The sequence below is a fragment of the Streptomyces sp. NPDC013157 genome, from assembly GCF_042899865.1.
Classification (GTDB): domain Bacteria; phylum Actinomycetota; class Actinomycetes; order Streptomycetales; family Streptomycetaceae; genus Streptomyces.
In genome coordinates this window covers 1-57219 of sequence record NZ_JBIBAK010000004.1, presented here as the reverse complement: position 1 = coordinate 57219, position 57219 = coordinate 1, and the positions used below count along the sequence as shown (strand labels likewise).

The window sequence follows — 57219 nt, the reverse complement described above, 5'->3', positions numbered from 1 at the left end:
CCAGGAAGCCCAGGCCGGGCGGGGCCAGCAGCAGGTCCACGAAGTCGGGGCCGAGGATGCGCGCCGGGCCGTACGCCCCGCCCGCGAGCAGGGCCCGGCAGAAGATCGCCAGGTCCGGGGCGGTGGAGAAGAGGCCGGCGTGCCCGGCCACCCCGCCCAGCGCCCAGGCGTTCTCGTCGTGCACGACACCCCGCAGCATCCCCCGGTCCGCCTTGGCCCACGGCCGCCGCTGGTCCTCGGTGGCCGCCGCCCCCGGGCAGGGGCCGAAGTCGGTGGCGGTCATGCCGAGCGGCCGGGTGATGCCGTCGCGGACCAGGACGTCGAGGGGGCGGCCGGTGATCCGCTCCAGGACCTGCTGGAGGAGGAGCAGGTTGAGGTCCGAGTAGCGGTAGGCGCCGGGGGCGCTGGTCGGGGCCTCCGCACGGAGCAGGTCGAGGCGGACCGTGTCGTCGGGGCAGTCGTAGAGCGGGAGTTCGGGACGCAGGCCGGAGGTGTGGGTGAGGAGCTGGCGGACGGTGATGCCGTGCGCGGCGGCCCCGTGGAAGTCGGGGAGGTAGGCACCGACACGGGCGTCGATGCCGAGGGTGCCGCGCTCCAGCTGCTGCACGGCGGCGACCGCGGTGAACAGTTTGGTGAGGGAGGCGACGTCGAAGGGGGTGTCGACGGTCGCCGGGACCCGGGCGGCGGCCGGGAGCTCGACACCGGCGTCGGTCTCGGGGTCGTACGCGGACCAGCGCACGGCCCAGCCGGACGCCTCCTGTACGGCGATGACGGGTCCGCGCCCGGCGACCACGACGGCCCCGGCCGCCCAGGGCCGCTCACCGGTGGTGAGGTCGTGCACTTCGCGGACGAGGTGCCTGAGTTCCGCGAGGTCGAGACCGGCCCGTTCCGGTGTCTCGACGCGCAGTCTCGGTACGCTCAGCTCCCTGCTCCCTCCGTCCTCGCACGGGTGTTCCCACGTGCTGCCCAGGGACGGCACATTCCCATGAAGCAGGCCAGTGCCACCAGTGCCCCCGCCAGTTGGACGATCGCCATGGGCACGGCGGTTCTCTCCCCGGCGACCCCGACCAGCGGCGAGGCGACCGCGCCGACGAGGAACGAGGAGGTCCCGAGCAGCGCGGACGCGGAACCGGCGGCGTGCCGGGTGCGCAGCAGGGCGAGGGACTGGGCGTTCGGGAGGGTGAAGCCCATCGCGGACATCAGGACGAAGAGGGCGGCGGCGACCGGGGCGAGGCCGACCGGGCCGAGGACCCCGGCCGACATGAGGAGCAGCGCGGTCGCGGCGAGCACGGTCACGGCCAGGCCCGCGCCCAGCACCTTGTCCAGGCTGACCCGGCCGACCAGCACCTTCCCGTTGACCTGCCCGGCGATCACCAGCCCGACCGAGTTGAGGCCGAAGAGGAGGGAGAAGGTCTGCGGGGAGGCGCCGTAGATCTCCTGGATGACGAACGGGGACGCGGATATGTAGGCGAACAGGGCCGCGAAGGCGAAGCCGCCCGCGAGCATGTAGCCGGTGAAGGGCAGGTCGGCGAGGAGGCTCCGCAGGGCGCGGACGGCGGCGGCCGCTCCCCCGGCGTGCCGGTCGGCCGGCGGCAGGGTCTCCGGCAGCCGTACCCACACCAGCGCGGCGAGCAGCGCCCCGACGGCCGTGAGGACGACGAAGACGCCCCGCCAGTCCGTCACCCGCAGGATCTGCCCGCCGATCAGCGGGGCGATGACCGGGGCGACCCCGGAGACCAGCATCAGGGTGGAGAAGAAGCGGGCCATGGCGACCCCGTCGTAGAGGTCGCGTACGACGGCCCGCGCGATGACGATGCCGGCCGCGCCCGCGAGGCCCTGGGCGAGACGGAAGGCGACCAGGGTCTCCACGTCCGGCGCGACGGCGCACAGGGCGGTGGCGACGACGTAGACGGCGAGGCCGGCCAGCAGCGGGCGGCGGCGCCCCCAGCGGTCGCTCATCGGGCCGACGACCAGCTGGCCGAGGGCCATGCCGGCGAGGCAGGCGGTGAGGGTGAGCTGCACGGTCGCGGCGGGGGCGCCGAGGGAGCGGGTGACCTCCGGCAGGGACGGGAGGTACATGTCCATCGCCAGCGGGGGCGTCGCGGTGAGCCCGCCGAGGACCAGGACGAGCAGGAGGCCGGCGCGGCGGCCGGCGGCGGTGGCGGGGCGGCCGGCCGGGCCGCGCGGCGCGGGTACGGCGGCGTCCTGGGCGTTCGCGGTGCCCTGGGCGTTCGCGGTGCCCTGGGCGTTCGCGGTGCCCTGGGCGTCCGGTGTCGGCGGCGCCGGCTGCTCGGGCATGTGTCCCCCGTCCTCGTAGGTCTCGCGGTCCGGTCGGCTGTTGCTGGATCCCGATGGCCCCCGCATATGCTCTCAGCTCGTACAGACTGCCGGGAAACACGTGAGCGAGGGTGGGCGGCCGGGATGGGTGAGCAGAGCGTGCGGTGGGGGATCCTGGCGACGGGCGGGATCGCGGCCGCGTTCGCGGCGGACCTGGTCGATCTGCCCGACGCGGAGATCGTGGCGGTGGCCTCGCGGTCCCCGGAGGCGGCGGCGGGGTTCGCGGAGCGGTTCGGGATCGGGCGGGCGTACGGGGACTGGGAGTCGCTGGCCCGGGACGAGGACGTCGACATCGTGTACGTCGCCACTCCGCACTCGGCGCACCGGGCGGCCGCCGGGCTGTGCCTGACGGCGGGGCGGAACGTGCTGTGCGAGAAGCCGTTCACGCTCAACGCCCGTGAGGCCGGGGAACTGGTCGCGCTGGCCAAGGAGCACGGCCGCTTCCTGATGGAGGCGATGTGGATGTACTGCCATCCGCTGATCCGGCGGCTGACGGCGCTGGTCGCGGACGGGGCGATCGGCGAGGTGCGGACCGTGCAGGCGGACTTCGGCCTGGAGGGGCCGTTCCCGCCGGCGCACCGGCTGCGGAACCCGCTGCTCGGCGGGGGCGCGCTGCTCGACCTGGGGGTGTACCCGGTGTCGTTCGCGCACCTGCTGCTCGGTGAGCCGGACGGGATGTCGGCGCGAGCGGTGCTCTCGGACGAGGGCGTGGATCTCCAGACGGGTGCACTGTTCTCCTGGGAGAGCGGCGCTCTCGGCTCGGTGCACTGCTCCATCGTCGGCGGCACCGGCACCACGGCCTCGGTCACCGGCTCGCAGGGCCGGATCGACATCCCGGACGGCTTCTTCAACCCCGACCGCTTCGTGCTGCACCGCGACGGCCGCGACCCGCAGGAGTTCGCCCTGACCCCGGAGGACGGCCCGCGCAACACCTTCCGCCACGAGGCCAGGGAGGCGATGCGCGCGGTCCGGGCCGGCGACCAGGAGTCCCCCCTCGTCCCCCACGACAGCACCCTCGCGGTCATGCGCACCCTGGACGCCCTGCGCGAACAGATCGGCGTGCGCTACCCGGACGAGCTGTAAAGCGCCCCGAAGTACAGCGCCCCGTCAGGGGCGCGGGGCTGTTTCTGATATGCGGCTCCGCCGCGGGGGCGCGACCAGCCCCCACCCAGCCGCACCCGACCGACGACCCGACCCGACCCGGCCCTCCCGGCGGAGCGCCTACGCTGCGGCCCCATGAACACCAAGCAACCAAAGATCGCGGTCGTCACCGGCGCCGGCTCCGGTATCGGCCGTGCCGTGGCCACGGAACTGCTGCGGGCCGGCTGGTCGGTGGCGCTGGCCGGCCGCCGCCTCACGCGGCTGGAGGAGACGGCGGCACTGGCGCCCGAGGGCGCCTCCGTCGCCGTACGGACCGACGTCTCCCAACCCGACGACGTGGCCGCACTGTTCGCGGCGGCCGTGGACCGGTTCGGGCGGGTGGACCTGCTGTTCAACAACGCCGGGACGTTCGGTCCCGGCGGGGTGGCCGTGGAGGAGCTGCCCTACGAGGCGTGGCGGCACGTGGTGGACACCAACCTCAACGGGGCGTTCCTGTGCGCGCAGGCGGCGTTCCGGCAGATGAAGGAGCAGGAGCCGCAGGGCGGCCGGATCATCAACAACGGGTCCGTCTCGGCGCACGCGCCCCGCCCGCACTCCGTCGCCTACACCGCGACCAAGCACGCGCTGACGGGACTGACCAAGTCCCTGTCCCTCGACGGGCGGCCGTACGGCATCGCGGTCGGGCAGATCGACATCGGCAACGCGGCAACCGACATGACGGCCCGGATGGAGACCGGCGCGCTGCAGGCGAACGGGGTGATCGCCCCGGAACCCGTGATGGACGTGGCGGACGTGGCACGGACCGTGCGGCACATGGCCGAGCTGCCGCTGGCGGCGAACGTGCAGTTCGCGACGGTACTGGCGACGGCGATGCCGTACGTGGGCCGGGGCTGAACCGCCGTTCAGCCGAACCCTTCACAACCTGCACAAGCGGAATACAGACGTCCGCAGTATTGCCGCCGGTAACGGGCCTATGCTCAACTCTCCTCCACCAGAACTTCACAGTTGAGGCTCTGGCATTCCGCCGACCACACCGAGGGGGGAGGCGGCAGCCGTTCCACCGGACCGGGGTGGGGGTGGACCCGCGAGGGACCGCGGGTACGCACCGGTGGGTGGGGCGGCTGCCGCGTGACGTCAGCCCGCCGTCGGGCCGGCCGGCGTCCGGGCCGAGTCGGCCGTCGTGTCACCAGAGTCGGGGCCGGCCGCGGCACCGGCCGCCCGCCGGCGCCGGCGCAGCGCCCACGCCCCCGCGCCCAGCAGCCCGAACGTCACCGCCCCGCCCTCCGCGACCCGCCAGGGCGACGGTCCCGACGCCCCCGAACCGGCCGCCCCCGCCCCGGCCGCCCCCGCGGCCCCCTTGCCCTTCGACGGCGACGGGCTCGCGCTCGCCCCGCCCTCGCTCAGCGGATCGACCAGCGTGCCCACCGGCTGCGCCGAACGCCCCTTCCCGAAACCCCAGTCGAGCAGCGCGGCGGTCTGCTCGTACACGGCGTTGGTGGCGGGGTCCGGGTGCATCACGGTGACCAGCAGGGTGCGGCCGTCCCGGGTGGCACCGCCGGTGAAGGTGTTGCCGGCGTGACTGGTGTAGCCGTTCTTGACGCCGAAGAGGCCCTTGTAGACGTCGAGCCCCCAGGCTCCGGTGAGCAGGCGGTCGGTGTTCTGGATCTGGAAGTTCTTCTTGCCGCCCGCCGGGAAGTTCGCGGTCCGCGTGCCGCAGTAGCCGCGGAAGTCGTCGTCCTTCAGCCCGTGCCGGGCGAAGAGGGTCAGGTCGTACGCCGACGACAGCTGGCCCGGGTGGTCGAAGCCGTCGGGGCTGACCACATGGGTGTCGAGGGCCTGGAGGTCGGCCGCCTTGGCCTGCATCTCGGCGACGGTCCTCGCGATCCCGCCGTTCATGTGGGAGAGGACGTGCACGGCGTCGTTGCCGGAGCGCAGGAAGACGCCCTGCCACAGCTGCTCGACGGTGTAGGTGAGGCCGGGCTTGATGCCGACCAGGCTGGAGCCGGCCGGGACGTCGGAGATGTCGGAGTCCTTGACCTTGTACCGCTCGGTCCGCTCGAATTTCTTCAGCACGGTGTCCGCGAACAGCATCTTCAGGGTGGAGGCGGGGGCCAGCCGCGTGTGCGCGTTGTACGAGGCGAGCACCTCTCCGCTGTCGCAGTCGGCGAGCAGCCAGGCGCGGGCGGTGATCTTCTTCGGCAGCCCGCTGGCACCCCGCACCTGTATACCGCCCTGGGCCAGCCGCTCGCCGCCGACGACGGTGGCGGCGGTCCTGGCGCCGGCGGTGGCGGCCGAGGCGGGGGCCGCCGCGGAGAGGGGCAGGGCGGCGGCCGTCAGTCCGAGGGCGGCACGCCGGGTCAGCCGAGAGGAATCGCGCATCCCGGGACCGTACACCGCGCCCAGCAGGGCTTTGCCGGGAGGACCCCTCCCCCGCAGATGAATTTGCTGTCTTATGAAAGTTTGCTGAGACGTCCCGGTTCTCAGCTCTGACACATCTTTTACCCAGGGCTGCTCAAAGGTTTCTCCTTAGCTTGAGCTCGCGTCCACAGCGGGCGCCAAGAACCTTCGAGGAACGGGATGTTTGGCATCTATCTCAAGCGCGAGCTGGGCCGCAGAAAGAAGGCGGCCCTGGTCATCGCTCTGGGTCTGGCGCTCGGTATCGCGCTGGTCATCACGGTCAACTCGGTGTCGGCCGGCATGACCCAGGCGCAGGACAAGGTCCTCAAGTCGCTGTACGGCCTCGGGACCGACATGACGGTCACCAAGGCCCGTACCGCGCCGACCTCGGGCAGCTCCGGCGGCCCGAACTTCAAGTTCGACGCCAAGTCCAGCAGCAGCTCCACGCAGAGTTCGGACCGCGTGCAGACGCAGGGCGGTCAGGCCCTGAAGTCGTCCCTGGTCACCAGGGTCGCCGGCCAGAAGGGCGTGGAGAGCGCGGTCGGAGCGCTCTCCCTCAACGTCACCAAGGTCGACGGCTCCTTCACCCAGGGCAAGGCGAAGTCCTCCACCAGCAGCGGCAGCAGCAACAGCGGCGGCCAGGGCCAGCCGGGCGCCGGCAGCAGCAGCTCGGGCGGCGCGCCGCAGGTTCAGGGCGGCGGCGCCAACTTCAACGTCAACAGCTACTCCGTGGCCGGCGTCGACGTGGCCCACCAGGGCCTCGGCCCGCTGTCCACCATGAAGGTCACCTCCGGCAAGACCTTCACCACCGCGCAGACCAGCGCCAAGGTCGCGCTGGTCAGCAAGTCGTACGCCAAGGAGAAGAAGTACAAGGTCGGCTCGACCTTCAAGATCTCCGGCACCAAGTTCACCGTCATCGGCATCGCGACCCCGGACAGCAGCGAGTCCGACACCGACGTGTTCGTCCCGCTGAAGGTCGCGCAGACCCTCGGCGACGCCAAGAACCAGGTCACCACGATCTACGTCAAGGCGACCGACTCCAAGCAGATCTCCACCGTGAAGAAGGAGATCACCGCCAACATCTCCGGTACGACGGTCACCACCTCCGCCGACCTGGCGTCCACCGTCTCCGGCTCCCTCTCCACCGCCTCCAGCCTGGCGACCAGCGTCGGCAAGTGGCTGTCCATCGCGGTCCTCGCGGCGGCCTTCCTGGTGGCGGCCCTGCTGACCTCCTCCGCGGTGTCCCGCCGGGTGCGTGAGTTCGGCACCCTGAAGGCGCTCGGCTGGCCGTCCCGGAACGTCACCCGTCAGGTGGTCGGCGAGTCCATCGTGAACGGCCTGATCGGCGGCGCCCTCGGCATCGCGCTCGGCGTCGGCGCGGCCTACGCGGTCACCGCGATCAGCCCGAAGCTCACCGCCCAGCTGGGCAGCTCCGGCGGCGGTGGCGTGGGCGGCGGACCGGGCGGCGGCGGCCCCGGCCAGCAGGCCTCCCAGAACACCCTGGAGATCGCGCTGTCCGCGCCCGTCTCCCTCACCACCATCGCCCTCGCGGTCGGCCTCGCGGTCGCCGGCGGCCTGATCGCCGGCGCGATGGGCGGCTGGCGCGCCTCCCGGATGCGCCCGGCCGACGCGCTGCGCAGCGTCTCGTAACCCCCCGCCCCCCGAGCCGGGGCGCCGCTTCCACTCCCCCCGGGACGCGGCGCCCCCACCCCCTTACGGCCCTTACGGCTTTTACGGCCTTACGGCAGAGCACCCAGTGGAGAACCCATGTACAGACTCACCGGAGTCACCAAGCGCTACACGCGGGGCAAGGAGACGGTCGAGGCGCTGCGCGGCATCGATCTGACCATCGAGGACGGCGACCAGCTCGTCATCCAGGGCCCGACCGGCGGCGGCAAGTCGACCCTGCTCCAGATGATCGGCGGCCTGGACCGCCCGACCGAGGGCAGCGTCCTGCTCGACGACGTCGACCTCGCCCAGGTCAGCGAGACCAAGCTCACCCGGCTGCGCGCGGAGAAGATCGGCATCATCTTCCAGGCGTTCAACCTGATCCCGACGCTCACCGCCCAGGAGAACGTCGAGACGGCCCTCGTCCCGCTCGGCATCAAGCCGGCGGAGCGCCGGGAGCGCGCGGCGGAGGCCCTGCGCTCGGTGGGCCTCGGCGAGCGCCTCGGGCACGCCCCCTCCGAGCTCTCCGGCGGCCAGCAGCAGCGCGTCGCGATCGCCCGCGCGCTGGTGAAGAAGCCGAAGGTGCTCCTCGCCGACGAGCCGACCGGCAACCTCGACGAGGGCACCCGCGACGACATCATGGCCCTCCTCGAAGGCCTCTGGCACGAGTACGGGCTGACCTTCGTCATGGTCACCCACGACTCCTCCATCGCCCGCCGCGCCCCGCGCCTGGCCACCATCAAGGCCGGCCAGATCACCCTCACCGAGCAGGGCGGCGGACAGCGGTACGCGCAGCAGGCGGCGGCCGGACAGGGGCAGCAGCAGGCGGCGGCGTACGGCGCCCCGCAGCCCCAGGCCCACGGCCGGCAGCCGTACGTGCAGCAGCAGTACGGAGGCGGCCAGGGGCACTGACCGCCGTCAGTGAGCGGCGTGGGGCCGCTCACCGCCCCAGGAGACGGTCGATCTCGGCCATCTGCCCGGCGGTGAGCGGCCCCTTCGCGATCGCGCCGGCGTTCTGCTCGGCCTGGGCGACGGACCGGAAGCCGGGGATCGGGACCGTCCGCGGGCTGCGCGCCCAGATCCAGCCGAGGGCGCCCTGGGCGAGGGTCCGCCCGTCGCTGGTGAGGACGGAGCGCAGGGCCTCGATCCGCTCGACCCACGCGGGATCGGCCCCGTCGCCGTCCCCGAACCCGGGCAGCCAGGCCGGCGGCCTGCTGCGGATGTCGCCGGCCGCGGCCCCCGCCCGCCGGCCGCCGAGCAACCCCATGGCGAGCGGGCTGCGGTTGACGGCCGCGAGGTCGAACTTCTCCGCCACGTCGAGGAGTTGTGGAGCGTCCTGGAGCACGTTCAGGGTGTGCTGCACGGCCGCGCAGTGCGGTCCCTCGGCGAAGACGGCGGCGCGGGCGGGGTCGTCGGTGCTCCAGCCGTAGGCCCGGATCAGCCCCTCGCCGACCAACTCCTCGCAGACGTCCCGGAGTTCGGCGGCACGGACCGGGTCGGCGTCGGAGAGATGGAGCTGGTAGAGGTCCACGTGGTCGGTGCCGAGGCGGCGCAGCGATGCGGTGAGGGCGCGGCGGACGTGGGCCGGGGAGTCGTCGCCGCCGGTGAGGGTGCGGGTCTCCTCGTCGAAGACGTTGCCCCACTTGGTGGCGACGACGACCTCGTCCCGCCGCTTGCCGAGGGCACGGCCGAGGACGCGCTCGCTGTGGCCGGCGCCGTAGGTGTCGGCGGTGTCGAAGAAGGTGACGCCGAGGTCGAGGGCGCGGTGGACCGCCCGTACGGTCTCCTCGTCGTCGACCTTGCCCCAGCCGAGCGGCTGCCCGGCGGCGTCCTGCCACTCGCCGCCGATGGCCCAGCAGCCGAAGCCGAGCGCGCTGACACGGATGCCGGAACGGCCCAGGGTCCTGGTGGTGCTGTCGGTTTCCATGCCCACGACGCTATGAGTTGGAGCGCACCCGAGGACAAGCGATTGCGCGGTCTGTTTCTACGCCTGCCCGGTCTCGAAGCGGGAGATGCGGCCGTCGTCCGCGACCGTGAAGTCCCAGCGGGTGACCATCTCGCCCCAGGTGTCGTTGCGGTAGTGGGCGAGCAGGGAGCGGCCGCCGTTGGACTCGTTGTCGACGTCGATGTGGCCGTTGGAGGAGAAGATCTCCCGGTCGATCCAGTCGTCGAGGTTCCGGTCGGAGCCGTCGTCCGCCATGGTCGCGTCCGGGGTGAGGAGTTCCACCAGGCGCTCGCGGTCACTGGCGTTGACGGCGGTGACGAAGGCCCGGACCGCCGGGTCGCTGAGCTTGGCTGTCTTGATCGTCATGTCAGCCAGCGTCACACCGGTCCCGGCGGCCCGCCACCCGCCCGCCACCCGAACGGCCGCGCGGACGGGCCGACCGGGCGTGACGGATGCGACGGTGGAAACCCGCGATCCGTTGCCGCCGATGGGAGCTCCCGTGACCTGCTACGACCGACGTGACGTGGGCCTGCTGCTGCTCCGGCTGGGCACCGGCGGGGTGCTGGCCGCGCACGGCACGCAGAAGCTGTTCGGCTGGTTCGGCGGAGGCGGCCTGGAGGGCACGGGCCAGTTCATGGAGTCGGCCGGGTACGCGCCGGGGCGGCAGAGCGCGCTGGCGGCGGGGCTCGCGGAGGCGGGCGGCGGAACGCTGCTGGCGCTGGGCCTCGCGACCCCGGCGGCGGGGGCCGCGGCGGCCGGGGCGATGGCGGGCGCGACCGCCCTGCACAAGCCGAACGGCTTCTTCGCCGCGGAGGGCGGCTACGAGTACGCCGCGACCCTGGGCCTGGCCACCGCGGGCCTGGCCGTCGCGGGCCCCGGCCGGCTCTCCCTGGACCACGCGTTCGGGCATGTCTTCGACCGGGGCTGGATGGTCCCGGCGGCGCTGGGCGTGACGGCGGCGGCGACGGCGGTGGTGATCGGCGCCCGGAACCGGCGGGTGCGGCGGGCGAAGGAGGGGGAGCAGGAGCCGCTGTTCGAGGAGTAGCCGCAGGGACGGGCGGGGCAGGCTCTCCGCCATGACGGAAGAGCGGACGACACCGCCCACGGAGCCCCGGCGCGCCCCGGCCGGACCGGCCGCCCCGGACCTGTGGACCTCCATCGAGGACCTCTGGACCTGGCTGGACGCACACCGGAGGCACGGCGGCGAGACCGGCCTGGTGCTGCGCATGCTCAAGCTCACGGAGGAGGTCGGCGAGGTCGCCCAGGCGGTGATCGGAGCGACCGGCCAGAACCCCCGCAAGGGCGTCACCCACACCTGGGAGGACGTGCAGGGCGAGCTGTGCGACGTGGTGATCACGGCCCTGGTGGCCCTGCGGACGCTGACGCCGGACGCGGCGGCGGTGTTCGGGCGTCATCTGGCGGGGGTGTCGGAGCGCTCGCTGGGGGCGGCCGCCGGCGGCGGAACGGGGGATCGCGAGGATCCGGAGGGGGTTCGTCCCGGCTGAGCGGAGCTGTGGCGCGGTGGGCGATCCCGGCCTCGGTCCCGGCCTCGGTCCCGGCCCGGCCCCGGTCCCGGTCCCTGTCTCGTCACCGGCGGGCGGGAAGTACCGACCGGCCCTCCTCGCCGCCGCCGCGCCTCCCGGCTACGAGGCACGCCCCGAAGGAGGTTATGGTCCTCTCGGTCCGCCAAGCGGAAGGCGGTCGGTCCCGGCGTGACGACCCGGACCGGGCGCGAGGTCTCGGCGCCCCGAAGTCGCCGTGCCTCGCAAGGAGGAAGGCCATGTCCGACGCCGGGAGCCTGACAGGGCTTCTAGTCTCGCTGGGTGTCCGCCGTGGCGGTGTCCTGATGGTCCATGCTTCGCTGAGCGGCGCCGGACTGGGCCCGTCCGAGGTCCGGGACGCGCTGCTGGCCGCGGTCGGCCCGCACGGCACGCTCGTCACCCCCACCTTCACGCCGGAGAACTCCGACACCTCGCGCGTGCACCGGACGCTCATCGAGGGGTGGTCCGAGGAGGAGATACGCGAGTTCCGGGCGAAGATGCCTCCCTTCCTGCCCGAGGAGACGCCGTGCCCGACCATGGGAGCGCTGGCCGAGGCCATACGGACCACGCCGGGCGCCCGGCGCAGCACGCACCCGCAGTCCTCGCTCGCCGGACTGGGGCCCCGCGCCGCGGAGTTGCTCGCCCGGCACCACCCGCACTGCCACCTGGGCGAGGAGTCACCGCTCGCCGCACTGTACGAGGCGGACGCCCAAGTACTGCTGCTGCGTGCGGGGTTCGAAGCGTGCACCGCGTTCCATCTCGCCGAATACCGGGTCCGGCCGCCCCTGCCCACGCAGCTCTACCGGTGCGTCACGGGGGCCGTGGGCAACTGGACGTCGTACAAGGATCTCGTGCTGGACGACAGCGACTTCGCCGCGATCGGGGCGCGGCTGCCGAAGGATCTCCTGGCGGAAGGGGAATGGGCCGGCAAGCCGGTCGTCGTGGTGCGGATGCGTGATGCCGTCGACAACGCGGTGCTACAGATGTACAGATATCGCACGGAAATCGCCTGACACAGAATCAAGGCATCTTTCTTCGGTCGGCCCAACGGTCAGGTGGACGCGCGAAGAGCTCTGACAGAGCATGGACATGGAACGTATCGGTGCGACATCTCGGCACTCGGCACCACTCAGACGCTCAGGGTCAGGGGGAGCAACAACCGATGGATGCGCCTCAGCAAAGCAGCCGCAATGCAAGCCTGGTGGACGTCACCGGGCTCTCGCCCGATCTGCTGGCGGCACTGGCCGACACGAACACGCCGTTCGGCCTTGCCCTACAGCGCCACCTTCAGAAACCCGACAGTCCGCAGGTAACAGCCGACGTCGTCTTCAACAGCGCACTGTGACCGGGCGGGAGCTCGGCCCCGCCGAACCGGGGTGTCCACCGGGGGTTCCCTTACGGCAGTTCCTGTTGAAGATCCACAGCAGGTGCAACCTGTCCTGCGACTACTGCTACGTCTACTTCGCCGCCGACCAGAGCTGGCGAGAACGGCCCGTCGTGATGAGCCTGGACACCGTGCGGCGGGCCGCGGACCGCATCGTCGACCATGCTCTGGAGCACCGGCTGCCGTCCGTGCGGATCATCCTGCACGGCGGGGAACCGCTGCTGGCGGGCAGGAAACACCTCTCCGAACTGCTCGGCATCCTCCACGAACGTCTCGACCCGGTGGTCCGCTTCCACTTCTCGCTGCAGACGAACGGGACGCTCCTCGACACGGGCTTCCTCGAGTTGCTGCGCGATCACCGGGTCGAGGTGTCGGTGAGCCTCGACGGCTCTCCCGCGGCACACGACCGGCACCGCCGGTTCGGGGACGGCCGCCCGAGCCATCCACGGGTGGCCGCGGCGCTGAGACTCCTCGGCCGCCCCAGGTACCGCGACCTGTTCGTCGGGCTCCTGTGCGTCGTGGATCTGGCCAACGACCCCGTCGAAACCTACGAGGCGCTCCTGGAGTTCGCCCCTCCGCGCATCGACTTCCTTCTGCCGCACGGCACTTGGCAGCATCCGCCGCCCGGTGTCGAGGACCGGACGACACCTCCGCGCGATCCTCCGGACCCCGAGGCGCGGCATGAGCGAATCCCGTACGCCCATTGGCTGATCCCCGTCTTCGACCGCTGGTTCGACGCACCACGACAGGAGACGCGTGTGCGCATGTTCGAGGAACTCATGTCCGGTCTGCTCGGGGACCCCGTGAACGCGGAGGCCTTCGGACTGACACCGCATGACCTCGTGGTCGTGGAGTCCGACGGGACCCTGGAGGACTCCGATTCCCTGAAGGTCGTGGCGCCCGGCGCTCCGGCCACCGGACTCGACGTCTTCCGGAACTCCTTCTCCGAAGCCCAGTCGACGGACACCCTGCGCCGACGCCAGTCGGGCGCGCACGGCCTCGGACAGGTCTGCCGGGACTGCGCCTTCACCGCCGTCTGCGGGGGCGGCCTCTACTCCCACCGCCATCATCCGGCGACCGGTTTCGCCAATCCCTCGGTCTACTGTGCGGATCTGGCCGCCCTCATCGCCCACATGCGTCGCCGCATGAACGAGCGTCTGGTGCGCCCCCTGTGAGCCGGGCACGGTCCGACACGCTCCCCGCCGGCGAAGTACGCGACGGCCTAAGGAGAGTTGAACGCCTTGAGGATGGGGATAGTGCATATGAACTCGGGCCGATCAGGGTACCGCGCGGGGCAAGGGGGGTATCGTCTGCTGTCTCGGCACTGCTCTACCACGGCAAGGACTGAGGGGTACCGGTTGGGGGGTGATGAGGTGTGGAGGTCCATTGTTTCGTGCTCGCTTCCGCCGGCGCCGGACACCCTCCAAGGCGCGCAGTGTGACCCGCTTCACCACTTGATCCCCGCGGAAGCTGCAGGTCAGGGACTCATTGGAACCGTATTTCTTCCTGAGCTATGCGCGCAGGCGGGGCCCTCGGGTCCTGATCAAGCGGTTTTACGACGATCTTTGCACCGAACTGCGCGACTTACGCGCGAGGACCGGCGAACCGTTCGGCCGGCCCTACCTGGACGTCCTGTCCCTTCAGGTCGGCCAGGACTGGAACGCCAGCCTGAGCGATGCCGTCGGTCACTGTCGCACCATGGTGGCCCTGTACACCCCGGACTACTTCCGCAGCGACTTCTGCGGCAGGGAGTGGAAGGCGTTCGAGGACCGGCAGCGCACCCTGCGCGAGGTGACGGGAGTGGACGCGCGAGCGCTCATCCCGGTTCTGTGGGAGCCCGTACCGGCCGTACCCTCCGGCGCCGACCACATACAGTACGAGAACATCGACTTCGGCGAGGATTACGCCCGGTCGGGGTTGAGACGTCTTCTGGTCATGGATCCGGGCGGCGAGTACCGGCGGATCGTGAAGCTCCTCGCACAGCAGGTACTGATCGCGGCGGAACACTTCCGCATCCCCATAGCGAAGGGGCTCGATCTCAAGGCGCCGGAGGCCGCGGGCCCGTTCCCCTCGGCGTCCGACCTCGCGGCGCCGGGCAGCCACGCCGTGCTGCTGGTGGCCGCGCGGACCGCCGCGACAGCGCACCCGCACTCGGCGGACCTCCGGTGCCCGTGCCACGGCGACAGCCCCGCCGACTGGAATCCGTTCCACGCCGAGCACGCGGAACCGCTGGCGGCGCACGCGAAGCACCTTCTGGAGCAGAGCGGCTTGACCGTGCGGACCGAGACGGTCTCGTACCTGCTCGGTCAGCACCTCGAAAGGGCCCGCGCGCAGGGACAGGTCGCGATCCTCCTGGTGGAGGCGTGGGCCGCGGCTGACGAGGCGTACCGGAGCGCCCTTCGGGCGTACGACCGGGAGAACCATCCCGGCAGTGTCGTCATCGTCCCGTGCGGAGCGGACGAGGCAGGTGATTCGTCACAGAGCAAGGCCTACTGGGAGACGGTCCGCGGCGCGTTCCCCCTGAACTGGGCGAGCGGCGCCGGCGAGCCCTTGCCGTTGGTCCAGTTGGGTGCTTTGTCAGACGATTTCGACGCTCTCCTCCATGCGGTCGTTGCCAAGGCGAGCAACCACCTCTTCTCTTTTCTGGGAGAGGAGGAGGTACATCATCGGACCGCCCCCGCGCCATTGCCCATCCTGAACGCCGTGCCCGCCATCCGCCCCACACCTTCGAGAGCCGGAGCAAGGAGCAGGACCGATGACCCATGACGACCACGGCCGGGGCACCATCATCACCTTCTACTCCTTCAAGGGCGGCACAGGGCGCACCATGGCGCTGGTCAACACCGCCTGGATCCTGGCCAGCAACGGCCTGCGTGTGCTCGTGGTGGACTGGGACCTGGAGGCCCCGGGGCTCCACACCTATCTGCAGCCGCTGCTCGCCGACCCCGAACTCACCGAGACCTCGGGCGTGATCGAGCTGGTCCAGAGTTTCGCCGAGAAGGCGAAGGCGCAGACCGTGGGTTCCCGGTCCGAGAGCGGCGGTGCGCTCGCACCTCCGCTGCCCGACGTCGCCGACCTCCAGCAGCATGCCCGGATCGACGAGTACATCGTGGGAACGGACCTGCGGCTTCCGCCCGGCGGGAAACTCGACCTGCTGCCGGCCGGTGCGCAGGACCCGGCGACGTACGCCGTCAAGGTCGGCACCTTCGACTGGGGCATGTTCTACCGCGTAGGAGGCAACAACCTGCTGACCGCGTTGCGTGAGGAACTCGCGGCGCGTTATGACTACGTGCTGATCGACAGCAGGACCGGTTTCAGCGACACGGCGGGCATCTGCACGATGGTGCTGCCCGACATCGTGGTCGACTGCTTCACCCTGAGCCGACAGGGTGTCAACGGCGCCGTCCAGGTGGCGGAGTCGATCCGCCTGCAGTCCAACCCGCAGCGCGACATCCGGATCGTGCCAGTGCCCATGCGCGTCGAGGACGCCGGCCGCGACCGCCTGGAGGCCGGGCGGTACCAGGCCCGCAGCCTGTTCGCCCGGTACCTGGACTGGATGCCCGAGGACGAGCGCGAGGTCTACTGGAACAGCGTCGAGATCCCGTACAAGGCCAGCTACGCGTACGAGGAGATTCCCGCCACCGTAGGGGAACGCCGTCAGGACGGTACGCTGCTGGCCGCCTTCGAACGGCTCACCGCACGGCTGACCGACAACGCGGTGACCCGGCTGAGCAACATGTCCGAGACCTACCGGCAGCGGCTGCGCAGGGAGTACGAGCGCAACTCGCCCATCAGCCGCAAGGACTTCTACATCAGTTACGCGGCGCCGGACCGTCTGTGGGCGGACTGGGCCGCGGCCACGTTCCGGGCGGCGGGCTTCGAGGCGAAGCTCGCACCGGTCGAGGCCGAGGACCTCCCGGCCGCCTCCACGGCGCTGGCCGGGGTGGAGCGCACCCTCGCCGGCGAAGCACGCCTCGTCGTGCTGCTCTCCCCGCAGTACACGGCGCTGAAGCCCGCCCGGGACATCTGGCAGCGCGTCAGCCGCAGGGATCCGAACGGCGAGAACGGCATGGTCATCCCGGTGCGTGTGGACGACTCCTCGCTGCCGGCGGGGTTCTCCACGACGTCTCCGGCCGTCAGTCTCGTCGGGGTGTCCGTCGAAGACGCCGTGTTCCGGTTGCTGACCACCGCCGACCGGGACCAGCAGTCCGGAGGCGGCGCCGGGCGCATCGCGGCGAGCGCGGTCACGTCCACCAGGCTCCCGGGCACTCCTCCGAAAGTGTCCCGACTCCCCCAGCGCAACGCCGTGTTCACCGGCCGCCGGGAGCTGATCGAGCGGCTGCGGGACAGCCTGCTCTCGGGCGGTGCCACCGCCGTGCTTCCCCAGGCCCTCTACGGGCTCGGCGGTGTCGGAAAGACGCAGATCGCCCTGGAGTACGCGCACAGGTTCGCGTCGGACTACGACGTGGTCTGGTGGATCAACGCCTCGGAGCAACAGCAGATCCGCCAGGACCTCAGCGCACTGGCCGGGCACCTCGGGCTGGCCACCGGCGGCAAGGACCTGCGGGCGATATGCGGTGACGTGCTGGACAGGCTGCGCCAGGGCACGCCTCCTCACTCCCGGTGGCTCCTCGTCTACGACAACGCCGAGAACGCCGCGGATCTGAACGAGCTGCTTCCCGAGAGCGGACCGGGCCGACACGTCCTCATCACCTCCCGCAACCCCGGGTGGGACGAGCGCGCGGAGCGCCTTGAGGTCGACCTCTTCAGCCGGGACGAGAGCGTGGACCTGCTCCGCCGCTACAACCGCCGCCTGGAATGGGCGGAAGCGGACCGGGTGGCGGAGGAGCTGGGGGACTTCCCCCTCGCCGTCAGCCTCGCCGCGGCCTCGCTCCAGCAGTCGGCCCTGCCCGTGGACACCTACGTGGAGATGCTTCGTAGCCAGATGACCGACATCCTGCGCAGCCAGCCTGCGCCCGAATACCCGACTCCCGCAGCGGCCACCTGGCTGCTCTCGCTCAACCAGTTGCGGGAGCGGATGCCCGCGGCCGCCGCGCTCCTCCAGCTGTGCGCGTTCTTCGGCCCGGATCCCATCCCGCAGACCCTGCTGGAGAACAAGACCTCCCGCCAGCTGCTGCAACGCGACGACGCCGGCCTGGCCAACCGGCAGATGATGATCCCGCTGTACGGCGAGATCAAACGCAACGGGCTCGCGCAGATCGACGAGCGCGCGAGCACCCTCACCCTGCACCGGCTGGTCCAGCGGGTCCTGAGGGACCAGTTCAGCGCCGAGGAACAGCAGGAGATGCGCAAGCGCGTCCACGCCGTCCTGGGCGAGGGCAACCCCGGCAACCCGGACGAGACCGACAACTGGCGCCAGTACGCGGCGCTGCTGCCCCACCTGCGGCCCACACAGGCCGAGGAGAGCGACGACGCAGAGGTGCGGCAGTGGATCTGCGACACGGTCCGCTACCTGTGGCGCAGCGGCGACCCCGCCACCGCGAGCCAGACGGCCGAGCGCGTGCTGGAGACCTGGACCTCGCGGTTCGGGGAGGACGAGGCGCTGGTGCTCCAGATGCGCACCGAACTCGGCAACGCGCTGCGTGACCAGGGCCGGCTGCCCGAGGCGTTCGCGATCACCCGCGACGCCTACGAACGCGGGAAGCGCGCCCTCGGTGAGGACCACATGTACACGCTGAACGCGGCCATGAGCCTGGGTGCCGACCTGCGCGGTGCGGGGCGCTACGAGGCGGCCATGGAGCGCGACCGGGAGACCCTGGAGCGTGCGCGTCGTGTGTACGGCGAGACCCACAGCCGGACGCTGTCGGCCAAGAACAACCTCGCCGTGTCCGAGTTCCTCTCCGGCAACCGGGAGGACGCGCGCGGGACCAACCGCGAAGTCCTCAAGCAGTTCCAGGAGATCTCGGGACCGGACCAGCGCGCCACCCTCAACTCGGCCACGAACTACGCCCGGGACCTGCGCGCCGCCGGGGAGTTCCACGAGGCGCTGAAGCTCATCGAGGACACCCTGGAGCGCAGTCGGCATGCGCTCGGCGACGATCACCTGGTCACGTTCCGGGCCTCGCTCGGGGCGGCCATCCTCTACCGCCGCCTCGGCGACTTCCAGAAGGCCTACACGCTGACCACCGAGACGTACGACCGGTGCCGGAAAGTGCTCGGCGACGACCACCCCGACACCCTGGCCGTCGCGACGAACCTGTGCTCCGACCGGTACGACCGGGGCGACGCCGTCGACGGGCGGAACCTCGCCAAGGACACCTTCGACCGCTACGAGCGCGGATTCGGCCCGGACCACGTGTTCACCCTCACCAGCGCCACCAACCTGGCGATCCTGCTGCGCCTCACGGGCGAGCGGGAGGAGGCGCTCCGGCTGTCGGCCCAGACCCTCGACCGCTTGCGGCGCCTGCTCGGCCCCGAGCACCCGTACACCCTCACCTGCATGCTGAACCACGCCACGGACCTGTCGGAGGAGAACGACCGGCAGCAGGAGGCCGTCACGCTGGCCCGCGAAGCGTACGAGGGGCTGAGCACCGTACTCGGTCCCGACCACTATCTGGCGATCGCCGGGGCCTCGAACCTCGCGGCCCTGCTCCGTCAGGTCGAACGGGACGAGGCCCAGCGGCTGCACGACGAAGCCGAACGGCGGGCCCGGGAGAGCAAGGAACTGGGCGCCGAGCACCCCATGACCCGGTCCGTCACGGCGTGGCGCGCGATCGACGCGGACATCGAGCCGCCCGTCACCTGACCGGCGCTGCGGGGCGAGGAGGGGCGGCGGACGAGTCCGCCGCCCCACACGTCCGCGAACGGCGGACATATGTCCCGGGCGTACCGGGAGCGGTGTCAGGCACCGGCCTCCGGTGTCACGACGGTGTAGAAGACCGCCCGGCCCTGCTTGGTGCGCCGGGCCCGGTTCCTGGCGACCAGGTTCTCCAGCGTCGTACGGATCACCGTCGTCTTGATGGTGCGGCCGGGCTGGACGGCCCTGATCGCCTCGGCGACGTCGGTCGCGGACCGCGGCTCCCGCTGCTCGGCGAGATAGGCGTGGACGGCCTCGACAAGGCTCGGCTTCGTCTCCGCGGGACCCGGCTTCGCGACGTCACGGCGGTCCGGAGCGGCCTCGGTCCGCTGGTGCGGTACGACGGCATCGGTGTCCGCGTCGGGCGTTGCGGGTGCGGGTGCGGGTGCGGAGAGGGAGGCGGAGGCGGCGGACTGCGGGGTGAGTGCCTGCTGCAGCCGCTCCAGCACCACCCTGTTCTCCCGTACCGCGCGCAACTGCTCTTCCAGGGCGGCGATCTCGGTGGCGAGGCGGTCCTGTTCCTGGGCGTTGACTTCGAGGTCCTGCGCGATCCGCGCGCTGTACTCGGACGCCAGCTCGGTGCCGGGTGTCTCGGACATAGGGTCGGGCCTCTCGTCGATGTGCTCCGCGCGGCCACGCCGATGTGCTCCGCGCGGTGAACAGCGTACGCACACAAGGCGTCCCGCGGGGATGACTCGGGCCGTCGGGTGTCTCAACGGGCGGCGGTGGCCCGTTCGATGACATCGACGGCCACCTCGGGCCGTGACACATGGCCGGCTTGGCTGCCCGGCGCCTCGACGACCGTGGCGCCCTGACCGGAACGGGACCGCTTCAGGAAGCGGCTGCGGCGGCCGCCGGTGCGATCGTCGCCCGGATGTGTTTCATCAACGGCTGGTCGCTCTGTTCGCTGTAGTCGCACAGGGCGATCAGCGCGTTCATCTCGGGCATGTACCCGGCCGCACAGCCGCGGGGCAGGTCGTACGGAACGGCGAGGTACCCGTTCAGCACACGGGTGCTGCCGTCCTTGGCCGTGCTCTCGATGTCCACCGGATCGAACTCCGCGATGCCGCGCTCCCGCATGTCGGCCGCGTTCATGAAGACGAGGGTGCGGAGGTTTTTGATCCCCCGGTAGCGGTCGTTGTCGGAGTAGACGGTGGTGTTCCACTGGTCGTGGGAGCGCATGGTGCCCAGCGCCAGCGTCCCGGGCGCGGGTACGACGTCGGGCAGCGGCGCCGAGGAGAACTCGGCGAGCCCGGAGGCCGTACGGAAGACAAGTTCCCGCGCGGGCTGCCGGATCCGGAAGCCCAGCGGCAGCCGCACCCGCCGGTTGAAGTCCTCGAAGCCGTCCAGGACTTGGGCCATGGTGTCGCGGACACGGTCGTAGTCCTCGACGTACCAGGCCCAGGGCGTGGTGCTGTCGGGAAGCGCCGCGCGGGCGATCCCGGCGATGACGGCGGGCTCGGACAGCAGGTGCGCGGAAGCCGGCTTCTTCATCCCGACCGACAGGTGCACCATGCTCATGGAGTCCTCGACCGAGGTGCTCTGGATGCCGCACCGCTGGTGGTCCTTCTCGGTGCGGCCGAGGCAGGGCAGGATCAGCGCCTGCCGGCCGTGGACCAGGTGGCTGCGGTTGAGCTTGGTGCTCACCTGGACGGTGAGGTCGCAGGTGCGCAGGGCCTCGTAGGTGGCGCGGGTGTCGGGCGCGGCGAGGGCGAAGTTGCCGCCCATGCCGACGAACACCCTGACGTCGCCGCGGAGCATCGCCCGGATGGTGCCGACGGTGTCGAGCCCGTGCTCCCGGGGCGGATCGATCTCGCACACGGCGGCGAGCCGGTCCAGGAACTGGCCGGTCGGCCGGTGGTCGATGCCGCACGTACGGTTGCCCTGCACGTTGCTGTGCCCCCGCACGGGCGAGGGCCCGGCACCCTCCCGCCCGAGGTTGCCCCGCAGCAACAGCACGTTGACGATCTCCCGTACGGTGTCGACCCCGTGCTCGTGCTGGCTGACGCCGAGGCACCAGCTGACGATGCTGCGGTCGGCGTCCCGGTAGATCCGGGCCGCGCGGAGGATGTCGGCACGGCTGACGCCGGACTGCCGCTCGATCTCCTCCCAGGACGTGGCCTCGCACACCTTCCGGTAGTCCTCGAACCCGCTCGTGTACCGGTCGACGAACTCCTGGTCGAGTGCCTTGGGGTCGGACGCCGACTGGTCGAGGACGGCCTTGGCGATCCCGCGCAACAGCGCCATGTCGCCGCCGACGCGCACCTGGAGGTCGAGGGTGCCGGTACGGGTCGAGTGGCAGGCCGCCATGTCCACGAAGTCGTGCGGGATGATCGTCCGCCGCGAGGCCGCCTCGATCAGCGGGTTGACGTGCACGATCTGGGCACCGCGCCGGTAGGCGGCGGCGAGGGCGGTGAGCATCCGGGGCGCGTTCGACGCGGCGTTCACGCCCATGATGAAGAGGGCGTCGGTGGCATCCCAGTCCTGGAGGTCGACGGTCCCCTTCCCGGTGCCCAGCGAGGCGGTGAGGGCACGCCCGCTGGCCTCGTGGCACATGTTGGAACAGTCCGGGAGGTTGTTCGTCCCCAGCTCGCGGGCCATGAGCTGGTACAGGAAGGTGGCCTCGTTCCCGAGCCGCCCGGAGGTGTAGAAGGAGGCCTGGTTCGGGTCGTCCAGCTCCCGCAGCGTCCGGCCGGCCAGCTCGAACGCGTCCCGCCAGCTGATCGGCGCGTAGTGGTCGGTCGCGGCGTCGTACACCATGGGCTCGGTCAGCCGGCCCTGGTCCTCCAGCGCGAAGTCACTCCACCCGGCCAGCTCACCCACGGAATGGGCGGCGAAGAACTCCCGCCCGACCCGCTTCCGGGTCATCTCCCAGGTGACGTGTTTGACCCCGTTCTCACAGAGATCGAGCCGCAGCCCCTTCGTGTCGTCGGGCCAGGCACACCCGGGGCAGTCGAACCCCTCCCCCTCATGGTTCATCTTCATGATCGCCCGCGGTCCGTCCAGGAGCGCCCGCTCCCGCACCAGGAACTTGCTCACGCTCTTGGCCGCGCCCCAGCCTGCGGCGGGATGGCGGTACGGATGGAAGAACGGCTCCCCGTCGGGCCGCGGCCCCACCCGCTCCTCGCCCCCCGGTTCCGCCGACCGCAACCGCTTCTGCTCGTCGTGGGAGGTGCTCACGGCTCTCACCCTTCGCCGGCGCGGGGTGCACGCCGCCGGGGTCAGCGGCGTCCTTTCCATGCTAGGCAGGGCGTTCCGGGGAGGCGAGGCGATCTGGTTTCCGCCGTCACGGCTTCCGCGCAAGCCCACCGTGCTCGGCGACGACCTCCGGACCGCCCGAACCGTCCTCCGGCCGCCACTCCGTCACCGAGACCACACCGGGTTCGACCAGCTCCAGGCCGTCGAAGAACGCGGCGATCTCGTCGATGGAGCGCAGGTTGTACGGAACGGCGCCACTGTTGTTGTAGGCGTCCTGGGCCTGCTCGAAGACGGGGTCGACTCCGCGCGACCCGTCGTTGACGGAGAGGTAGCTGCCCGAGGGCAGGGCTGCCATCAGCCGGCCGACGATGGAACGGGCCTGTTCGTGGTCGGCGACGTGCCCCAGGATGTTGCTGAGGATGAGCGCCGTGGGCCGGCCGAGGTCCAGCGTCCTGGCGGCGGCGTCGAGGATCCGCTCCGGGTCCGTCACATCGGCGTCGATGTACGCGGTCGCGCCTTCCTCGGTGGAGGTGAGCAGGGCACGGGCATGGGCCAGCACCATCGGATCGTTGTCGACGTAGACGATCCGCGCCTCGGGGGCGAGCCCCTGGGCGACCTCGTGGGTGTTCTGGGCGGTCGGCAGCCCGGTCCCGACGTCCAGGAACTGCCGGACACCCGCCTCGGCGACGAGATACGCGATGTTCCGGCGCAGGAAGGCCCGGCTGGAACGGGCGATGGTGACGATCCCGGGGAACACCTCGGTGTACGCGTCACCGGCCGCCTCGTCGACGGGGTAGTTGTCCTTGCCGCCGAGCCAGTAGTTCCAGATACGGGCGGAGTGCGGCACCGAGGTGTCGATCTTCTGCTGCTGCTCGGCCGGGTCGGGTGTCGTCACGGGGTCGGTCATGGGGCGGGTGCGTCCTTCGGCCGGGGGATCGGACGCGGCACATCCTAAGGGCGAACCCCCTTGCGGGGTACGGCAGTTCATGGCATCCCGCCCGGTTCACCGGTCGCGGACCGGACGTGTCAGCGCCGCGCGGCGTCGCGCCGCGCGGCGAGGAACGGGGACGGATGAGCGGGGGTGCGGCCGGTCAGCCGGCCGGTGCCACGCCCGTTCGCAACCCTGCGTTGACCAGCATCCGGACAGCGACGGTGGCCGCGGCGATGGCCGGCGACGTCCACGACGGCTCGGCGGCGAGCCGAATCACCCCGGCCGCCGGCAGGAAGTCCCTCAGCAGGGCGATCGTGGGCTGGACGCGGGAGGAGAGACCGAGCTCGGTCAGGATGCGGTTGACGTGGTTGTCGACGGTGCGGGAGGACAACACCAGCTCGGCGGCGATCCTGCGGTGGGTCATGCCACGGGCCACCGGCGCGGCGACCTGCTCCTCCCGGCGGGTCAGCCCGCTCGCGGCAGCCGGTGCGGCGGCCTGCGCGGTGGCGGAACCGGTGCCGGTACCGAGGGCGTGGGCGATGGCCTGCCCGGCGTCGTCGAGGGCGGCGCCGGCCGCGAGGGCCTGCTCGTGGCAGGCCCCAGAGCGTCCCGGAGCGCCCCGGAGCAGGACCGTGCAGTTGCAAGCAGGGGATGCGAACGGCGGCGCAGACCGCACAGCGCCGGATGCGGGCCGCCGGGCAGGCGGTGGGGTGTGGCTCGCGTGGGCGCCGGCCGGCGGGTGGTTGCGGGCGCCCATGGCGTTCGTCGCGCCGTTCCGGGGCCTCCGGCCGCCTTCGCCGGCCCCTTGAACCCCGCTGGGGTCAGCCGGGCCCGCCGGGAAGCGCGTACTCCGCCCAGACCGTCTTTCCCGGGCCGTCGGGGCGTGGGTGCCAGGCCCATCGGGTGGCCAGGTGCGACACGAGGAGCAGCCCGCGGCCGGTCTCCTCGGTACCGGCCGCACCGGGGCCGTACGGGACGCGTTCGGCGCGGGTGTCGCTGACCTCGACCCGTACGAGCCTCGCGCCTGCCGGGGCGTTCACCCGCAAGTGGAAGTCCCGGCCGGGGACATGCCCGTGCCGCACGGCGTTCGCGGTCAGCTCGGCGACGATCAGCACGATGTCGTCGTGGGGTGTGCCGGCGTAGGGGATGTCCCAGGCGTCGAGGCGGACGGCGGTCAGGCGGCGGGCGAGCCGCGCCCCGCGTGGGGTGGAGGTGAACCGCATCTCGAACGCGCGGTCGGGCGAACGGTCCGGTGCGATGGTCAAGTGCGCGATGGGGGTGGCGAGTTGGGCGGGTGCGGTGGGGCTGTGGGGGTTGCTCGTCATACCGGCAACGGTCCCGTCGGTGGCGTAGCGTGACCAGTGGTGACGCACCGACCGACGCTGTTGTACGCGCGACGCCGGTACGGGTACGACCTCTGTGCCCCTTCACCGCGGCTGCGCTACGCTCGGCTCCCCGCCGTCGCGCGTTGTCCAGGAAGAATCCCCGCAGGAGACAGCTGGAGGCCGCATGGACAGCATGACGCACGTTTATTTCGCGGCGCATCTGTTACGCGTCTCGGGACATGACTACCGGGCCGTCGACTGTTCTCTTTTCCCTCAGATGGACCGGCGCCCCGCCTATTACCACCGGCTCTACGCGCACAGCATCGCGAAAGCGGCCCCCGTCGCCGCGGCGGCGAACCGGGTTTACTGGTCCGCCGGGAATGAGCAGAAGGAACCGGCGGGATATGTGGAGACGCGGCTGCTCGAAGAGCGGGACCGCATCAGGTCGTACGTCGACGCGTCGCCGTACGGCGGCGCAGGCGAAGCCGCTCCGCCGCGGCCGGCGCAGTACCTCGCCTTCGTGTCCCACATCTACAACGACCAGTTCAACAATCCTGTCCAGGCCTTCGCCCCGTTCAGCGTGTACCCGTCGGGCGCGTGGCGGCTCTGGGAGGAACTCGGGAGCACGGAGTTCCGCTGGTATCTGTACGACCGACGGGCCATCGAGGCGCTCCGTGACGAGGTGTTCGCCGGCGGCGAGTGGGACGCCCGCATCCCCGCCGAGGCTCTCACCGCCGCGATGGTCGGGCGGCTCGCCGAGGCGGCCGCCGGGGAGATCGACGACAAGGCCGTGCTCGCGGCCCTGGAGAGCGTCGACGCGTCGTCGGTGTACGACACACCCGCCCACCGCGAGGCCGTCGCACTGCTCGCCGAGCACGACGGCAGGCTGGCGGCCGCGATGAAGAGACACTCGCAGCCCAGGGAAGCCGCGACGACCGATCGCATCTGGGCCGGGCAGGGATACTGACCAGAGACAGGAGAGAACGGGCACGTGAACGCGATCCAGGTGGATGACGAGCGCATCACCTACCGCGGCAGACTGATCGAGATCGTGGAGCAGGACGTCTCCGTCGAGGGGCAGCGGAAGGTCTTCGAACTGGCCCGCAGGGGCCCCGGCACGCGGATCGTCTTCGATGCCGGGGACAGGATCCTGCTGACCACGGAGTACCGGCACGAACTGGACGCCTACGACCTGCGTCTGCCGGGCGGCAAGGTGTTCGACACACTGCCGGAGTACGAGCGTTTCCTGCGGACGGCGGCCGACGAGCGGCAGGCGGCCGAGGAAGCGGCCGTCCGCGAGTCCGAGGAGGAGGTCGGCCTGAAGCCGCTCGATCTCCGCCACCTGGCCACGTCCGTGTGCGGGGCCACCGTCAAATGGGACCTGCACTACTTCGTGGCCACGCGGTGGGACGTGCTCAGCGCGGGGCAGAAACTGGAGGCGGGCGAGGACATCTCGATGTCCTGGTACCCCAAGGAGGAAGTCCACCGGGCCGCTCTCGACGGACGCATCTCCGAGGATCGCAGCGCCCTTCAGCTGCTCCGCTACCTGAGCCTCCCGGAAGAGTGAGCCACGGTGGAATTCCCGGGGCGCGTCGGCGCCGTCGTACTGGGTGCCTCAGGGGCGGGGAAATCGACCCTTCTCGGGATTCTGCGACATCGTCTGGGTGACAATCCCCATGTCGTCTTTCCCGGCCGGCTGACCACCCGGCCCGCGCGAAAGGACGACGTCCCCTGGGAGAACAGGTCGGTGACCGCGACCGAACTCGACCGCCTGGATTCCGAGGGAAAGCTGCTGCTGCGCTGGCAGAAGGTGCTCGGCCCGGAAAGAGCCGAGCACTACGCCTTCCCGCACGTGCCCCTGCACGGGGTCGGGGTGTTCGGCGGCAACGACGCGTTGATCGAGAACGCGTCGAGCATTCGGCCGAGCACCGAACTGCTCGGGCGACTCTGCAAGATCCTCGTGGTGTGCGAGCCGGAGGTGAGGCGGGCGAGACTGCTGTCCCGATCGCCGCAACTCCTCGACGACCCGGTCGAGCTGGCGGCCCGTCTGGCGTCTTCGCCGCAGCGGGTACGCGACTGTGCGGACCTCGTGCTCGACAACACCGAAGGGTTCCGGGCGGCCGACCTCGATCATCTGGAGAAGACCGTCCTCGGCGTCGGCTCACGGTCCGGCGCCGAGACATGACCCAGGAAAGAAGCCCGCTCGACGGCGTACAGGAGCTCGCACGGCTCGCCCGGGTGCTCAGCATGTTCGGAGTCGTCGGCGGAACGGAGACACTGACCGAGGAGCTGGTCCGGCCGGAGACGTGCATGCGGCAGGCGCAGACGTCCCTGCACTTCATGGGCTACGGCGCCGGGAAGTGGCGTTCGGAGACCTGGTTCGCCACGGAACTGGAAAGGCTGTCGCGGCGGGAGGGCGAGGTCAGGTTCCTGATCTCCCGTAACACCGAGGAGCGTGCGCTGGACTCCCTGGCGGAGCTGCAGCGCGCCTTCGCCCGGACCCTCAGCGTCCGCCTCATGAACGACCGTTCGCTGTTCCGGGTGGTCATCATCGACAGACGGCAGCTCATCCTGTCCCACTACGGCCACGAGGTCATTCTGGGGAACGGCCAGAACGCCCAGGGCTGGCAGAGCCCCCAGCTGATCGTGGAGAACGGCACGGAGTGGTCGCTGATCATCCCCTTCATGATCCTCTACAACGAGATATGGGCGAAGGCGGACCCGCTGGACGACCAGCCGGGCGCGGCACAACGGGCCCGGCGAAGGTTCGAATAGCCACCGACCGATCAGAGCGCACGGGGGTGCACCGGTGACGGACTGGGGATCCGTGCCCGACTGGGTCGGCGCGATAGGCAACGTGGCCGTGCTCACCGCGGCTTTCGAGACACTGCGACGCGACCGGGCCAGGGTCCGCGCGCTGGAGGCCGAGCGACAGGAGCAGTCGCACCACACCGCCCGCGACCGGGTCTCCGGCGTGTGCGCCTGGCCGGAGGACTGGTCGGGCCGGGACATCCACGTCATCTGCCGCAACGCGGGTGACGAGCCGATATTCGACGTGGTCGTGCGGGTCAGCGGAGAACAGCTCCCGCAGAGCCCCTCCGTCGACGGAAGCACCTCCGTCCGATCGGTCTTCCTCATGCGGCCCGGCGAGGAAACGGACACGAACCTCGCCTCCACGACACCCATCGGGAACCGGCCGTACGTCGACATCGCCTTCCGGGACGCAGCCGGGAACCGCTGGTGGCGGCGTGCGGACGGCGGCCTGTGCACCGTCACCGAGTCCGGCGTCGTCACATGGCCGGCCTGACCACCGAGGAGAGACGTGACCAAGGTGATTGTCGCCTACACCGACCCGTCGTGGGCGCTCGGCACGGCAGCGGCGGACGCCGCGGACGACCCCGGCCGCGGTGCGCGGGACGCCGTCGAACGCGAGGCGTTCGGCACGGCCACCGAGATCCGGCTGGGGCTGCCCCGTGAGGACGGCGCGGCGGGCTTCGAGACCTCCGGCCCCCGGTTCCGCGACTGGCTGCGCACGGCGGACGCCGTGGTCGTCCACCGCGCCCGGCTCACCAGGGACCTGATCGGGGCCCTCGCGGACGCCGGGCGCTGCAAGGTCGTCGCCCGGCAGGGCGTCGGCACCGACAACATCGACCTCCCGGCACTGCGCGAGCTGGGCATCCCCTCGTTCCACGTGCCGGACTACTGCATCCAGGAGACCGCCGACCACGCCCTGGCGCTGGTGCTCGCCCTGGAACGCGGGGTCTGCGCCCAGGACAGGATCATCCGCCGAGGCGGGTGGGACACCCGGGCCGACCGCGTACCCCGAAGGCTCGGCGGATCGGCGTTGGGGATCATCGGGTTCGGCCGCATAGGCAGTGCCGTCGCCAGGAAGGCGAGCGTGTTCTTCGGCACCGTGCTCGCCCACGATCCCGCGGTTCACCCCGACGCGATCGCGGCACACGGCGTCCGTCCGACCGACACCCTCCGGGAACTGCTCGAACAGTCGGACGTACTGACGGTCCACGCCTCTCTCGACGACGCCAACGCGGGGCTGATCGACCATCGCCTGCTCCGCCACGCACGCCCGGGAGCCCTGCTGGTGAACACGGCCCGGGGGCGACTCGTCGATCCGGCGGCCGTGCTCGACGCCCTGGAGAGCGGCCGGCTCGGCGGTTACGCGACCGACGTGTACTCCCCGGAAGACCCCGCCGACGACCCGGCCAACCGCCGGCTGGCACTTCACGAGCGGGTCGTCTCCACCTGCCATCGCGGGTTCCTCTCCCGGGACTCCGACCTCAGCCTGCGCCGGCGGGTCGCCACGGAGATACGGCACGTCCTGTCGACCGGCGGACCCCCGAGGTACGGCAGGCTGACCTGACGGGCCTCGCGGTCGGACGGACACGGGTGCCGGTGGTCGCGTAGCGTGACCAGTGGGTGACGCACCGACGGGGGCGACCGTACGCGCGGTGCCGGTACGGGTACGAGGCGCGCGGGGTTACGGCGGTCCCCCGCGGGGCGTTGGGCGCGGAAGCACAGGGAACCAGTGCCCTTCAGACCGACCCCGCGCAGACGACTCTCGCCGCCGCACGCTATGGGATCACCCGATCACAGGCTCTCGCTTCACGAGAGTCATGGGAGCTGATCGAAGGGTTGCCGGGATCGCTATGAACAACGCTGAGTCCTCGACCGCGGCATCCGGCCATGCCTGGTTCAAGAGCAGCCACAGCGGAACCGAGGGCGGCGATTGCGTGGAGTTCGCGGCCGCTACGGCCGTTGTGCACGTCCGGGACTCCAAGGCCGTCGCCGGGCCCGTCGTCACGGTGTCGCGTCAGGCGTGGGCGGGGTTCGTCGAGCGGCGTGTCTGACTCCGCTGAGCCCGGGGCCTGTTGGAACTGCCGCGCTCGGTGGGCCCGCAGATGTGAGACCGCTACGCGGCCCCATCGCCCCTGACACGCGCGGCGAACCGCAGCGCCACCTCGCGCCACACGGGGGCTGCGGTCGCGTCGTCCCGCACCGCCGCCCGGCGCAGTTCCTCCCGGTCCACTCCATATCGCTCGGCGCGGCCCGCAGGCCACTGCGCGATGCGCTCCGGCCCGGTCTCCGGATGGAACTGCACGCCCCAGGCCGCGTCGCCGACCCGGAACGCCTGATACGGGCACAGCTCGCTGCCGGCCAGCCAGTGCGCCCCCGGGGGCAGCCGCACGACGGCGTCCAGGTGGTTCTCGATGGCCGTAGGACGCTCCGGCAGCCCCCGGAACAGCGGGTCCTCGGCCGCCTCCGCCCGCAGGGTCAGCACGGTGCTCCCGAACTCCGGCTCGCCGTATCCGCCCGCCACCTCGCCGCCCGCCACCTGCGCGAGCATCTGGCCCCCGAGGCAGATCCCGAACACGGGCACGCCCCCGTCCAGCGCCTGCCTCATCAACGCCCGCGCACCCGGTAGCCACGGCGCCCGCTCGTCGTCGTCCGGAAGCATCGCCCCGCCCAGCACCACCAGCGCCTGATGCTCCAGCCGCCCCGGCAACGCCTCTCCCGCGTACCCCCGCACCACCTCCACGCCCACCCTGCCCTCGGCCAGCCACCGGCCCCACCGGCCGGGCCCTCCGTACTCGGCGTTCTGCACCACCAGAGCCGTCGCCATGTTCTCCCCCACATCCCGGATCGGCTTTGTCATCCCCACCGTTGTCACCCGCACACCCCGATGCCAGTCTTGACGGATGGACAGCGAGACGCTGCTCGTCAACGTGGTGACACTGCTTCTCTCGATGACCGCGATCGGGGTGACCCTCCTGCTCACCCTGCGCCAGATCCGCCTGATGAACAACTCCAACCAACTACCGCTGGTGCTCGACCTCTTCAGAGAGTGGCGGTCGGCCGAGTTCGTACACAGCGAAGAGCGATTATGGGTGCACCTGGCGTCGGGAGAGGGGGCCGACCAGGGCATCAGCGGCCTCGAACAGCCCATCCGCGACGACGTCTACCAGGTGTGCGCCTTCTACCAGATGCTCGCCTACCTGGTGGCGTTCCGCGTCGTCGACGAGGACCTGGTCTTCCTGGCCACCCACTACCGGCTCCTGCGCACCTGGGAGGTGGTACGCCCGTACGCCCTGGCGGAGCGTCAGGTGCGCGGCGACCCCTACGCCTACCTCAACTTCTTCGAGGACCTGGCCACGCTCACCCGCACCAAATCCAGCCAGGCCGTCTACCGCACGGCCCGCAAACGCGCCTACGGACGCGACAGGGCGACGGCGTAGTCGTTCCGGGCGACCCGCCCGTCCGCCCACTCCGTGCGGGCAGACCGGGGCGCAGCCGCGCTGTCCTCGACTGCTGTGTCTCGTCGTCCGAACGGCGTCCTCCCCGTCAGTCGGTGTCGTAGGCGAGCCGGGAAGGACCAGAAGTGCGGGAGTGGACCTGGCCCTCCCCGGTCGCCGCCCCATGGTCGGCCGTGCGGCACCCGGCCCCGATAGGGCCCAACAGTCCCTTCCCGGGCCGCCGGTAGGGCCGAACGGCCCTTCTTCGCGCCACCGTGCGGACATTCGCGACAGACGCACCCCTCAACCCGAGTCGCGGCCGCACGCTGCGGGGGAAGCCACCAGCCCGGCTTTACGAACCCATGACGAGCCCAAAAGGTTTTGCGGGCCCTCTCATCCGTATGCCTGCGTGTGCGGGATCCGAAGAACCGGATCAGGAGACACGGTGTTCGTTTCACGGAAGGCGGCGGGAACTCTCTTCGTGGGTGGTGCGCTCAGCTTCACCCTCGGCTCCCTCCTCTACCCCGCCATGCTCGGAGTCCAGAAGGTCAGCAGCGCACCCGAGCGGGTCGTCGCCACCCCGGCGACCGGACCGCTGACGGAGGCCGACCGGGATTTCGTGGTCAAGGTGCGCTCGGCCGGACTGTGGGAGTACCCCGTCGGCCAGAAGGCGTCGAAGAAGGGGACGACGAAGGCGGTCAGGAACGCCGGGGAGCATCTGGTCGACGGGGATGCCTCGTTGGACGCCGCCTGCCGCAATGTCGCCGATCAGCTGGGCATCACGCTGCCCAACCAGCCGTCGCCGCAACAGCAGGGCTTCGAGGCCCGGCTGAACGCGGAAAGCGGCAAGCAGTTCGACACGGACCTGGCCACCACCGTGCGCGCGACGGACGGCCAGCTCCTCACCACGATCGCGAGCATCCGCAGCACCACGAGGAACTCGCTGGTCCGCGCGCTGGCCGACCAGGCCAACGACACCGTCCTGGACCACATCACGGTCGTGGAGAAGACCGGCCTGGTCGACTTCGGCCAGGCCCTCGCCCAGGAAACCACCTCGCCCACCCTTCCGGCCCAGGACCTGACCCCGCCGCCCGCGGTCGTGGGCCAGCCGCAGGTCGTCCTCACTCCGCCGGCGAACGGCTCGGCGTCACCGAGTCCGACGGCGGGGTGAGCCCTCCCCGACAACTAAACACTGAGTGTATACGTCGCATGTATAGTGCCGAGGCATGGCTTCCGTAACCGCCTTCCGGCGCGACGCCCCCGTCATAGTTCTCACCGCGACCACCGCCTTCGGACTGCTGCTCGGCTGGGCGACGTACGGCCTGCACGGGATCGCGCCCCTGCTGGACCGGGCGACCAACTCGGCATCCACCTGGATCATCTGGACCGCCGCGGCCGGCGCCCTGATCCGGAGTCGGCAACTCGCCATCTGGGGCGGGGCGTTGATGATGCTCGCCACCTGCGGTGGCTACTACACGGCGTCCACGCTCGGCGGCACCTTCGGGAGCGGAGGGCTCGGAACCGCCGCCGTGTGGTCGGTGGCGGGACTTGCCGGAGGGCCCCTGCTGGGATGGGCCGGATGGACAGTACGGCGAGGGCGGGGGGACATACGGGCGGTGGCCGGGGCTGTCACCACGATGGTGGTGCTGGGCGAGGGGCTCTGGTTCGGGCTGACTCTCCATTACCGGGGAGACGCGGCCGTCTTCCTCGCCGTCGGCGCCCTGCTCACCGCTCTTCTGACCGCGTACCTGGCGCGCGCCGGGGCGCAGCGCTACTGGCTGTGCCCCGTCCTCGCCCCGGTGGGAGGTCTCGCCTTCCACCTCGCCGAGAAGGGCATCCTCGACGGCCTGCTCGGATCGGTCTGACGCCGTCGCCAGGACGGGGCGGTACAGCCCGCACATCGCCGCTCTCCAGCGGGCACGGGCGGAAGGCCCGCCGGACCTCACTCGGGACGTCGGCGGCGGCGTTCGCGCGGCGGTCTTCGGACATGTGGCCCGTACCAGTCCAGGCACAGGACGGTGGCGTCGTCCTGCGGGTGGCCGTCCCAGGCGTCGGTGACCGCGGCGGCCAGAGTACGCACGACCTCGCGCGGGTGCTCGGTGGCGGTGTCGCGGATGAGGCCGGGAAGGTCGACCTTTTTCGCCTGGCGTTCCTGCATGCCGTCGGTGTGCAGCACGAGGCGGTCACCGGGGCGCAGGTCGAGATCCTGCACCCGGTACGGTCCCTTGTTCGTGGCGACGCCGAACGGCAGGTTCACGGCCAGACGCAGTTCGCCGACCGTGCCGTCGCGCAGCCGCAGGGGCCAGGGGTGGCCGGCGTTGACGAGCTGGGCGCTGGTGCCGTCCAGGGCGATGCGCAGCAACTGGCCGGTGGCGAAGGTCTGCCGGCCGTGGGCGAGGAGGGCCTCGTGGGTCTGGCTGGCCTGCTCGGCGAGGTCGCACCCGGCACGGCGGGCGCCGCGGGAGGCGTTGACCAGGAGAGTGGCCATGAGTGCGGCGCTGACGTCGTGGCCCATGGCGTCGGTGACGGACAGGTGCAGGGTGTCGTGGTCGAGGGTGTAGTCGTAGGTGTCACCGGCGATGTCGGCGGCCGGGACCAGGGCGCCGGCGAGCGCGAACTCCGGGGCCTCGCAGGAAGGGGCGGAGGGCAGGAGCTGACGCTGGATCTCCGCGGCCAGACTGACCGAGGTCGTGCGGTTGCCCCAGTGGTAGAGGTCGGTGAAGCGGCGGTCGGTGACGACGATGTACGCCAGCGCGTGCGCGGCCTCTTCGACCTGCTCCAGCACTTCCCGGGTGGCTTCGGAGAGGAACAGCTCCAGGACACCGATGGCGTCGCCGCGGTTGGTGACAGGGGTGAGCACGCGGTGGCCGCGCTCGCCCTCCGGCACCCGCACCGTCCGCTGTACGCGCAGGACCTCGTCGTAGACGCTGTCGTCGAAGGGGATCTCCTCGGCGCGACGCTCCTGGGGCGTGGCCGCCTCCTCGCTCACCCGCAACAGACGTCGGCCGACGACGTCGCTGAACAGGAACGACACGTATCGGGCACCGAACCGCTCGCGCAGATTGCGGGCCACGACATCGAGAGAGCGCACCGGCGCGGCATCCTCCGCCGCTGCCAGCACCTCGGCCAGTGCGATCCGATCGCGTGACACATCAGCCTCCTTTCCGATGAGAACTCGTTTTCCCGCTGACGCGCCGGACACGGCCCCGCTGTGACCCATGCCTCAAAAACGTGCATGCGCATGGAGGCGGAACGCGGGTGCGGCGCCGGGGCGGTCCTACGAGTCCGACAGGGCGGGTGCACGGGGACGTTTCGGACGGGGACGTTTCGGACGGGGCCGGTCCGGGATGCCCAAGGGTGAGCCCTCCCGTGCCGCCGCAGCGGAAGGCGGTGACACCTGACCTGGTCAGCAGCCGGCGGGCGCGTCCCCCCGGAACGCCCCGGCCACCACGGGGACCAACTGCTGCTCGATCTGCTCGGCGGACATCGCGGCGAGCTCGGTGCCGATGGGCGCCAGCGCAAGCCAGTTCAGCATGCCGGCCGCGCAGCGCGTGCGGAAGATCAGGTCCTGCTCGGGGACTCCGGGAAGGTTCGCCGTCAGTACCCGCAGGGCCTCCCGGCGGCTCCGGTCGAACTTGCCGTTCAGCCTCTCCCACCCCTGCGGCGGATCGATACCGACGCGTGCCACGGTCCGCATCACGGCGAGGTCATGCCCACCGGCCGCCAGCGCGCGCATCATCGGCCGGGCGAGTGGACTTCGACTGGGCCTCGGCGGTCGACAACCACTGAGCCGTACCCCGGCGGGCTCCCGCTCCGCAGAGGGCGGTCGCGGGCCGACGCCGGCAAACGCCCCCGGGCCGCCCGATCCGTACCGGCACAGGCACGGACCGGGCGGCCCGGGGCGACGTTCGCAGTGGCCGCGAGGGAGGCCACCCACAGTTTTCGTGGGCGGCCTCCCTCGCGGCTGGGCGGGTGCCCGGGCAGGCCGGGGCGGCTGGCCGTGCCGGGAACCCGTGGCCGGTGTCACCGGTGTCAGTCGACGGTGAGAACGACGCGATCCCGCACGTCCCCGTTCTCCAGCAGGCGGTGCGCCTCTGCGGCCTCCTGCACCGGCATGGGCCTGCGGCTCTTCATGCGCAGCCGTCCCTCGGCCAGCATGGCCATGCCCTCGTCCAGAGCGCCGGGAGCGCGGTCGGCCGTGGGCGCCGAGAGCATCACTCCGAAGTCGGGCGCCGCATGGTCGGACAGGGTGATGACACGCTGCGGCCCTCCGGCGAGTTCCACGGCGTCGGCGAGTGCCCCCTTACCGGCCGCGTCGAAGACTGCATCCACGGATCCGAGGGCCCGGACGGCGGCCACGAGACCGGAGCCGTACCGGACCGGCGACGCTCCCAGTTCCGCGGCCAGGTCCTCGTCCCGCGCGCCCACGGCGCTGATGACCCGCACGCCCCGGGCGACCGCCAGCTGCGTCGCGATCACGCCCACCGAACCGCCCCCGCCGAGCAGCAGAAGCGTCTCTCCGCTCTTGACCCGCAGCTGCCGGAGAACGCCGGCCGCGGCTTCCACGGAACTCGGAAGGGCAGCGGCGTCCACCCACGACACCGACCCCGGCTTGTGCGTCCAGATCGAGGCCACCGCGTACTCGGCGTAGCCTCCGCGGCCGAAGAGCACGGCGGCCACCTCGTCACCGACGCGCGTCCCCGAGACGCCGGTACCGACGGCGTCGACGACACCGGACACCTCATAACCCAGCACGGGCTCCGGGGGCAGGGGGAACCTGAGGCGGCCGGACCGGATGTCCAGGTCGGTCGGGCCCACCCCCGCGGCACGGACCCTGATCCGGATCTCCCCGTCACCGGGCTGCGGCATGGGAACCTCCGCCCACTTCAGGACATCCGGCGGACCGTACCCGGTCATGACGACGGCTTTCGGCATGCTGACTCGCCTTCTTCCCTGCCCGGCTCGCGCCCCGTCTCACGAGAAGGCTATAGTTGATACATCATATATTTACCAGAGCGAGGCTGCCGCTGTGCGTGCTTCTCAGCGCACGAGACGGGCGTACGCCCGCAGTTCCTCCGCGAAGACCCGGGGTTGCTCGAACGCGGCGAAGTGACGCGCCGGGTCCGGAGGCCGATCAAGCAGTTCGCGCACTCGCCCATCAGAGTAAGATGGTGGAGAGGTCAACCTTCTGTAGGGTGGGGCGATGCCCATGGAGGAAGCACCCCGCTGGCTGAGCCCGGTCGAGGAACGAGCCTGGCGAGGCATGCTGCGCATGCACGACCTGCTGGTCAATCAGGCCGGACGGACCCTGCAGAGCAAGTTCGGGTTGTCCGCGACCGACTACTCCGTGCTCGCGGAGCTGACCCGCGCGCCCGGCGACCGACTGCGCGTGCTGGAGCTCGCGAAGGTGCTCGGCTGGGAGAAGAGCCGGGTGTCGCACCATCTCTCCCGCATGGCCAAGCGTGGGCTGGTCGCCCGGGAGGAGTGCCTCGACGACGGACGCGGGGCGTACATGATGGTGACCGCGGCCGGCCGCGCGGCCCTGGAGGACGCCGCGCCTCAGCATGTGGAGGACGTCCGGCGCCTGTTCCTGGACCACCTCTCGCCCGGCCAGATCACGCTGCTGGCGGAGATCACCGACTCGGTCATCCAGAAGATCGACGTCAATTAGCCCGGCCGCCGGTCGAGCCGGGGTGTGTGGCGGTCCTCCCGGACCCCACGCACCCCGTCGTTCCCGACTCCTCCTCGGGTGTCATCGTGCCGCCGGGTGGCTGAGGCAGGCCGACCCCGCACCTCCCGCGGCACGGCCCCACGGAGGCGACCCCGGCGCGCTTGTGTCTCCGACCTGCCTGCTGTCGGTGTCCGCGCCGAGCAGTCGTGGGCAGCCGGCTCGTCGGCCGCGACCGGGAACTGCGCACACTGGACGGTTTCCTGTCCCCCATGTCCGGCACGGCCGAGCTCCTCGTTCTCTCCGGCGGCCTGGGAGCGGGCCGGTCCGCCCTGCTCCAGGAGGCCGCCGGAGCGGCACGACGGGAAGGCTTCCGGGTGGTGGAGGCCCGCGGCCGCAAGGGCGAGGCCGACCTGTCCGGAGCCGGCCTCGTGCAGGTCTCTGCTGCAACTGGAAACGGTGGCGCCGCCGCCGTCGGCTGATCTGGACACGTACCTGAGCGAACTCGGTACCGCGTCCGACGCGGCGGGCTGCGCGAGCAGGGCGGCGTACACCGGGTTCGCCCCGTCCGGGCCGCCGCCCCGAACGGCGGAATGAACGCGTTCGCCGATTGTTGAAAGCGGCATGAAAAAGATCGGGTTCCTGTCCTTCGGACACTGGACGCCGTCGCCGCACTCCAAGACGCGCTCCGCGTCGGACTCCCTGCTGCAGGCGATCGACCTGGCGGTCGCCGCGGAGGAGCTGGGGGCGGACGGCGCCTACTTCCGCGTTCACCACTTCGCCCGCCAGCATGCCTCACCGTTCCCGCTGCTCGCGGCGATCGGCGCGCGCACCAGCCGGATCGAGATCGGCACCGGTGTCATCGACATGCGCTACGAGAACCCCCTGTACATGGCGGAGGACGCGGGTGCGGCCGACCTGATCTCGGGCGGCCGGCTCCAGCTCGGCCTCAGCCGGGGCTCACCGGAGCAGGTGGTCGACGGCTGGCGGCACTTCGGTTACCGGCCCGCGGAGGGCGGCACCGACGCCGACCTCGCTCGCGCACACACCGAGGAACTGCTCAAGGTGCTCAGGGGTGAGGGATTCGCAGAGCCCGACCCCAGGCCGATGTTCGCCAACCCGCCGGGCCTGCTGCGCATCGAACCGCACTCCGAGGGGCTGCGGGACCGGATCTGGTGGGGTTCCGGCTCGAACGCCACCGCGGTCTGGGCCGCCGGGCTCGGGATGAACCTGCAGAGCTCGACCCTCAAGGACGACGAGAGCGGCGAGCCGCTCCACGTCCAGCAGCGCAAGCAGATCGAGGCGTACCACGAGGCGTGGCGCGCCGCGGGACACACCCGCACCCCCAGGGTGTCGGTCAGCCGCAGCATCTTCCCGCTCGTCGACGAGCGGGACCGCGCGTACTTCGGCCGGGACCGCGACTCGACGGACCAGATCGGCTACATCGATCCCGGCACACGCAGCATCTTCGGCCGGTCCTACGCCGCCGAGCCCGACGTGCTCGTCAAGCAGCTCGCCGAGGACGAGGCCGTCACCGCCGCCGACACACTGCTGCTCACGGTGCCCAACCAGCTCGGCGTCGACTACAACGCGCATGTCCTCGACAGCATCCTGACGCACGTCGCGCCGGAACTCGGCTGGCGGTGACGGACGGGGGGCCGCGGCGGCCCCCCGTGCGGTGCGACCGTCAGCGGGCTCCGCCGGACGAGTCGCCTCCCCCCACCCACCCCACAGGCATCACGCCACCCCATCAGACATCGACATCGGCCCCGAGACCCGAGATAGATGACACTTCATCTTGATGGTTGACACGTCATCTTCCTGCTCCTAGGGTGATTGAAAGTCGAACGGACCGGCGACCGGCCGGGCCGCCGCGAACACAGGAGAGACATCATGGGACAGCTGGACGGCAAAACGGTCGTCATCACCGGCGGCACCAGCGGCATCGGGCTGGCCACAGCTCACCGCTTCGCGCAGGAGGGCGCCCACGTCTACATCACGGGCCGCCGCAAGGAGGCCCTCGACCAGGCCGCCGAGGAGATCGGCGGCAACGTCACCCCGGTACAGGCCGACAGCTCGGACCTGGCCGACCTCGACCGGCTCTACGCCACCGTCGCCGACGCCGGGCACCGGATCGACGTCCTGTTCGCCAACGCCGGCGGCGGCGGGTTCGCCCCCCTCGAACAGGTCACCGAGGAGCACTACGACACGACCTTCGACAGCAACGTGAAGGGCACCGTCTTCACCGTGCAGAAGGCGCTCCCCCACCTGGTGGACGGCGCCTCCGTCATCCTCACGGGCTCCATCGCCGGTGTCTCCGGCGACCCGGCCTTCGGTGTCTACGGCGCCTCCAAGGCCGCCATCCGCTCCTTCTCCCGCACCTGGGCCAACGAGCTCAGCGGGCGCGGCATCCGCGTCAACACCATCTCGCCCGGCCCCATCGTCACCCCCGGCCTCAACGGTCTCGCCGCGGACGAGGAAGGCGCCGCACAGCTGCGGGAGACCCTCGCCGGCACCGTCCCCCTCGGCCGCGTCGGCCAGCCGGAGGAGGTCGCCGCCCTCGCACTGTTCCTGGCGACGGACCAGTCCAGCTTCATCACCGGCACCGAGATCTTCGTGGACGGCGGCGCCAAGCAGGTGTAGCCCGGCCGGACCCCGCGAGGCAACGGGGCCGTGGCACTCCGCCCCGGCCCCGCCACCTCCGGCCGGGGCGTTCGGGCCGCCGTCCAGGCGAGCAGGTATGTGACATATCAACGTGACGTGGGGGTGCCATGGCCGCTGAACCACCCCGCTGGCTGACGGCGGACGAAGAACAGGCATGGCGGGGTCTGCTGGGCGTCCTCGAACGTCTGGTCACGCGTACCGGGCAGCCCCTGCAGAGCGAGTACGGACTGTCCGCCGCCGACTACACGATGCTCGCCGAGCTGACCCGGGTCCCCGGCGGCAGGCTCCGTGTCCTGGAACTCGCCAAGGAGCTGGGGTGGGAGAAGAGCAGGGTGTCCCACCACATGGCGCGGATGGCGAGGCGCGGTCTGGTCGCGCGCGAGACGTGCGCCTACGACCGCCGCGGGGTGTACGTGAGCGTGACACCGGCCGGCTACGAGGTCATGGCGGCGGCGGCGCCGCGCCACGTGGACGACGTCCGCCGTTTCTTCCTCGACCACCTCACCCCCGCACAGCTGGCCCAGCTGGCGGAGATCACCGAGACCGTGCTGGGCGTTCTCGCGGCGTTACCCGACCGCGACTGACGCGCCGGGCCCGGGGACCGTGCCGTGCCATCCGTGGTCCCGGCCGCGGCGCCCGCCGTCATCGTCCTGGTGCTGCTGTGGGGCGCGGCCTTCGGAGCAGTTCCCCTGATCGGGCAGACACGCGTCATGCGACTCTTTCCCGAGACCTCCGACGCCGCCCTGGCGCTGCTCGTCACCGCCTCGCAGTCGTTCCTCGCGCTGGGCTCCTTCACCGGCGGCCTGCTGACCGATCACCTGGATACTGCCGCGCGCGTTCACGGCGGGTGCGGTCGCGGTCGTGCTCGGCGCACTGATCCCGGTGGGCGTCACCCGGCGCGGCACGACGTCGCGCGCTTGAACCTGACACGGCAACACCGCCGTTTTCCCGGTCGGGACGGGGTGAGATGCGCGCCTGCGCCGCATGGGCCGGGCGAGCCGACACGACGGCCGACTCCGAGGCAGCGTAATCCCACCCGGGAATCCCACCGGGCCAAGACCTCACCAGGCTCTGCGCCCCGGTCCAGGGACTTCTCAGGGACTTTGCGGGGCAAAGCCGCAGGTGGCGGCAGACGAGTCGGGCTGTACCCCGGGGCGCAAACGTAGAGCACCGAGCGGGCGCTCTCGAAGTCGGCCAAGCGGGCCGCCCCCGTGGTTACGGCGAGTCGTTCCGGGAGAGCGGCGGAGAGCTTCAGCCCGCGTGCGGCCCGGCGGTCCGCATCGGGCAGGGCGAGGTTCTCGCCGACGTTCTCACAGGCCACCCGCCAATCGGCCAGGATGAGGTTCTCTCCCGGGCGCAGCCACCTGTCACCCGGCCACCGCGCCGGAGAGGCTCCGCGCGCTCACCGCGTCCGGGTCCAGATGCGTCGTCCCGCGCAGCGGCCGGTCGGAGATCACCACGAAGCGGACATGCGGGCTCACCCCCGACGCGAGGCGGGCGGCGACAGCCGAGCGAGCAGCGGTGCCCGTGGTGACGACGGTCGAGCAGCGAAGCCGCACGAGTGTGTTGACGTAGGCGACGGCGTCCGCACCGGCCGGCAGGCGGTAACGCTGGACGACGGTGTTCGAACCACTCGCCGCGACCATCTTCCGCATCGCCGCCCATGTGCCCGTCGGGTCCCCGTCCGTCGACGTCAGAAGGCAGTCCCGGGTCGCGGTGTCGACGTGCGACACCGGCTCCGGCGCGTGCGCACCGGCCTCCGGGGTGGCACGCAGGAACCACACCGAAACACCCGCCGCCAGGGCGGCACCCACACCCAGCAGGGCCCCAAGCCTCCGCCGTGAGACACACGATGTCATCGGTACGCTCATTCCTCGGTCTCAGAGGCGGACGCGGCCGTTCCCCTGTGAGCGGCCGCCCGCGGGTGGGGTGCCGACCTGAGCTTCGGGCGAGGCCGGTGACGACTTTCTGTGGCAGCTCCGAAGAGCGGGTGATCCTCGTACGGGCAGCCACCGAAGGACGGCGTGCGGACGCCTGCCGAGCCACTGGCAGTCCCCCTACCGTACGTCGCGACAGAGTCGCGGTAGTCGACTGGTAGCGCCCGCACGCTTCCGGCCCGCAGCACGTCACTCGTCCTCATCACGCCAGTTTCTGTACAGAGGCCGGCGCGAGGGGAAATCCGCGGCGGAGAACGGGCTCGGATGCCGGCCGGTGATGACCGCCAAGAGGAATTCCGTCATGCCTCCGTCGAACGACGACCACGACCTGGCCTGGTGGTTCTTCACAGCGACGGACCACTGATCCGGATCCTCGCTCCTGAGCACCCAGAAAGCGTCGTCGCCATCCGGATCGGACGCCCAGCGGATCAGTTTCTCAGGGCCGGGGTAGGGAGGGTACGGGTAGGGAGGCTCCGAGCCCTCCCCGGTCGGTGACTCAAGGTCGTCGAGCAGATCCCCGTAGAACGAGTCGCCCGTGGGCGGGGTGGAGATCCCCAGGTAGTCGTCAAGGGTGCCACCCCCGTAGACGGAGACGAAAGCGCGGTAGTCCTGTGGGAAACGAAGGCCGCACTGGGCGTGGACCGCGTCCCAGTCGACGATGTCACCGTGTGACGGCGGAGGCATGATCTCCCGCAGCCGTTCGACAGCCTCATGCATGGTCATGGTGTCGGGACATCCTCTCCGGTGCGACTGTCCACCACCGTGCCGAGATTCTTCCAGCCGGAACGGGTGTTCATGAGGTTGGGCACGTCGCGGCGCTGGGTGCCCAGAGGGTTTCCGTCGGCGTCCCAGGAGGTGGCGGTCATGACGAAGGCCTTGGGAACGACCCGGTCGCCGGCGTAGACGGGCACCACGCGGTACAGGACGGTGTCGCCTTCCGCCACCTCGCCTGCTACGCGGTCTTCGAACTGGACCATGTTGTCCATGGCTCCGAGGCCTCCCCGCGGCGGATAGGTGTTCGCGTCCACACCGCATGTCGCGAGATTCCTCAGGTCCGTTCCGGAGCCGCCGAGTTGCCTGCCGAGCAGGTGGCAGTTGTTGACGACGCGGGAAGGGTTCGCCTTCAGGTGCCGCGCGTAGTGCTGTGCCCAGGTGTAACCCGGCGGCCGGACGTCCGTCTGGGTGTGGGAACCGGGGTTTTCCTCCAGGAACTGACTGTTCAGGCAGGCCGTCACGCCCTGTGCTCGGTTTCCGTGCGCCGGGTCCGTGTCCATCGGGTCGTTCCAGCCTTGGCCGTCTCGTGTGCAGGTGGATTCGGAGTCGTCGTCGTGGGGCGCGCAGGCGCCGGTGACCACGCAAACGGCGGCAGTGGTGAGTCCGGCGGCGACGGCGGAAGCGGCGTTGCGCACCGAGTTGCCGATGTTGATCCTCACAGTCGGCGGCTCGGCGGCGGCTGAGATCGAGTGGACCTTCAGCGTGGACTTGCCGATGGACGCGGTGATCTTGATGGCGTGGGCACGGATCGCCGCGCGGCGCGCCGCGGCGGCGGCTGCCGCTGCCGCGGCCGCCTTGGCCGCAGCGGCCGCCTGTTCCGCGGCGCTGACGCCGCTGCCCCCGCCGCCGCAGTAGTAGCAGGTGCCGCCGCTGGAGCCGCCGCCCCCGGAGCCGGATCCCGAGGAGGAGCGGCCGCTGCTGTGCGAGGGCCTGCTGTAACGGGTCTCGCAGGCCATCGACCAGTAGTCGACGCACTCTCCGGACGCGACGTGGGTGGCGCTGGAGCTGGAGCTGGAGCTGGCGGCGTGGGAGTGGCTGTGCGTGGTGGAGCCGGAACTTCCCCAGCTGGACACTGAGTTCCACGCGTCCGAGATGCTGTTGGACAGGCTGGAGCAGTACGCGATGCAGGCGCCGATCAGGGCCGAGCCCAGGAGGTAGGCGCCCTCCGCTTCTCCGATGCACGCGTCCCAGAAGCAGTGTCCGCTCGGATCCGTCCCGGTGAGCGGTGTGTCGTTCGCGTACGCGTAGTCGTTCGCGTTGGTGCTGTCTCCGACCGCCGGATTGTCGAACGTGTCCGCGGAGTTGAAGCCGCCTGTGCTCGGGCTGTACCAGCGGGCGTGCATGTTGACGTTGCCTGTCGCCGGGTCGGTGTACTCGCTCTGGTAGCCCACGCTGCCGGTCAGGGTGGAGGCGGTGGTCGTGCCCCACGGGTCGTAGCTCGCAGAGCCGGTCAGCGTACTGCCCGTCGCCGTGAACTGGCCGATGACGTCCGTGTGCAGGTCGGTCCAGGCCAGGGTGGCACCGGCCGCCGAGGACTCGCCGGTGAGGGCGCCCGAGGGGTCGCGGCTGTAGGTGGTCGTGCCGTCGGAGGCGACCGTGTTGTCGGTGCCGGAGTAGGTGAGTGCGGTCGAGCCGTCGGTCATGGCACGGCCCAGTGCGTCGTAGGTGTAGGCCGTGGCTCCGGCGGTGGCCTGCTGGCCGTAGGCGTCGAAGGTGTATGGCGTGGAGCCCTTGGCGGCGAGGGTGCCGCGTGCCGTGTAGCTGTAGTCGAGCGTTCCGTCGGAGGTCAGCTGGTCCCGGGCGTTGTAGGTGTAGGTCTTGGCACCCGCCGTCAGGCGGTTGCCGTCGCCGTCGTAGGTGTATCCGGTGGTCGTGGCGCCGGACGTCCAGGACGTGAGGCGGTCGGCGTAGTCGTAGGTGTACGAGTTCGCCGCGGCGCCCTGGAGTCCCGTGGTGGTCTTGGACGTCAGGTTGTCGTTCTTGTCCCAGTCGTAGCCGACCGAGGCCACGGTGGTGCCGGTGGCGGTGGTGAGGGTGTCGGAGGTGAGGCGGTGCAGGGCGTCGTAGCCGTAGTTGCGGGCGTCGCCCGAGGTGCCGTAGGTCACCGACTTCGGCTGGGAGAGGGAGTTGTACTGGTAGGTGAGGGTGGTGCCGGTCGCCGCGTCCCTGTCGGTGTTCAGACGGCCGTCGGTGTCGTAGGTGTAGCTGCTCGTGCCGGAGGCGTCGGTGCGGGTGGCCGGGTTCTCGTCGGCGTTGTAGGTGAAGGACGAGTTGCCCGCCTGGCCCGATGTGGTGAGGACGTCGCCGAGCGCGTTGGTGTCGTAGTACTCCCAGGTGCCGCCGACGGCCGAGGCCACCAGGTGGCCGTTCAGTGAGTAGGCGAAGTGGCGGTCGGCGGTGCTCGCGTCGGCGCCGGTGCCGGTCTGTGCGGTCAGGTCGTCCAGGGCGTCGTAGGTGTTGGTGAGGGTGACACCGCCCGGGTCGGTCTGGGTGACGAGGCGGCCGCGTTCGTCGTAGGTGTAGGACGTGGTCCGGTCGGCGTCGCTCGTGTAGCCGGTGACCGCCGGGACCTCCTTGCTCGCCGGCAGGCTCAGCGAGTTGTACCTGTAATAGGTGGTGTCGCCGTTGCCGTCGGTGTAGGCGGTCTGGTGGCCGGCCGTGTCGTAGCCGAACCTGGTGACGATGCTGGTGCTGTCGGTGACCGGCTCCGTCTGCTTCGTCAGGTCGCCGACGGCGTCGTACTCGTAGCTCGTGGTGTGCTGACGGGCATCGGTGGCCGTCTGGAGCCGGCCGTCGTTCGTGTACGTAGCCGACGTCGACGACAGCACCGTGCCGGCCGGCGTCTGGTTCGCGGTCGCGGTCTCGCGGCCGGCCGCGTCGTAGGTCGCGGTCTGGACGCTCTGGTCCGGCAGGACGGTCTTGATGACGTCGTCACGCAGGTCGTAGCTGTACGTCGTGGTGTCGCCGGTGGTGTCGGCCGCCGTGTGGGTACGGCCCAGCGCGTCGTACGTGTACTTGGCCGTGACTCCGCTGACCGAGGCGGTCTGCGAGACCTGACCGGCCGTGTTGTAGGCGGTGTCGGTCTCCTGTTTCGTCTGGGCGGTGGTCGAGGTGTAGACGTACACCCAGTCGCTGCTCGCGCGGCCGAGGTCGTCGTAGCCGTGGTGGGTGACCGAGCCGTAGGGCGAGGTCTCGGTCAGCCGGTCGCCGGCCAGGTCGTAGGAGTAGGTGAAGGTGCCCCGGGTGGCGGTGCCGGAGATGTCGATGGCCGGGTTCGTCTGCTTGACCAGGTCACCGAGCTGGTCGTAGGCGTAGTCGGTCTCGCCCTTGGCATCGGTCTCGGTGAGGACGTCGCCGGCGGCGTCGTAGGTCCAGGCGGTGGTGGCCGAGGTGCCGTTGTACGACGGCAGGGTGGTGCCGGTCTTGCGGCCGTCCCGGTCGTAGGCGGTGGCGGTGATGTGGCCGTCCGCGTCCTCGGCCTCGGTGCGGTCGCCGAAGGTGTCGTAGCCGTCGAGGGTGACCGGGTACTCGGTGTCCGTGGCGCCGGTGCCGGGCGCGGTGACGGTGATCGCCGGGCTGGTGGTCGTGGTCAGCCGGCCGGCCTCGTCGTTGGCGTAGCGGGTGACCTGCTGCTCGGGGTCGGTCGAGGTGACCTGCAGGCCGCGCTCGTCGTAGGTGGCGCTGGTGGTGAGAGTGAGAGAGCTGGAGACGTACTGCGCGGAGGACAGGGTGTCACCGGCCGCGTCGTAGGTGTGAGTCCACTTCTGCGCCGGGTCGCCGGCCGCGTCGGTCTGGGTGGACGTCAGGACGCGCGAGTCCGCGTCGAAGGTGTACGTGGTCGACCGGTCGAGGGCGTTCGGGTCCTCGGTGGTGCCCGTGGTGCGGTCGGCGGCGTCGACGGTGTAGGTCGTGGTGAGTGTGCCGTTGGCGGTGGTCTTCGCGGTGAGGTTGCCCGCGTCGTCGTAGGAGTCCTGCTCGTCGACGTAGCTGGTGCCGGCGGAGCCGGTGCGGGTGATCTGCTTCGTCAGGCCGTTGTCGTAGTAGGCGTACGTCGTGGTGACGCCGATGCCGTCGGTGAGGGTGTGCAGGCGGCCGGCACCGTCGTACGTCCGCTGTTCCAGGAGCTTGGCGGCGGAGGTGTCAGGAGTGGCTGACGAGCCCGTGTAGTTGGTGAGGGTCGTCGTCAGCGGGTTGCCGTCGGCGTCGTAGGTGAAGGCGTAGGACTGGCCGTCGGCGTCGGTCTCCGTCTGCTTGTTGCCGTAGGAGTCGTAGGTGAAGGCGGTGGTCTGCTGTTCGGGGTCCGTGACGGTCTTCGGTTCGCCGAAGTCGTTGTAGACCGTGCTCGTGCTCCGGGCCGTGTCGCCGCCGGTGGTGTCGGAGACCGTGCTGGTGAGGGTGTTGCCGTCGGCGTCGTAGGTCCTGGTCGTCAGGGCCGTGTGGACGACGTTCGCCCGGACGGCGTTCGTGGTGCCGGGGTCGAGTTCGGTGAGGACGCGGCCCAGCGGGTCGTAGGTGTAACGGGTGACCAGGCCCGCCGGATAGGTGTCGGAGATCTCGGTCCTGGTCAGGACGCGGCCGACGGCGTCGTACGTGTACCGGGTGACCAGGCCGAGCGGCGAGGTCGCCTGGGCGAGGTCGCCGTTCGCGTAGTAGACGTACGAGGTGGTCGCGCCTCCCGGCGTGGTGGTCGAGGCGAGCAGGCCCGCCGGGGCGACCGTGCCGGAGACGTAGCCGGCCGTGGTGGACGTCGTGTACGTCTTCTTCGTCGTCAGGCCCGCGCTGTGGCCGGTGACCGCCGGTGTCGTGGTGGTGAGCAGATTGCCGTTGGTGTCATAGCTGTTGACGGTCTGGTAGGTGGTGTCCGTCGAGCCGGCCGAGCGGCCGTCGGAGGAGGTCAGCAGCTGGTCGTTGCGCGGATCCGTGTCGGAGGAGGTGTTGAGGTAGTACGTGAAGTACGACGTCGAGCACTTGGCGGCCGACTGGTCCTGGCACGTGGTCCGGGAGACCACGTCACCGCGGGAGTTGTGACCGGTGGTGGTCACGTCACCGTTGCCGTCGGTCGTGGTGTACACGAAGCCCGAGGTGTCGTAGCCGTAGGAGGTGGTGGCGCCCGTCCCGTCGGTGTCGGTGAGGATCCGGCCGCCGTCGGACAGGTCGTAGGTGCTGCTGAGGGTGTTGTTCCCGGGGTCGGTGACGGCCACGGACTCGGTGGCGACGGCGCCGCCCGCCTGCTTGTAGGCGTTCCACTGGGTGGCGACCTGGGCGGAGGTCAGGTTGTGGCCGTAGAAGGCGACCTCGGCGATGGATCCCTTGAAGTAGCTGACGTCACCGGGCGAGTCGAGCCAGCTCTTGGCGAAGCCCGCGCCGATGTAGGTGAGGGTGTTGGACTGGTCGGCGGGGGTGCCGGAGAAGGTGTCCTGCTTGGTGCCGTCCAGGAACAGCGCCTGGCTGTCTACGTCGCAGCTGAGCACCGCGTAGTGCCAGGCGTTGTCGGTGACCGTGCCGGTGGAGCCGAAGGCGGCGCCGCCGGAGCCGCTCACGCTCCACCAGTGGCCGTGCAGCTTGCCGTCGGAGCCCACGTACAGCACCGGTGTCCAGGTGCCGGAGGCCGAGGTGGCCCCGTCGATGGCGGTCGACTGGTCACCGATGAGCACGCCGGCGGTGGAGGTCTTGAACCAGATGCCGATGCTGCGCTTGGTGTCGGTGTGCAGCAGGTCGGCGGGAACGGAGACGTAGGAGTCGGTACCGTCGAAGGAGGCGGCGGTGTTCGCGGTGCTGTCCTTGGCGCTGAACGGGCCGCTCACCCCCAGGGTGACGTTGTTGAAGGTGCCGTCGCCGCCGTCGACCTCGTCGTCCGCGTAGGCCGCCGAACCGTCGTCGCTGTCGTCGCCGAGCTGCCAGTACCCGGCCGGGTCCGCGCCCAGGACCGAGCCGCGGAAGACCGCGCTGGAACCGGCCACGGTGGGGGCGCCGAGCTTCCAGGTGCCGCCGTGCTCGTCGGTGACCTGTGTCAGGCGGTCGGCATCGGTGTCGTAGGAGACGGCCGCGGTGGTGCGCCCGGCGGGGCTCACCTCCTTGGTCAGCAGGGCCGCGCTGGTCGTGCCCGCCGCGTAGAGGTCGTCCGCCTGGGAAGCGGTGAGCGGGTGGCTGTAGAAGGAGACGTCCGAGATGGAGCCGGTGAAGTAGCTGACGGCACCCGGGGAGTCGATCCAGGAGTCCGCGAACCCGGCGCCGATGTAGGTGTCGACGTTGGACTGGTCGTCGGGGGTGCCGGAGAAGGTGTCCTGCTTGGTGCCGTCCAGGTAAAGGGTCTGGGTGCTGCCGTCCGAGCTGAGCACGGCGTGGTGCCAGGTGTTGTCCGTGACGGTGCCGGTGGAGCCGAAGTCGGAGCTGCCGGAGCCGCTCACGCTCCACCAGTGGCCGCGCAGCTTGCCGTCCGAGCCCACGTACAGCACCGGCGTCCAGGTGCCGGAGGCCGCCGTGGCGCCGGCGACCGACGTGGACTGGTCGCCGATCAGGACGCCCTTCTTGGACGTCTTGAACCACAGGGACACCGCGCGGGTGGTGCTGGCGTGCAGCAGCCCGGCCGGAACCTTGACGTATCCGCTGCCCGCCAGGGTCGCGGCTGTCGCCGAGGATCCGGTGAGCGGCCCGGTGGTGCCGCCAAGCGTGGCGGTCTTGTAACTGCCCGCGTCCGTCTGTTCGTTGGCCAGGACCGAGGAAGCGGCCGTGGTGCTTCCGGACGCCTCGTCGAGGCGCCAGTAGCCGCTCGGGTTCGCGTCCAGGGCGGCGGCCGGGTAGTTGGAGCCGGACTCGTAGGTGTACGCGTAGCAGGAGGTCGACGCGGTCGACGGAGCCGAGGTGGCGGGCGGGCACACGGAGGTGAGCTGGTCGCCGGTGTAGCCGTACGTCCACAGGGCGGCGGTGCTGGTGTCACCGCTGGTCGCCGCGTCGGTCGTGACCGTGTGCACGTGGTAGTGGGCGGCGCCGGACGGCTTGGACCAGGTGAAGTAGAGAGTGCGGGCGGAGACGTTGTTCTTGATGGTGCTCAGCCGGTACGAGGTGTCGTAGGTGAGCGACTCGGTCAGCCCTGCGTGCGTCTTGATCCCCGACAGCAACCAGATGTTGGTGCCGCCCGAAGTGTCGAAGGTGTAGGTCGTTCCCGAGGTCTCCGTCAGCGAGTAGCCCGCCGAGAGCGCCTTGAAGGTGCCGTAGGTGCCGGTGGGCGGGGTGTAGCCGGACGTCGAATAGCCCCAGCGCTGCTGCTTGCCGCCGTCATCCGTGATCACCACGCTCTTGGAACCGTCGTCGTCCATCACCGCGCGCATGTCGGCGAGCGCCGACCAGCCCGCACCGAACGCCCCGGCGGTGCTGGTGTCCAGGGAGTTGTAGGAGCGGGTCACCTGCAGGTCCGGGCCGACGGTGGACACGTCGGCGTCGGTGGCGGAGGTGGTGAAGTTGCCGGCCTCCTCGTCGTAGCCGTGCCCGCCGTTCTGCGCCAGACGTGAGGCGACCAGGGGTTGGGCGACCAGGGTGGACAGGGCTCTGCTGCCGCTCGTGGTCGTCGACCAGCCGTCGTTGGCGGAGACGGTCCAGTAGTACGACGTCGACCAGTCCAGGTCTCCCGACGGAACGGTCCACTTGGCCGAGGTCTGCCAGCCGGAGGTGTCGATCTGCTTGCCCGCCGAGTTGTAGACGGCGAAGTCGTACTTGAGGGAGGAGTTGGGGAAGGTGTCCGGGTCGACGGCCTTGGCCTGCAGCTGCGGGCGCAGCGACGGCGAGACGAAGCCGGCCGCGGGGTTGGTGCGTTCGATGTCCGGCGCGGAGTTCTTGCTGTAGGTCACCGTGATGTACGGCGCGTGGGAGTCGACCTGAGAGGAGTCGAACTTCTTCCACTGGTTGGAGTTGGTCCCCGAGGAGAACACGGACAGGCCGTAGTTGCTGGTCTCGCCGAGGGCCACCTTCTGGAACCAGTCCGTGTCCAGGTCGGTGGTCTGCCACTGGCCGGTGCCGGTGGAGACGGAGGTGTTCCCGCAAACCGTGTCGGAGACGGTGCCCGACCAGGTGCCTATGGACGCGGCGGTCGCCGGCCGGTCCGACCACGACTTGCTGCCGGTCACCCACCACTGCTGCGTGATCGGCATGACGTTGTACGAGGTGGCGGAACTGCACGTGTACGCCCACACGTCGAACAGGTGCAGGGAGGCGGCGGTGATGTGGTAGCCGTCGGTGTCCGGCAGCCCCAGGAACTTCATGAACGCCTGGCCGATGTAGGCGCCGCCGTCCGGGGTGCCGACCCGCATGGTCGTGTCCGACGAGTAGTCGGCGGTGTTCGGGTAGTAGACGTACGTCGTGAGGGTCTGGCCCGCGGTCGTCACGGTCATGGTCGGGTCGACGGTCACCGGGAAGGCGATGTCGGAGCCGGACAGCCAGGAGGCGTCCAGCGACATCTTCACAGCCGGGGTGCCGTCGACGTCGGTGACGCTGTACGTCATGCCCCAGTTGTCGTGGGACTCCCCGGTGGCCGGGTCGACGTAGGAGTCCCGGGCGAACGGCTGGGGCAGCGCCGCGGCGACCGTGCCGCTGCCGTCCACCAGCTCCACCGTGCCGTCGGCTGCGGTGGTCAGCGTCAGGCCCTTCAGGGACATCGGGAAGACCCAGCTGGTCGGCGCGTTCGCCGAGGTCAGCACGAGGGACTCCTTGACACCGTCCGCGGTCGGCGCGAGCACGAGGTTCGTGTCGGTGAGGACGCCGTCGTACTCGACGGAGGAGCCGGAGGCGGTGCCGGACACGGCATTGGCACCGGCCAACGACCAGGACACCGACTCCGAGTCGGAGATGGTCAGCGTGGCCAGGTCGGCCTGGGCCGAGGTGCCGGAGCTGACGGTGGGGCTGGGGGTCGGACTGGGGGTGGCCGTCGGGTCGTCGGCCTGGACGGCGGACGTGGTCTTCCAGCTCAGGGCGGCGGGCACAACCGAGCCCGTGCCACTCCCCCGCAGTGCGGACTGCCGTACGGAACCCGCCGTTGCCGTGGCGGGCGCGAAGGACACGCCGAGGGAGTTCGCCTTCTCGTGCCAGCGGCCGTCGCCGCCCTTCGCCACCCGGGTGTCGATGGACTTCCACGTCCCCGTGTCGTCCTTGTAGTTGATCCGGGACTGCGACATCTTCCGGGTGAAGGACCCGTCGGTGTTCTGGAAGTAGTCGAACTGCGCGCCGGACTTGGCGGCGACGCGCTTGCTCGTCTTCGGGTCGAAGCCCACGGCTGCCCTGCCGGAACGTTCCTTCTCGGCTCGAGTGCTCGGCGCCTTCCAGGCGGCCAACTGCCCCTTGCCCTTGCCCGGCGCCTTCCCCGCGGGCCGTCCGCGACCGCTCTTCGCGGCACGCACGTCACGCGCCGAGCCGGTCTTCGACCCCGGGCCCGGACCGTCGGAGCCCGACAGCCACTTCCAGACCTGGTCCAGTCCGGCCCCCAGGGAGACGGACGGCCGCGTCGCCGCGTAGGCCGCGCCGCCCTCCTGAGCCCAGAAGGACACCAGCAACGGCACCACGGCCAGCCATACACGCCACCGCGACAGCGGACGCACCCCACCCACCGACCTTCACGAACGCACCGCCAGGAAACAGAGACAGCCGGGGGCATCCGGACGTGGCCGTGAACACACAGGCTGCGGCGACAAGTTGTAAGCGCCACGTGAAGGAGGGGGCAAGATCCCTTTTGCCAACCCTGGACATCCCTTTGGCGAGCCCTGAACAACCTACGCAGCCGCAGCCACCCGTTCACACGTCCGCCATCCCGACGTCACCTGCACGCCAACGGCTCTGCAGGGCTCGGTTCGAACGCGCTGCCGTGCTCGCCCTGGACGGTCCGCTCCGCCTCTGCCGGGACCTCGGCATCGAGTTCATCCAGCCAGGACCACACCGACGGCGATCCGGTGGGCGCCGTCACGTGTCCGCCGTCATCCGCCAGACGGTTGCGGCGGGTGTCACTGACCCGATCGGTACTCGTCCAGCAGCCGACGGCTCGCGACCGTGAAGGGGTGTTCGGGACCCAGCCCGCGTTCCCGCCGTGCGACGACGTCGGTCATCAGCTCGACCCCCACATCCAGGTGGCCGAGCGCGGACCGGGTCCGGGAGAAGAAATGCCGGGCCGCGAGCACGATCGGGTACTCGGGGCCGAAGCGCCGCACATAGGCGTCGGCGACCACCCGGATCTCCTCGTCGGCCTCGCCGAAACGGCCCAGGAGGTACAGCGCCCAGGCGTGGTTGTGCCCGGCGCCGAGCGTCACCGTGTGATCGGGGCCGAGGAGACCGGAACATTCCGACGGCAGCGAAAGCAGCCCACCGTCCTCTTCGCTGCCGCAGCTGACCGCCATCACGCCCGCGACCCGCAGCTGACCGCCATCACGCCCGCGACCCGCAGCGAACGCCGAAGTTGCTTCAAACTCCGTCGAGTGATGCCGACGGCGCTGCCGCCTACTGGACCGCGTTGCCGCTTCCAGAGATTCGCCAAATGCCGTTTTCGCAGGCCGACTGAGCGGAGGAAGCCCCTGTGTCATCGGGGTCGCCACGGGATGCGCCCTGCGGAGACCCGCCCGTAACTGCCAGGCAGAGGTGCGTCTGCGCCGGCCGGCCGGACTACCGACTCCCCGGCTGGGCTCGCGCGGCCTGCCCTACTTACGGGCTGCGGCCTCGTACCGGTCGACCTGATCGCGCAGAAGCTTGGTGGCAGTGTCGGCATCCGCGTCCGTGAGGCCGCCGGTGCCCACGTTGATCAGGGTGGGCCCGTCGAGGGTGAACTGCTGAAGCAACGTGGTGCCGTCGCTGTCGATGCGTACACCCAGGGACCGGTCACCTAGCTTGTCCACGCTCATCGGCGAGTACTTCAGCACCGACCCCTGGTAGGTCTCCTGGTGACAGGTCTCGAGCGCCTTCTCCATCGCGGTGAACGACTCGGCGGCGTCGCTCGCGCTCGCGTACTGCCGAATCCCGGCAGTGGCAATCGTGGCGGTGAACCCTCCGCCCTTCTGGAAGGTGCGGGAGACCTGAATCTGCGCCTTGTGCGGCTGACGGTAGTCGCAGAAGGTCTTGTCGCCTGTGCTGGTGCTGCTGTCGGTCGACCAGCCGGCAGGCATCTGGGACAGCGGCAGCAGAGCGGACGTGAGCTGGGTCTTTGTGAGGAGTGCTGCCTCGGGAGTCGGAGAAGAGGATGCCGGGCTGGACACGGCGGAGCTGTTCGACGCGGAAGGCTTCGCAGCCGTGGGCGTGGTGGTACTGCCGCAGGCAGCGAGCGCCACGGACATGGCAGCCGCGCCAAGCGCGCCGAAGTATTTCCGGTTGAGCACAGAGATCGTTCCCCCGAGAGACATGAAGAAGCAGTGGAGAGCATGGGTGCTATGTGAAGCTTATGTGTTCATGAAAGCTGCCCTACTTCGGGATGGGGGCCCTGGCCGGGCAGGGGCGCCCGGCATCGTCGTCTCACAGCGACAGTCGGTTGACCTTGCGTTCGGCTGCGACCGCGTTGCCGCTGGGGGCCGGGCCGACGGAGGACGGCCGGTACGGTCGGCAACCGACAGGAACCGAGCCATGTGGCGCTGCATCAGCCGTCGCAGACCGCAGCACCAAGACGTTGTTGACCGACGCCTCCGTCACGGAGCGACTGGGGGCCGACGCACACACTGTCACCAACTCGGCCCACCAAGCGTTGAACGCGCGCTGACCACGTTGTGGGCGTGCGCCCGGGGCGCAGTACCTATCACGAGCAGGCAGAGCGTCAACGACGCCTACGAAGGCATCTCCGTCGAAGACGGAAAGGTCAGAGCCTTGGGTCGTCAGTTGATCACGTACCCGAGGAACCGGGTCGTAAGCCCCACATACCCGAGGCGTGCCGTCCAGACGGCACGATGGGTGGGCTCCGGCCCCCGTCAGGACGTGAACAGGGCCCCGCGCACGCACACGCCTGCCCAGGGCCCTGCCCCTGTCAGAGGGCCGCGAACTCGACGAACGCGGTCCAGGCTGAGGGGTCTACGGCCAGTGCGGCACGGGTTGTGTCCTTTGAGTCGCGGACGTGGACCGTGCCGAGGCGGGCGGCGACCTCGACGCATTCGCCGCCTTCCTCGCTGCTGTAGCTGCTTCTGCGCCATGTCAACTGGTCTATGGGGTGCTGATGTACGTGCTCGTTCATGGCTCTCCCAGCAACTTCTCTACGTACGCCAATGATTCACGAGGAGTCAGGGCTTGTGCCCGGAGGATCCCGTACTTGGCCTCCAACGCACGGACCCGTTCCCGCTCCGTCTGCAGACGGCTCACGTTCTGTACCTCGGCGTACGCGATCCTCCGCCCTTCCTTCGTCTCGATCAAGGTGAAGGGACCAGCCATACCAGCGTTCTCCTCGCGGTCAAGCGGCATCACCTGGATCTCGATGTTCCGCCGCTCCCCCGTCAGAAGGATGTGCTCTAGCTGGCCACGCAGGACTTCCCGCCCTCCGATAGGACGCTTCAGCACCGCCTCATCAATGACAAAACTGGCGAGCGGTGCATCACGGCCAGACAAGATCTCCTGCCGAGCCAGGCGCGCGGACACTCGCTGTTCGATCAGGTCGTCATCCATGGGCGGCCGCATCATCATGAAGATGGCGCGCGCATACTCCTCCGTCTGTAAAAGCCCGGGCACTGCCTGGTTCGCATACAGATGCAGCTCAACGGCCTCCGCCTCCAACCGCGCCGCGTCCCGAAAGAACGACGGATACTGAGCCCGCGCCACCTCCTCCTTACTCGCGCCCAACACCCCGCCCGCTTTCAGCACTTCATCCGCCTGGTCGATGAATCTCGGCGGCGGAATACGTCTTCCCTGCTCGAACGCCGCGATCGTCGAGACCGAGTACCCGGTCAGCGACCCGAGCTTCGCACGGTCCATCTCCGCCCGCTCCCGGAACAGCTTCAACTGCCGCCCGAACACGCACAACATGCCTGTCCCGACCTCATACTCCGGCTGCTGAACCTCGTCGTCCACGCCGCAGCTCCTCCCGTACGACCGCCACAGTCACCGGACTTCACCCAACGCACGGTGCCAGGTAACCGTCACGCTCCGCGCCGCATACAAGCGCACCGCCCACGTGTACAGCAGGCACCCGTCAGCACGTCGCTCCTGGTCAACGCTACGCAGGGTCAGCGACCGTTTACCCCATGAAGTCAGCAACTCCCCCGAATAGGCATATGCCAGAGCGCCTCGCACCCGAGCGCGAGTTCACCATGCGCTTCAGCTCGACCCCACGCGGTGCCCGCCTCGCCCGCCGACTGGTCTCACACCGCCTGAACGACTGGGGCCACCCGTACACGACTCCGGCCAACGAGATGCTCACCCTCATCACGGCCGAACTCAGCGCCAACGCCGTACGCCACGGACACGTCCCCGGCCGGGACTTCCACCTCCAACTCACCCTGACCGAGGGCACCTTCCGCATCGAGGTAACCGACACCCGAGCCGAGAAGCAGCCCCCGTCCACTCCCCCGACCCCCGACTCCCTGTCCGAGTCCGGCCGCGGCCTCCACCTCGTCGCCGCGCTCGCGGATGACTGGGGCGTCACCCCTCGCCCGACCGCCCCCGGCAAGACCATCTGGGCGGTGCTGCGCGTGCCGACCGGAGGCCACCCGCACACGCACCCGGAGGCCCCTCGTCCAGCAGACTCGGCATCGGCGTGCGGGCACAACGCCGAGTCGTTTACGACTACTTCTTCAGGGCAGGGCGACGGCCTCGGGTTGCAGCCTGGGGACGCCAGTTACGGAGGTCGTCGTCGGTGAGTCCGTGCTCGCCGTTCAAAGTGGCAGTGCCGTTCCGGCGGCCAAGAAGGACCACGTGCGCTGGGGCCAGCTCGGGACCACCAAGGCGGCTGTGGTCGTAGCCGTACGGCGGGCGCTTGTCGACGCTGCCCAGCGCCAGGTCTGTGTGGGCTGGCACACTCTCGCAGCTGCCGCCGGGCTCAAGCCATCGGACCTCTCCGACAGTGCCAGAGAGGCGATCCTCATAGCCGTTGACAGCCCGCCCGCCTACGGGGTGCTGCTCTCCTCCCTCGTAGTCGCCTACGAGCACACGCCCGTACCGTACTTCGGCGCCATCCTCAAACACGTCGGCCGACCCCACGTCCTACGCCCCATCGAGCTGGGACAGGTCCGCAAGACCGAACAGGCCCGCACGTTCGCGGCATACAGCGCTACCAGCGCCTCTGACCCGAAGGAAAACGCATGAGACCGAACCACCGTCACGTAGCGATAGGCATCGCCGCCACCGCAGCCGTTGTCGCCCTCTCCGGCGCAGCGGGAGCAGTGGCCTGCGCCTACTTCGTCGGAACGGGCCCCGCCGGCGCTCGAGGCCCGGCAGGACCGGAAGGACTCCGGGGGCCTCAGGGTGAGCAAGGACCGCAAGGCGAGCGCGGCGCCAAAGGTGACCAGGGAGAGCCCGGCGCTTCCGCTGAGCCGGCCACCCAGCGACTGCCGGACGCGAGCGCACTGGGCTGAGACCTCTCCGGCGGACTGCTCCTCAGCGCCGGCAACTGCCCGGCCGGAACCTCACCCTGGGACACCGTCTACGTGGGCAGCGACTCCGTCCTCGGATCTCCGGGCGAGGTCGACAAGCGCGCGATGACGCTCTGCAAGATCTCCTGAGCGCCCTGGCACACACCGCTCGGGGCCTCCGTCACGAACTGTACGACAGCCCCACCTGACGCCCGACTGCGACGTGGGGACGTGTCCCTTACCTGCAGTCCCCCCGGGGTGATGCCGAGCCGGCCCGGATTCCGCATCTCCTCGTTCGCATGCCGTGCGACAGTCGCCGGGGGCGCCCGCCAAGCACGCTGCATCCGTGGACGACCTCAGGATGCAGGGTCGCGTGCTCGTGCTTGCTGAGGCGCTGACCGCTCTGTGTGGTCTGAGAGTTGGCCAGGTCACGTCCGCTGGAGTGGTGTATCGACGGCCACTCGGTGATCTCTTGTTTGAGGCTATGCGGTGAGTTCGGTGGGCATGACGGCGTCGTCGGTTTCTGACTCGATCGGGTGGAGGCGGGCCTTGGCCAGCAGGTCGAGTCCCATGTAACGGCGGGCCTCGGTCCACTCGTCGTTCTGCTCGGCCAGAACCGCGCCGACCAGGCGGATCAGCGCGGTGCGGTCGGGGAAGATGCCGACCACGTCGGTGCGACGCTTGATCTCCTTGTTCAGCCGTTCCTGCGGATTGTTGGACCAGATCTGCCGCCAGATCTCGCGCGGAAAGGAGGTGAAGGCCAGCACGTCGGCCTGC

Annotated in this window: 49 protein-coding genes and 1 pseudogene (1 of these 50 only partly in view); 28 read left to right on the top strand and 22 right to left on the bottom strand. The window is 70.5% G+C overall.

The window, feature by feature from the left end; translation table 11 throughout:
- Window positions 1-979: the 5' portion of a serine hydrolase domain-containing protein gene (locus tag ACFY6U_RS13575; RefSeq protein WP_390037765.1), read on the bottom strand. 215 nt of this gene lie to the left of the window's left edge; the window shows 979 of its 1194 coding nt (coding positions 1-979); the start codon lies at window positions 977-979; its stop codon lies beyond the left edge, outside the window.
- Window positions 919-2298 carry a multidrug effflux MFS transporter gene (locus ACFY6U_RS13570; RefSeq protein ID WP_390037763.1) on the bottom strand — a complete coding sequence of 460 codons (1380 nt, stop codon included), beginning with the start codon at window positions 2296-2298 and terminating at the stop codon, window positions 919-921. The genes ACFY6U_RS13575 and ACFY6U_RS13570 overlap by 61 nt, the downstream gene beginning before the upstream one ends.
- 123 nt (window positions 2299-2421) lie before the next feature.
- On the opposite strand from ACFY6U_RS13570, the gene ACFY6U_RS13565 reads away from it, so the two are divergent.
- The gene (locus ACFY6U_RS13565) at window positions 2422-3420 is read left to right on the top strand and encodes a Gfo/Idh/MocA family protein (protein ID WP_390037761.1); all 999 of its coding nucleotides are present in this window, start codon (window positions 2422-2424) and stop codon (window positions 3418-3420) included.
- Between the two features lie 153 nt (window positions 3421-3573).
- Complete coding sequence (locus ACFY6U_RS13560) at window positions 3574-4332, top strand: SDR family oxidoreductase (RefSeq protein WP_390037759.1); 759 nt, start codon at window positions 3574-3576, stop codon at window positions 4330-4332.
- A 240-nt stretch (window positions 4333-4572) separates the two neighbouring features.
- On the opposite strand, the gene ACFY6U_RS13555 is transcribed toward ACFY6U_RS13560, so the two are convergent.
- Window positions 4573-5817, bottom strand: a complete 1245-nt coding sequence (locus ACFY6U_RS13555; RefSeq protein ID WP_390037757.1) for a D-alanyl-D-alanine carboxypeptidase family protein — start codon at window positions 5815-5817, stop codon at window positions 4573-4575.
- A 198-nt stretch (window positions 5818-6015) separates the two neighbouring features.
- Here ACFY6U_RS13555 and ACFY6U_RS13550 point away from each other — a divergent pair, with 198 nt between their 5' ends.
- Together ACFY6U_RS13550 and ACFY6U_RS13545 are read left to right on the top strand one after the other, a co-directional pair.
- Window positions 6016-7485, top strand: a complete 1470-nt coding sequence (locus ACFY6U_RS13550) for an ABC transporter permease (RefSeq protein WP_390037755.1) — start codon at window positions 6016-6018, stop codon at window positions 7483-7485.
- A gap of 117 nt (window positions 7486-7602) precedes the next feature.
- A pseudogene (locus ACFY6U_RS13545) lies at window positions 7603-8289 on the top strand (ABC transporter ATP-binding protein); the annotation flags it as partial.
- 154 nt (window positions 8290-8443) lie between these two features.
- On the opposite strand, the gene ACFY6U_RS13540 reads toward ACFY6U_RS13545, so the two are convergent.
- Both ACFY6U_RS13540 and ACFY6U_RS13535 read right to left on the bottom strand, forming a co-directional pair.
- The gene (locus tag ACFY6U_RS13540) at window positions 8444-9430 is read right to left on the bottom strand and encodes an aldo/keto reductase (RefSeq protein ID WP_390037753.1); all 987 of its coding nucleotides are present in this window, start codon (window positions 9428-9430) and stop codon (window positions 8444-8446) included.
- Window positions 9431-9487: 57 nt separating this feature from the next.
- Complete coding sequence (locus ACFY6U_RS13535) at window positions 9488-9814, bottom strand: nuclear transport factor 2 family protein (RefSeq protein ID WP_390037751.1); 327 nt, start codon at window positions 9812-9814, stop codon at window positions 9488-9490.
- A gap of 133 nt (window positions 9815-9947) precedes the next feature.
- Between ACFY6U_RS13535 and ACFY6U_RS13530 the strand changes: the two genes are divergently transcribed.
- From ACFY6U_RS13530 to fxsT, 7 genes are all read left to right on the top strand, one after another.
- Window positions 9948-10493, top strand: a complete 546-nt coding sequence (locus ACFY6U_RS13530; RefSeq protein WP_390038631.1) for a DoxX family protein — start codon at window positions 9948-9950, stop codon at window positions 10491-10493.
- Between the two features lie 31 nt (window positions 10494-10524).
- Window positions 10525-10953, top strand: coding sequence for a MazG-like family protein (locus ACFY6U_RS13525; RefSeq protein WP_390037749.1), 429 nt, complete (start codon window positions 10525-10527; stop codon window positions 10951-10953).
- Window positions 10954-11228: 275 nt separating this feature from the next.
- Window positions 11229-12002 (top strand): aminoglycoside N(3)-acetyltransferase, encoded by a 774-nt coding sequence (locus ACFY6U_RS13520; protein ID WP_390037747.1) that lies wholly within the window; start codon window positions 11229-11231, stop codon window positions 12000-12002.
- Window positions 12003-12151: 149 nt separating this feature from the next.
- The gene (locus ACFY6U_RS13515; RefSeq protein ID WP_351500802.1) at window positions 12152-12334 is read left to right on the top strand and encodes an FXSXX-COOH protein; all 183 of its coding nucleotides are present in this window, start codon (window positions 12152-12154) and stop codon (window positions 12332-12334) included.
- Complete coding sequence (locus ACFY6U_RS13510) at window positions 12331-13548, top strand: FxsB family cyclophane-forming radical SAM/SPASM peptide maturase (protein WP_390037746.1); 1218 nt, start codon at window positions 12331-12333, stop codon at window positions 13546-13548. The genes ACFY6U_RS13515 and ACFY6U_RS13510 overlap by 4 nt, the downstream gene beginning before the upstream one ends.
- Before the next feature lie 313 nt (window positions 13549-13861).
- The gene (locus ACFY6U_RS13505) at window positions 13862-15139 is read left to right on the top strand and encodes a TIR-like protein FxsC (protein WP_390037745.1); all 1278 of its coding nucleotides are present in this window, start codon (window positions 13862-13864) and stop codon (window positions 15137-15139) included.
- Window positions 15129-19139, top strand: coding sequence for an FxSxx-COOH system tetratricopeptide repeat protein (gene fxsT, locus ACFY6U_RS13500; RefSeq protein WP_390037743.1), 4011 nt, complete (start codon window positions 15129-15131; stop codon window positions 19137-19139). Before ACFY6U_RS13505 ends, fxsT begins: the two co-directional genes overlap by 11 nt.
- A 95-nt stretch (window positions 19140-19234) precedes the next feature.
- On the opposite strand, the gene ACFY6U_RS13495 is transcribed toward fxsT, so the two are convergent.
- From ACFY6U_RS13495 to ACFY6U_RS13475, 5 genes are all read right to left on the bottom strand, one after another.
- On the bottom strand, window positions 19235-19789 hold the full coding sequence (locus tag ACFY6U_RS13495; protein WP_390037741.1) for a hypothetical protein: 555 nt from the start codon (window positions 19787-19789) through the stop codon (window positions 19235-19237).
- Between the two features lie 232 nt (window positions 19790-20021).
- The gene (locus tag ACFY6U_RS13490; RefSeq protein ID WP_390037739.1) at window positions 20022-22370 is read right to left on the bottom strand and encodes an FdhF/YdeP family oxidoreductase; all 2349 of its coding nucleotides are present in this window, start codon (window positions 22368-22370) and stop codon (window positions 20022-20024) included.
- Between the two features lie 106 nt (window positions 22371-22476).
- Window positions 22477-23295 (bottom strand): SAM-dependent methyltransferase, encoded by an 819-nt coding sequence (locus ACFY6U_RS13485; protein WP_390037737.1) that lies wholly within the window; start codon window positions 23293-23295, stop codon window positions 22477-22479.
- A 184-nt stretch (window positions 23296-23479) separates the two neighbouring features.
- Complete coding sequence (locus ACFY6U_RS13480; protein ID WP_390037735.1) at window positions 23480-23995, bottom strand: LuxR C-terminal-related transcriptional regulator; 516 nt, start codon at window positions 23993-23995, stop codon at window positions 23480-23482.
- Window positions 23996-24140: 145 nt separating this feature from the next.
- Complete coding sequence (locus ACFY6U_RS13475) at window positions 24141-24644, bottom strand: ATP-binding protein (RefSeq protein ID WP_390037733.1); 504 nt, start codon at window positions 24642-24644, stop codon at window positions 24141-24143.
- 184 nt (window positions 24645-24828) lie between these two features.
- Between ACFY6U_RS13475 and ACFY6U_RS13470 the strand changes: the two genes are divergently transcribed.
- From ACFY6U_RS13470 to ACFY6U_RS13440, 7 genes are all read left to right on the top strand, one after another.
- Window positions 24829-25611 carry a hypothetical protein gene (locus ACFY6U_RS13470; RefSeq protein ID WP_390037731.1) on the top strand — a complete coding sequence of 261 codons (783 nt, stop codon included), beginning with the start codon at window positions 24829-24831 and terminating at the stop codon, window positions 25609-25611.
- Between the two features lie 24 nt (window positions 25612-25635).
- Window positions 25636-26211: an NUDIX hydrolase gene (locus ACFY6U_RS13465; protein WP_390037729.1), complete on the top strand. Its 576-nt coding sequence runs from the start codon at window positions 25636-25638 to the stop codon at window positions 26209-26211.
- Window positions 26212-26391: 180 nt separating this feature from the next.
- On the top strand, window positions 26392-26829 hold the full coding sequence (locus ACFY6U_RS13460) for a hypothetical protein (protein ID WP_390037727.1): 438 nt from the start codon (window positions 26392-26394) through the stop codon (window positions 26827-26829).
- Complete coding sequence (locus tag ACFY6U_RS13455) at window positions 26826-27419, top strand: hypothetical protein (RefSeq protein ID WP_390037725.1); 594 nt, start codon at window positions 26826-26828, stop codon at window positions 27417-27419. Before ACFY6U_RS13460 ends, ACFY6U_RS13455 begins: the two co-directional genes overlap by 4 nt.
- Window positions 27420-27453: 34 nt before the next feature.
- The gene (locus tag ACFY6U_RS13450; RefSeq protein ID WP_390037723.1) at window positions 27454-27951 is read left to right on the top strand and encodes a hypothetical protein; all 498 of its coding nucleotides are present in this window, start codon (window positions 27454-27456) and stop codon (window positions 27949-27951) included.
- Between the two features lie 15 nt (window positions 27952-27966).
- Entirely contained in the window at window positions 27967-29022 is a 1056-nt protein-coding gene (locus ACFY6U_RS13445) for a C-terminal binding protein (protein ID WP_390037721.1), read from the top strand.
- Between the two features lie 286 nt (window positions 29023-29308).
- Window positions 29309-29509 (top strand): DUF397 domain-containing protein, encoded by a 201-nt coding sequence (locus ACFY6U_RS13440; protein ID WP_390037719.1) that lies wholly within the window; start codon window positions 29309-29311, stop codon window positions 29507-29509.
- 62 nt (window positions 29510-29571) lie between these two features.
- Here ACFY6U_RS13440 and ACFY6U_RS13435 read toward each other — a convergent pair whose 3' ends face one another.
- Window positions 29572-30282, bottom strand: a complete 711-nt coding sequence (locus ACFY6U_RS13435; RefSeq protein ID WP_390038630.1) for a type 1 glutamine amidotransferase — start codon at window positions 30280-30282, stop codon at window positions 29572-29574.
- Window positions 30283-30358: 76 nt separating this feature from the next.
- Between ACFY6U_RS13435 and ACFY6U_RS13430 the strand changes: the two genes are divergently transcribed.
- The 3 genes from ACFY6U_RS13430 to ACFY6U_RS13420 all read left to right on the top strand — a co-directional run bounded on the left by ACFY6U_RS13430 (window position 30359) and on the right by ACFY6U_RS13420 (window position 32757).
- Window positions 30359-30895, top strand: a complete 537-nt coding sequence (locus ACFY6U_RS13430) for a hypothetical protein (protein WP_390037717.1) — start codon at window positions 30359-30361, stop codon at window positions 30893-30895.
- A gap of 478 nt (window positions 30896-31373) precedes the next feature.
- Window positions 31374-32063 carry a DUF4142 domain-containing protein gene (locus tag ACFY6U_RS13425; protein ID WP_390038628.1) on the top strand — a complete coding sequence of 230 codons (690 nt, stop codon included), beginning with the start codon at window positions 31374-31376 and terminating at the stop codon, window positions 32061-32063.
- A gap of 55 nt (window positions 32064-32118) precedes the next feature.
- Window positions 32119-32757: a DUF6518 family protein gene (locus tag ACFY6U_RS13420; RefSeq protein WP_390037715.1), complete on the top strand. Its 639-nt coding sequence runs from the start codon at window positions 32119-32121 to the stop codon at window positions 32755-32757.
- Between the two features lie 77 nt (window positions 32758-32834).
- Here the strand turns inward: ACFY6U_RS13420 and ACFY6U_RS13415 are convergent, their stop codons facing one another.
- From ACFY6U_RS13415 to ACFY6U_RS13405, 3 genes are all read right to left on the bottom strand, one after another.
- A complete protein-coding gene (locus ACFY6U_RS13415; RefSeq protein WP_390037713.1) occupies window positions 32835-34043 on the bottom strand; it encodes a PP2C family protein-serine/threonine phosphatase in 1209 nt (402 codons plus the stop codon).
- Between the two features lie 255 nt (window positions 34044-34298).
- The gene (locus ACFY6U_RS13410) at window positions 34299-34631 is read right to left on the bottom strand and encodes a hypothetical protein (RefSeq protein WP_390037711.1); all 333 of its coding nucleotides are present in this window, start codon (window positions 34629-34631) and stop codon (window positions 34299-34301) included.
- Window positions 34632-34924: 293 nt separating this feature from the next.
- Entirely contained in the window at window positions 34925-35827 is a 903-nt protein-coding gene (locus ACFY6U_RS13405) for an NADP-dependent oxidoreductase (RefSeq protein ID WP_390037709.1), read from the bottom strand.
- Window positions 35828-36101: 274 nt separating this feature from the next.
- On the opposite strand from ACFY6U_RS13405, the gene ACFY6U_RS13400 reads away from it, so the two are divergent.
- The 5 genes from ACFY6U_RS13400 (at window position 36102) to ACFY6U_RS13380 (ending at window position 39808) form a co-directional block, all read left to right on the top strand.
- Window positions 36102-36563, top strand: coding sequence for a MarR family winged helix-turn-helix transcriptional regulator (locus tag ACFY6U_RS13400; RefSeq protein WP_390038626.1), 462 nt, complete (start codon window positions 36102-36104; stop codon window positions 36561-36563).
- Window positions 36564-36769: 206 nt separating this feature from the next.
- Entirely contained in the window at window positions 36770-37042 is a 273-nt protein-coding gene (locus ACFY6U_RS13395) for an ATP-binding protein (RefSeq protein WP_390037707.1), read from the top strand.
- A 142-nt stretch (window positions 37043-37184) separates the two neighbouring features.
- Entirely contained in the window at window positions 37185-38207 is a 1023-nt protein-coding gene (locus ACFY6U_RS13390) for an LLM class flavin-dependent oxidoreductase (RefSeq protein WP_390037706.1), read from the top strand.
- A 246-nt stretch (window positions 38208-38453) separates the two neighbouring features.
- Complete coding sequence (locus tag ACFY6U_RS13385) at window positions 38454-39203, top strand: SDR family NAD(P)-dependent oxidoreductase (protein WP_390037704.1); 750 nt, start codon at window positions 38454-38456, stop codon at window positions 39201-39203.
- A gap of 128 nt (window positions 39204-39331) precedes the next feature.
- Window positions 39332-39808, top strand: a complete 477-nt coding sequence (locus ACFY6U_RS13380; RefSeq protein ID WP_390037702.1) for a MarR family winged helix-turn-helix transcriptional regulator — start codon at window positions 39332-39334, stop codon at window positions 39806-39808.
- Between the two features lie 783 nt (window positions 39809-40591).
- Here the strand turns inward: ACFY6U_RS13380 and ACFY6U_RS13375 are convergent.
- The 7 genes from ACFY6U_RS13375 to ACFY6U_RS13345 form a co-directional block, all read right to left on the bottom strand.
- The gene (locus tag ACFY6U_RS13375; protein WP_390037700.1) at window positions 40592-41038 is read right to left on the bottom strand and encodes a hypothetical protein; all 447 of its coding nucleotides are present in this window, start codon (window positions 41036-41038) and stop codon (window positions 40592-40594) included.
- 312 nt (window positions 41039-41350) lie between these two features.
- Window positions 41351-41884 carry an SMI1/KNR4 family protein gene (locus tag ACFY6U_RS13370; RefSeq protein WP_390037698.1) on the bottom strand — a complete coding sequence of 178 codons (534 nt, stop codon included), beginning with the start codon at window positions 41882-41884 and terminating at the stop codon, window positions 41351-41353.
- Window positions 41881-51519 (bottom strand): LamG-like jellyroll fold domain-containing protein, encoded by a 9639-nt coding sequence (locus ACFY6U_RS13365; protein WP_390037696.1) that lies wholly within the window; start codon window positions 51517-51519, stop codon window positions 41881-41883. Before ACFY6U_RS13365 ends, ACFY6U_RS13370 begins: the two co-directional genes overlap by 4 nt.
- Window positions 51520-51918: 399 nt before the next feature.
- On the bottom strand, window positions 51919-52221 hold the full coding sequence (locus tag ACFY6U_RS13360) for a tetratricopeptide repeat protein (RefSeq protein WP_390037694.1): 303 nt from the start codon (window positions 52219-52221) through the stop codon (window positions 51919-51921).
- Between the two features lie 384 nt (window positions 52222-52605).
- Window positions 52606-53301, bottom strand: a complete 696-nt coding sequence (locus ACFY6U_RS13355; protein WP_390037692.1) for a hypothetical protein — start codon at window positions 53299-53301, stop codon at window positions 52606-52608.
- Between the two features lie 611 nt (window positions 53302-53912).
- Window positions 53913-54116 carry a DUF397 domain-containing protein gene (locus ACFY6U_RS13350; RefSeq protein WP_390037690.1) on the bottom strand — a complete coding sequence of 68 codons (204 nt, stop codon included), beginning with the start codon at window positions 54114-54116 and terminating at the stop codon, window positions 53913-53915.
- Window positions 54113-54943, bottom strand: a complete 831-nt coding sequence (locus ACFY6U_RS13345) for a helix-turn-helix domain-containing protein (protein WP_390037688.1) — start codon at window positions 54941-54943, stop codon at window positions 54113-54115. Before ACFY6U_RS13345 ends, ACFY6U_RS13350 begins: the two co-directional genes overlap by 4 nt.
- A gap of 203 nt (window positions 54944-55146) precedes the next feature.
- Between ACFY6U_RS13345 and ACFY6U_RS13340 the strand changes: the two genes are divergently transcribed.
- Both ACFY6U_RS13340 and ACFY6U_RS13335 read left to right on the top strand, forming a co-directional pair.
- Window positions 55147-55731, top strand: a complete 585-nt coding sequence (locus tag ACFY6U_RS13340) for an ATP-binding protein (protein ID WP_390037686.1) — start codon at window positions 55147-55149, stop codon at window positions 55729-55731.
- A gap of 55 nt (window positions 55732-55786) precedes the next feature.
- The gene (locus tag ACFY6U_RS13335; RefSeq protein ID WP_390037684.1) at window positions 55787-56176 is read left to right on the top strand and encodes a hypothetical protein; all 390 of its coding nucleotides are present in this window, start codon (window positions 55787-55789) and stop codon (window positions 56174-56176) included.
- A 748-nt stretch (window positions 56177-56924) separates the two neighbouring features.
- Here ACFY6U_RS13335 and ACFY6U_RS13330 read toward each other — a convergent pair.
- Window positions 56925-57219: transposase (locus tag ACFY6U_RS13330; RefSeq protein ID WP_390037682.1), on the bottom strand; the 295-nt coding region annotated here is incomplete at its 5' end.

What these genes read in the sequence shown, in the direction of transcription:
- ACFY6U_RS13570 (WP_390037763.1), bottom strand. Translation starts at nt 2,298, where the DNA reads ATGCCCGAGCAGCCGGCGCCGCCGACACCGGACGCCCAGGGCACCGCG.
- ACFY6U_RS13565 (WP_390037761.1), top strand. Translation starts at nt 2,422, where the DNA reads ATGGGTGAGCAGAGCGTGCGGTGGGGGATCCTGGCGACGGGCGGGATC.
- ACFY6U_RS13560 (WP_390037759.1), top strand. Translation starts at nt 3,574, where the DNA reads ATGAACACCAAGCAACCAAAGATCGCGGTCGTCACCGGCGCCGGCTCC.
- ACFY6U_RS13555 (WP_390037757.1), bottom strand. Translation starts at nt 5,817, where the DNA reads ATGCGCGATTCCTCTCGGCTGACCCGGCGTGCCGCCCTCGGACTGACG.
- ACFY6U_RS13550 (WP_390037755.1), top strand. Translation starts at nt 6,016, where the DNA reads ATGTTTGGCATCTATCTCAAGCGCGAGCTGGGCCGCAGAAAGAAGGCG.
- ACFY6U_RS13540 (WP_390037753.1), bottom strand. Translation starts at nt 9,430, where the DNA reads ATGGAAACCGACAGCACCACCAGGACCCTGGGCCGTTCCGGCATCCGT.
- ACFY6U_RS13535 (WP_390037751.1), bottom strand. Translation starts at nt 9,814, where the DNA reads ATGACGATCAAGACAGCCAAGCTCAGCGACCCGGCGGTCCGGGCCTTC.
- ACFY6U_RS13525 (WP_390037749.1), top strand. Translation starts at nt 10,525, where the DNA reads ATGACGGAAGAGCGGACGACACCGCCCACGGAGCCCCGGCGCGCCCCG.
- ACFY6U_RS13520 (WP_390037747.1), top strand. Translation starts at nt 11,229, where the DNA reads ATGTCCGACGCCGGGAGCCTGACAGGGCTTCTAGTCTCGCTGGGTGTC.
- ACFY6U_RS13515 (WP_351500802.1), top strand. Translation starts at nt 12,152, where the DNA reads ATGGATGCGCCTCAGCAAAGCAGCCGCAATGCAAGCCTGGTGGACGTC.
- fxsT (WP_390037743.1), top strand. Translation starts at nt 15,129, where the DNA reads ATGACCCATGACGACCACGGCCGGGGCACCATCATCACCTTCTACTCC.
- ACFY6U_RS13495 (WP_390037741.1), bottom strand. Translation starts at nt 19,789, where the DNA reads ATGTCCGAGACACCCGGCACCGAGCTGGCGTCCGAGTACAGCGCGCGG.
- ACFY6U_RS13485 (WP_390037737.1), bottom strand. Translation starts at nt 23,295, where the DNA reads ATGACCGACCCCGTGACGACACCCGACCCGGCCGAGCAGCAGCAGAAG.
- ACFY6U_RS13475 (WP_390037733.1), bottom strand. Translation starts at nt 24,644, where the DNA reads ATGACGAGCAACCCCCACAGCCCCACCGCACCCGCCCAACTCGCCACC.
- ACFY6U_RS13470 (WP_390037731.1), top strand. Translation starts at nt 24,829, where the DNA reads ATGGACAGCATGACGCACGTTTATTTCGCGGCGCATCTGTTACGCGTC.
- ACFY6U_RS13455 (WP_390037725.1), top strand. Translation starts at nt 26,826, where the DNA reads ATGACCCAGGAAAGAAGCCCGCTCGACGGCGTACAGGAGCTCGCACGG.
- ACFY6U_RS13440 (WP_390037719.1), top strand. Translation starts at nt 29,309, where the DNA reads ATGAACAACGCTGAGTCCTCGACCGCGGCATCCGGCCATGCCTGGTTC.
- ACFY6U_RS13435 (WP_390038630.1), bottom strand. Translation starts at nt 30,282, where the DNA reads ATGGCGACGGCTCTGGTGGTGCAGAACGCCGAGTACGGAGGGCCCGGC.
- ACFY6U_RS13430 (WP_390037717.1), top strand. Translation starts at nt 30,359, where the DNA reads ATGGACAGCGAGACGCTGCTCGTCAACGTGGTGACACTGCTTCTCTCG.
- ACFY6U_RS13420 (WP_390037715.1), top strand. Translation starts at nt 32,119, where the DNA reads ATGGCTTCCGTAACCGCCTTCCGGCGCGACGCCCCCGTCATAGTTCTC.
- ACFY6U_RS13410 (WP_390037711.1), bottom strand. Translation starts at nt 34,631, where the DNA reads ATGATGCGCGCGCTGGCGGCCGGTGGGCATGACCTCGCCGTGATGCGG.
- ACFY6U_RS13405 (WP_390037709.1), bottom strand. Translation starts at nt 35,827, where the DNA reads ATGCCGAAAGCCGTCGTCATGACCGGGTACGGTCCGCCGGATGTCCTG.
- ACFY6U_RS13400 (WP_390038626.1), top strand. Translation starts at nt 36,102, where the DNA reads ATGGAGGAAGCACCCCGCTGGCTGAGCCCGGTCGAGGAACGAGCCTGG.
- ACFY6U_RS13390 (WP_390037706.1), top strand. Translation starts at nt 37,185, where the DNA reads ATGAAAAAGATCGGGTTCCTGTCCTTCGGACACTGGACGCCGTCGCCG.
- ACFY6U_RS13385 (WP_390037704.1), top strand. Translation starts at nt 38,454, where the DNA reads ATGGGACAGCTGGACGGCAAAACGGTCGTCATCACCGGCGGCACCAGC.
- ACFY6U_RS13380 (WP_390037702.1), top strand. Translation starts at nt 39,332, where the DNA reads ATGGCCGCTGAACCACCCCGCTGGCTGACGGCGGACGAAGAACAGGCA.
- ACFY6U_RS13370 (WP_390037698.1), bottom strand. Translation starts at nt 41,884, where the DNA reads ATGACCATGCATGAGGCTGTCGAACGGCTGCGGGAGATCATGCCTCCG.
- ACFY6U_RS13355 (WP_390037692.1), bottom strand. Translation starts at nt 53,301, where the DNA reads ATGTCTCTCGGGGGAACGATCTCTGTGCTCAACCGGAAATACTTCGGC.
- ACFY6U_RS13350 (WP_390037690.1), bottom strand. Translation starts at nt 54,116, where the DNA reads ATGAACGAGCACGTACATCAGCACCCCATAGACCAGTTGACATGGCGC.
- ACFY6U_RS13340 (WP_390037686.1), top strand. Translation starts at nt 55,147, where the DNA reads ATGCCAGAGCGCCTCGCACCCGAGCGCGAGTTCACCATGCGCTTCAGC.